44 protein-coding genes are annotated in these 44,909 nt (G+C 71.9%); 14 read left to right on the plus strand and 30 right to left on the minus strand.

What is annotated here, in order from left to right; translation table 11 throughout:
• Nucleotides 1-114: 114 nt before the first annotated feature.
• From C464_RS13225 to sppA, 3 genes are all read right to left on the minus strand, one after another.
• Nucleotides 115-939, minus strand: a complete 825-nt coding sequence (locus C464_RS13225) for a shikimate dehydrogenase (protein ID WP_006114253.1) — start codon at nt 937-939, stop codon at nt 115-117.
• A gap of 108 nt (nt 940-1,047) precedes the next feature.
• Nucleotides 1,048-2,184, minus strand: a complete 1,137-nt coding sequence (locus tag C464_RS13230; RefSeq protein WP_049911178.1) for a DUF373 family protein — start codon at nt 2,182-2,184, stop codon at nt 1,048-1,050.
• Between the two features lie 85 nt (nt 2,185-2,269).
• Nucleotides 2,270-3,205 (minus strand): signal peptide peptidase SppA, encoded by a 936-nt coding sequence (gene sppA / locus C464_RS13235; protein WP_006114255.1) that lies wholly within the window; start codon nt 3,203-3,205, stop codon nt 2,270-2,272.
• A 113-nt stretch (nt 3,206-3,318) separates the two neighbouring features.
• Here sppA and C464_RS13240 point away from each other — a divergent pair, with 113 nt between their 5' ends.
• Nucleotides 3,319-4,848 carry a uracil-xanthine permease family protein gene (locus C464_RS13240; protein WP_006114256.1) on the plus strand — a complete coding sequence of 510 codons (1,530 nt, stop codon included), beginning with the start codon at nt 3,319-3,321 and terminating at the stop codon, nt 4,846-4,848.
• Between the two features lie 128 nt (nt 4,849-4,976).
• Here the strand turns inward: C464_RS13240 and C464_RS13245 are convergent, their stop codons facing one another.
• Complete coding sequence (locus tag C464_RS13245) at nt 4,977-5,900, minus strand: coiled-coil protein (RefSeq protein WP_006114257.1); 924 nt, start codon at nt 5,898-5,900, stop codon at nt 4,977-4,979.
• Between the two features lie 273 nt (nt 5,901-6,173).
• A complete protein-coding gene (locus C464_RS13250; RefSeq protein ID WP_006114258.1) occupies nt 6,174-6,848 on the minus strand; it encodes a 2,5-diamino-6-(ribosylamino)-4(3H)-pyrimidinone 5'-phosphate reductase in 675 nt (224 codons plus the stop codon).
• A gap of 120 nt (nt 6,849-6,968) precedes the next feature.
• On the opposite strand from C464_RS13250, the gene C464_RS13255 reads away from it, so the two are divergent.
• Complete coding sequence (locus tag C464_RS13255; RefSeq protein ID WP_049911183.1) at nt 6,969-7,400, plus strand: VOC family protein; 432 nt, start codon at nt 6,969-6,971, stop codon at nt 7,398-7,400.
• Between the two features lie 59 nt (nt 7,401-7,459).
• On the opposite strand, the gene C464_RS13260 is transcribed toward C464_RS13255, so the two are convergent.
• The 9 genes from C464_RS13260 to C464_RS13300 all read right to left on the minus strand — a co-directional run bounded on the left by C464_RS13260 (nt 7,460) and on the right by C464_RS13300 (nt 16,625).
• Nucleotides 7,460-7,666, minus strand: a complete 207-nt coding sequence (locus C464_RS13260) for a hypothetical protein (protein WP_006114260.1) — start codon at nt 7,664-7,666, stop codon at nt 7,460-7,462.
• 83 nt (nt 7,667-7,749) lie between these two features.
• On the minus strand, nt 7,750-9,942 hold the full coding sequence (gene metG, locus C464_RS13265) for a methionine--tRNA ligase (RefSeq protein WP_006114261.1): 2,193 nt from the start codon (nt 9,940-9,942) through the stop codon (nt 7,750-7,752).
• Nucleotides 9,943-10,205: 263 nt separating this feature from the next.
• Nucleotides 10,206-11,120, minus strand: a complete 915-nt coding sequence (locus tag C464_RS13270; protein ID WP_006114262.1) for a thiamine-phosphate synthase family protein — start codon at nt 11,118-11,120, stop codon at nt 10,206-10,208.
• Entirely contained in the window at nt 11,117-11,743 is a 627-nt protein-coding gene (gene dcd, locus C464_RS13275; RefSeq protein WP_006114263.1) for a dCTP deaminase, read from the minus strand. Before dcd ends, C464_RS13270 begins: the two co-directional genes overlap by 4 nt.
• A gap of 93 nt (nt 11,744-11,836) precedes the next feature.
• Nucleotides 11,837-12,580: a YIP1 family protein gene (locus C464_RS13280; RefSeq protein ID WP_006114264.1), complete on the minus strand. Its 744-nt coding sequence runs from the start codon at nt 12,578-12,580 to the stop codon at nt 11,837-11,839.
• 60 nt (nt 12,581-12,640) lie between these two features.
• Entirely contained in the window at nt 12,641-13,270 is a 630-nt protein-coding gene (locus C464_RS13285; RefSeq protein WP_006114265.1) for an NfeD family protein, read from the minus strand.
• Nucleotides 13,271-13,364: 94 nt separating this feature from the next.
• Nucleotides 13,365-13,655: a DUF7312 domain-containing protein gene (locus tag C464_RS13290; RefSeq protein ID WP_006114266.1), complete on the minus strand. Its 291-nt coding sequence runs from the start codon at nt 13,653-13,655 to the stop codon at nt 13,365-13,367.
• A 91-nt stretch (nt 13,656-13,746) separates the two neighbouring features.
• Nucleotides 13,747-15,504: a pyruvate kinase gene (pyk, locus tag C464_RS13295; protein WP_006114267.1), complete on the minus strand. Its 1,758-nt coding sequence runs from the start codon at nt 15,502-15,504 to the stop codon at nt 13,747-13,749.
• A 185-nt stretch (nt 15,505-15,689) separates the two neighbouring features.
• On the minus strand, nt 15,690-16,625 hold the full coding sequence (locus C464_RS13300; protein WP_006114268.1) for a sulfide-dependent adenosine diphosphate thiazole synthase: 936 nt from the start codon (nt 16,623-16,625) through the stop codon (nt 15,690-15,692).
• A gap of 424 nt (nt 16,626-17,049) precedes the next feature.
• Here C464_RS13300 and C464_RS13305 point away from each other — a divergent pair, with 424 nt between their 5' ends.
• The 5 genes from C464_RS13305 (at nt 17,050) to C464_RS13325 (ending at nt 18,504) form a co-directional block, all read left to right on the plus strand.
• Nucleotides 17,050-17,316, plus strand: coding sequence for a 50S ribosomal protein L37ae (locus C464_RS13305; RefSeq protein WP_006114269.1), 267 nt, complete (start codon nt 17,050-17,052; stop codon nt 17,314-17,316).
• Nucleotides 17,317-17,320: 4 nt separating this feature from the next.
• Complete coding sequence (locus C464_RS13310) at nt 17,321-17,455, plus strand: DNA-directed RNA polymerase subunit P (protein WP_006114270.1); 135 nt, start codon at nt 17,321-17,323, stop codon at nt 17,453-17,455.
• Nucleotides 17,456-17,471: 16 nt separating this feature from the next.
• Nucleotides 17,472-17,729: a KEOPS complex subunit Pcc1 gene (locus C464_RS13315; RefSeq protein ID WP_006114271.1), complete on the plus strand. Its 258-nt coding sequence runs from the start codon at nt 17,472-17,474 to the stop codon at nt 17,727-17,729.
• Nucleotides 17,730-17,849: 120 nt separating this feature from the next.
• Entirely contained in the window at nt 17,850-18,233 is a 384-nt protein-coding gene (locus C464_RS13320) for a prefoldin subunit beta (protein WP_006114272.1), read from the plus strand.
• Nucleotides 18,234-18,237: 4 nt separating this feature from the next.
• Entirely contained in the window at nt 18,238-18,504 is a 267-nt protein-coding gene (locus tag C464_RS13325) for a DUF3194 domain-containing protein (protein WP_006114273.1), read from the plus strand.
• A gap of 67 nt (nt 18,505-18,571) precedes the next feature.
• Here C464_RS13325 and C464_RS13330 read toward each other — a convergent pair whose 3' ends face one another.
• The 5 genes from C464_RS13330 to C464_RS13350 form a co-directional block, all read right to left on the minus strand.
• Nucleotides 18,572-19,126, minus strand: coding sequence for a GMP synthase subunit A (locus C464_RS13330; protein WP_006114274.1), 555 nt, complete (start codon nt 19,124-19,126; stop codon nt 18,572-18,574).
• Between the two features lie 104 nt (nt 19,127-19,230).
• Nucleotides 19,231-20,721, minus strand: a complete 1,491-nt coding sequence (truD, locus tag C464_RS13335) for a tRNA pseudouridine(13) synthase TruD (RefSeq protein WP_006114275.1) — start codon at nt 20,719-20,721, stop codon at nt 19,231-19,233.
• Nucleotides 20,722-21,060, minus strand: coding sequence for a peptidyl-tRNA hydrolase Pth2 (pth2, locus tag C464_RS13340; protein WP_006114276.1), 339 nt, complete (start codon nt 21,058-21,060; stop codon nt 20,722-20,724).
• Nucleotides 21,061-21,169: 109 nt separating this feature from the next.
• Complete coding sequence (locus C464_RS13345) at nt 21,170-21,988, minus strand: bacteriorhodopsin (RefSeq protein ID WP_049911180.1); 819 nt, start codon at nt 21,986-21,988, stop codon at nt 21,170-21,172.
• 202 nt (nt 21,989-22,190) lie between these two features.
• Entirely contained in the window at nt 22,191-23,723 is a 1,533-nt protein-coding gene (locus C464_RS13350) for a phytoene desaturase family protein (protein WP_006114278.1), read from the minus strand.
• A 135-nt stretch (nt 23,724-23,858) separates the two neighbouring features.
• Between C464_RS13350 and C464_RS13355 the strand changes: the two genes are divergently transcribed.
• From C464_RS13355 to C464_RS13375, 5 genes are all read left to right on the plus strand, one after another.
• On the plus strand, nt 23,859-24,683 hold the full coding sequence (locus C464_RS13355; protein WP_006114279.1) for a helix-turn-helix domain-containing protein: 825 nt from the start codon (nt 23,859-23,861) through the stop codon (nt 24,681-24,683).
• Nucleotides 24,684-24,744: 61 nt separating this feature from the next.
• A complete protein-coding gene (locus C464_RS13360; RefSeq protein WP_006114280.1) occupies nt 24,745-25,170 on the plus strand; it encodes a plastocyanin/azurin family copper-binding protein in 426 nt (141 codons plus the stop codon).
• Nucleotides 25,171-25,244: 74 nt separating this feature from the next.
• Nucleotides 25,245-26,075, plus strand: coding sequence for a sulfite exporter TauE/SafE family protein (locus tag C464_RS13365; RefSeq protein WP_006114281.1), 831 nt, complete (start codon nt 25,245-25,247; stop codon nt 26,073-26,075).
• A 1-nt stretch (nt 26,076) separates the two neighbouring features.
• Complete coding sequence (locus C464_RS13370) at nt 26,077-28,620, plus strand: heavy metal translocating P-type ATPase (RefSeq protein WP_006114282.1); 2,544 nt, start codon at nt 26,077-26,079, stop codon at nt 28,618-28,620.
• A 121-nt stretch (nt 28,621-28,741) separates the two neighbouring features.
• Nucleotides 28,742-29,527 (plus strand): aldo/keto reductase, encoded by a 786-nt coding sequence (locus C464_RS13375; RefSeq protein WP_006114283.1) that lies wholly within the window; start codon nt 28,742-28,744, stop codon nt 29,525-29,527.
• An 18-nt stretch (nt 29,528-29,545) separates the two neighbouring features.
• Here C464_RS13375 and C464_RS13380 read toward each other — a convergent pair whose 3' ends face one another.
• Together C464_RS13380 and C464_RS13385 are read right to left on the minus strand one after the other, a co-directional pair.
• Nucleotides 29,546-30,949 (minus strand): PAS domain-containing sensor histidine kinase, encoded by a 1,404-nt coding sequence (locus tag C464_RS13380; RefSeq protein WP_193366019.1) that lies wholly within the window; start codon nt 30,947-30,949, stop codon nt 29,546-29,548.
• A 101-nt stretch (nt 30,950-31,050) separates the two neighbouring features.
• A complete protein-coding gene (locus C464_RS13385; RefSeq protein WP_006114285.1) occupies nt 31,051-32,856 on the minus strand; it encodes a S9 family peptidase in 1,806 nt (601 codons plus the stop codon).
• A 150-nt stretch (nt 32,857-33,006) separates the two neighbouring features.
• Between C464_RS13385 and C464_RS13390 the strand changes: the two genes are divergently transcribed.
• Nucleotides 33,007-34,056, plus strand: a complete 1,050-nt coding sequence (locus C464_RS13390; RefSeq protein ID WP_006114286.1) for a glycosyltransferase — start codon at nt 33,007-33,009, stop codon at nt 34,054-34,056.
• 51 nt (nt 34,057-34,107) lie between these two features.
• On the opposite strand, the gene C464_RS13395 is transcribed toward C464_RS13390, so the two are convergent.
• The 7 genes from C464_RS13395 to C464_RS13425 form a co-directional block, all read right to left on the minus strand.
• Complete coding sequence (locus C464_RS13395; RefSeq protein WP_006114287.1) at nt 34,108-34,746, minus strand: halocyanin domain-containing protein; 639 nt, start codon at nt 34,744-34,746, stop codon at nt 34,108-34,110.
• A 118-nt stretch (nt 34,747-34,864) separates the two neighbouring features.
• Nucleotides 34,865-35,959, minus strand: coding sequence for a tyrosine decarboxylase MfnA (gene mfnA, locus C464_RS13400; protein ID WP_006114288.1), 1,095 nt, complete (start codon nt 35,957-35,959; stop codon nt 34,865-34,867).
• A 77-nt stretch (nt 35,960-36,036) separates the two neighbouring features.
• On the minus strand, nt 36,037-38,406 hold the full coding sequence (gene ppsA / locus C464_RS13405; RefSeq protein WP_049911181.1) for a phosphoenolpyruvate synthase: 2,370 nt from the start codon (nt 38,404-38,406) through the stop codon (nt 36,037-36,039).
• Nucleotides 38,407-38,925: 519 nt separating this feature from the next.
• Nucleotides 38,926-39,555, minus strand: a complete 630-nt coding sequence (locus C464_RS13410; protein WP_006114290.1) for a hypothetical protein — start codon at nt 39,553-39,555, stop codon at nt 38,926-38,928.
• Nucleotides 39,556-39,687: 132 nt separating this feature from the next.
• Nucleotides 39,688-40,404: a DUF7344 domain-containing protein gene (locus C464_RS13415; protein ID WP_006114291.1), complete on the minus strand. Its 717-nt coding sequence runs from the start codon at nt 40,402-40,404 to the stop codon at nt 39,688-39,690.
• Nucleotides 40,405-40,489: 85 nt separating this feature from the next.
• The gene (locus tag C464_RS13420; protein WP_006114292.1) at nt 40,490-41,212 is read right to left on the minus strand and encodes a hypothetical protein; all 723 of its coding nucleotides are present in this window, start codon (nt 41,210-41,212) and stop codon (nt 40,490-40,492) included.
• Nucleotides 41,209-41,976 carry a nucleotide-binding protein gene (locus tag C464_RS13425; RefSeq protein WP_006114293.1) on the minus strand — a complete coding sequence of 256 codons (768 nt, stop codon included), beginning with the start codon at nt 41,974-41,976 and terminating at the stop codon, nt 41,209-41,211. The genes C464_RS13420 and C464_RS13425 overlap by 4 nt, the downstream gene beginning before the upstream one ends.
• A gap of 111 nt (nt 41,977-42,087) precedes the next feature.
• On the opposite strand from C464_RS13425, the gene C464_RS13430 reads away from it, so the two are divergent.
• Nucleotides 42,088-43,497: an MBL fold metallo-hydrolase gene (locus tag C464_RS13430; protein ID WP_006114294.1), complete on the plus strand. Its 1,410-nt coding sequence runs from the start codon at nt 42,088-42,090 to the stop codon at nt 43,495-43,497.
• Nucleotides 43,498-43,564: 67 nt separating this feature from the next.
• On the opposite strand, the gene C464_RS13435 is transcribed toward C464_RS13430, so the two are convergent.
• Together C464_RS13435 and C464_RS13440 are read right to left on the minus strand one after the other, a co-directional pair.
• Complete coding sequence (locus C464_RS13435) at nt 43,565-43,837, minus strand: DUF7385 family protein (protein WP_004596496.1); 273 nt, start codon at nt 43,835-43,837, stop codon at nt 43,565-43,567.
• An 88-nt stretch (nt 43,838-43,925) separates the two neighbouring features.
• Nucleotides 43,926-44,789, minus strand: coding sequence for an endonuclease V (locus C464_RS13440; protein WP_006114295.1), 864 nt, complete (start codon nt 44,787-44,789; stop codon nt 43,926-43,928).
• Between the last annotated feature and the right edge of the window lie 120 nt (nt 44,790-44,909).

Raw genomic sequence — 44,909 nt, forward strand, 5'->3', positions numbered from 1 at the left:
TCACTCCGACGCTGCCGCGTCACTCCGACTCCGCCGCGTCACTCCGACTCCGCCGCATCACTCCGACTCCGCCGCATCACTCCGACGCTGCCGCGTCACTCCGACTCTCCTGTCTCACTCCAACGCCGCCCGCAGCGCCGCGTTCATCGCGTCGACCGGGGCGGTCTCCCCGGTCCAGATCTCGAACGCTTCGACCCCCTGGAACAGCAGCATCCACGCGCCGTCGACGGTCGTCGCGCCCGCGGCGGCGGCGTCGCGCAGCAGGCGCGTCTCGATCGGCGCGTACACCGCGTCGAGGACCGCGAGGTCGCCGTGGAGGTGCTCCGCGGGGACCGGCGTCTCGGCCGGGGCCTCCATCCCCACGCTCGTCGCGTTGACGAGCAGGTCCGCGGCCGCGACGCGATCGCCGAGGCCGTCGAGGCCGCCGCCCGTCGCGCCCGGCACCGCCTCGGCCAACTCGACCGCCCGCTCCGCGGTTCGGTTCGCGACGTGGACCGCCGCGCCCGCGTCGGCCAGCGCGAACGCGGCCGCCCGCCCCGCGCCGCCCGCGCCCACCACGAGCGCGTCGCGGCCGTCGACCGCCACGTCGTGATGCGCGAGCGCCCGCGTCACGCCGGCGGCGTCGGTGTTGTGGCCGCGCGGTCGGTCAGCCTCGCCGGCCCGGACCGGGCCGTAGTCGACCGTGTTGACCGCGCCGATCCGCTCGGCGAGCGGGGCGGCGTCGACCGCGTCGAGCGCGTCCCGCTTGAACGGCACCGTGACGTTGAGCCCCGCGACGCCGAGGTCCGCGGCCCCCGCCACCGCCGCGGCCGCCGCGTCGGCGTCCGGCTCGAAGGTCACGTACCGCGCGTCGAGGCCGAGCGCCTCGTAGCCCGCCTCGTGCATCGGCGGCGACAGCGAGTGGCCGACCGGGTTCCCGATCAGTCCGTAGACGTCCATGCCCGCTCACCGGGCCGCGACCGACAAAAGGGGGTCGGTCGGGCGACGCTCGCGGCCGGACGGGGCCGGTCGGCCGTCGATCGGGGCCGGACCGGTCCGCCGGGCCGCCTACTCGCGCTGCCCCTCGGCGTCCCGCTCCGCGTCGATGACGTCTTCGAGGGTCTCGGTGCCGACGTCGCTGGCGACCTTGACGCCGACGAGCGACACGACGATACCGCCGACGATGAACGCCGCGAGCTGTTGGACGGGGGTCATGGTCATCCCGTACGCCGACAGCGGCTCGTGGATCGCCTCCTGCGCGAGGAAGTAGCCCGCGAACCCGCGGACGACCAGGGCGACCGCGGCGATGACGAACGGGAGGTTCAGGTACGGGGTCCGGATCCCCTCGTCGCGGATCAGCTCGTCCAACAGCCGCCCGACCGCCGCCGTCACGCCGCCGACCGCGAACCACGGCACCGCCGAGTAGGTGAACTCCACGACCTCGACGAGCCGGGCGGAGCCGGGCCCCAGGTCCGAGGCCGCGAGGAACCCGAAGAAGCCGCCGACGAGGGCGAGCCCGCCGGCGACGACGTACGTCACGACCGACACCTGACCGGCGTACAGCGCCTCGCGGACGCGCTCGGGGACGCCGGCCACGAGCCGGTCGATCGCGAGCCCCTTGTACAGCAGCGCGGCCCCGAGGAGGCCGGCGACGCCGGCGACCGCTTCGCCGGCGGAGAACCAGTAGAACAGCGCGGGGACCAACAACAGCGCGACGCCGAACGGCACGAGGATCGTCGACCGCAGCTGCTCGTCGGCGAGGAACTGCTTGAGGAGGTAGTAGGTGGACTCGATGTCGCGGGCCTGCCGGACGACGACGCGGTCGACGGAGTCGACGGGGATCCGCGACTCGACGACCGGCAGGACGCGCTCGTCCTCGGCGGAGTCGACGACGACGATCGCGGCCCGCGGGTCGTACCGCTCCACGAGGTCGTCGAGCTGGGCCGCGATCGACCGGTCCGCGCCGACGGCGGTGTCGCTCTCGGCGGAGACGACCGCCACCACCGACTCCTCGCGCTCGTCCCTGAGGTCGCGCGCGACGCGCAGCGACTCCAGCAGGCAGTTCACGCTGGCGTCCTCGGGGTCGTCCAGCCCGGCGTCGGTCACCAGCGACCGGACGGCCTCCCAGCCGGCGACCGGCATCGGGACGTTGGTGGCGCGACCGATCGCCCCCGAGCGGTCGACGCAGATGACCAGCGTCGTCACGTGTCGACCCATACCGCCGCCGAACAAAAATCCTCCCCGTCGGTCGTCGCCGACCGATTCGCCGGCGTCGGGCCCTCGCGGTCCGTTATCGCAGTTCCACGTCGATGTCGCCGCCGTCGTCGGCGAACACGCCCGCGACGCCGCTCCCCGCGGCGAACGCGACGCGCTCGGCCCCGATGCCGAGCCGCTCCGCCAGCCCGCGCTCGGGGGTGAACTCGCGCACCTCGGGCTCCGCGCCGATCAGCTCCGCGAGCCGGTCCTCGACGTCGGTTTCGGTCCCCAGCTCGTCGACGAGCCCCATCTCGGCGGCGTCGTCGCCGAGGTACACGCGCGCCTCTGTCTCGCGGACCGCCTCGGGGTCCATGTCGCGCCCCTCGCTCACGGTCTCGACGAACTGCTCGTAGTAGCCGTCGATGATCCCTTGGAGGTACTCGCGCTCGTCCGCTTCGATCTCCTTCAGCGGGACGCCGGCGTCCTTGTACTCGCCGGCGGTGAACTGCTCGTAGGAGATCCCCAGCTTGTCGGCGAGCCCCTTCGCGTTCGGTCGGGACCCCACGACGCCGATGGAGCCGACGAGGCTCGCCTCGCGGGCCCACAGCTCGTCGCAGCCGCTCGCGATCCAGTAGCCGCCGGAGGCGCAGGTGTCGGTCGCGTACGCCACCGTCGGGCCGTCGAAGCCGGCGGCGGCCCGCCGGATGTCGTCGCTCGGGACGACCTCGCCGCCCGGCGTGTTGAGCTCGACGAGCAGCGCCTCGACCGACTCGTCCTCGTCGGCCGCCTCGATCTGCTCGACCACGTCGTCGGCGGTCGCCCCGCCCGGGCCCGACAGCGGCGAGGGCCGCCCCTGTCTCCGTCGGATCGGTCCCGACACGGTCACCTTCGCGGTGTTGTACTCGTCGGCGTCACCGAACCGGCCGCCGGTGAGCCGCGAGAGCACCGCGCGGCCCGCGATCGTCGTCGCCGCGCCCACCGCGGCGGCCGCGAGCAGTCCCTTCCGTCCGTTCGCCGGCGCGTCGTCCATACCCTCGGTTGGGCGCGGGACCGTTTATATATACTGTCGCGGGCCGGCGCGCGCCGCGGTGCGATCGTCAAAGGCCGAATTTTTGTACCCCTGCGCTGATGAACGCCACAGGAATGGGCGGGACCGAAGAGGAAGACGGGTTCGTTCGGTACGGCATCGACGACAGACCGCCGCTCGGGAGGTCGATCCTGCTGGGCGTCCAACACTACCTCACGATGGTGGGGGCGAACATCGCCGTCCCCCTCATCCTCGCCGGCGCGATGGGCATGCCGGAGTCGGTCGTCCCGCGCTTCGTCGGCACGTTCTTCGTCGTGTCCGGGATCGCGACGCTCGCGCAGACGACCTTCGGCAACCGCTACCCGATCGTCCAGGGCGCGCCGTTCTCGATGCTCGCGCCCGCGCTCGCGGTCATCGGCGTCGTGACGGCGAACCCGCCGGCCGGCGTCGAGGCGTGGCGGGCCGCCCTGCTCCAACTCCAAGGGGCGATCATCGTCGCCGCGCTCGCCGAGGTCGCGATCGGCTACCTCGGCCTCGTCGGCCGACTGCGGAAGGGGCTCTCCCCGGTCGTCATCGTGCCGGTCATCGTCCTCATCGGGCTCTCGCTGTTCAACGCCCCAGAGATCACCGCGACCAGTCAGAACTGGTGGCTCCTCGGTCTGACGCTGGTCGCCATCGTCCTGTTCTCGCAGTACCTCGGCGCGCGGTCCACGCTGTTCCAGCTGTTCCCCGTCCTCCTCGGCATCGTCGTCGCGTGGGCGCTCGCCGCGTCCCTCTCGGTCCTCGGAGTCTTCGGACCCGGCACGCCGGGGTACGTCGACCTGGCGAGCGTCGCCGCGGCCGACCCCGTCCACCTCGTCTACCCGCTTCAGTGGGGCGTGCCGAGCGTCACGCCCGCGTTCGTCATCGGCATGCTCGCCGGCGTCGCCGCCTCGATCGTCGAGTCCATCGGCGACTACCACGCCGTCGCCCGGCTCTCCGGCATGGGCGCTCCCAGCAGCGAGCGGATGACGCACGGGATCGGCATGGAGGGACTGATGAACGTGTTCTCCGGGGTGATGGGGACCGGCGGGTCGACCTCCTACTCCGAGAACGTCGGCGCCATCGGCCTCACCGGCGTGGCCTCGCGGTACGTCGTCCAGATCGGCGCGGCGCTCATGATCCTCGTCGGGTTCGTCGGCTACTTCGGGCGGCTCGTCGCCACCATCCCGAGCCCGATCATCGGCGGGCTCTACGTCGCCATGTTCGCCCAGATCGTCGGCGTCGGGCTCTCGAACCTCAAGTACGTCGACCTCGACTCCTCGCGAAACGTCTTCGTCGTCGGCATCGCGCTGTTCACCGGGTTGGCCGTCCCGGAGTACATGCGGAGCGTCGGGGGCGCGGACGCCCTCCAGCAGGGACTGGCCGAGACCTTCCTGCTCGGCCCGTTCCTCGGGGTCGACGTCGTCGCGAACACCGTCTTCGTCATCGGGTCGACGGGGATGGCGGTCGGCGGGCTCGTGGCGTTCCTCCTCGACAACTCGATCCCGGGGACGGCCGCGGAGCGCGGCCTCACCGCGTGGGAGGACGCGACCGAAGCGGACACCGAGTTCACCTCCGCGTACGACCGCTTCGTCGGCGAGGACGAACCGACGCGCACCGACTGACCGGCATCGAGCCGCTCGCTCGGGAGCCCGCCGTTCGCGTCCGAAATCCGGCGGTCAGAGCGTGACGGGCGAGGGAGCTGTCGCTCGCAGTGCGGAAAAAGAACCGCAGAAACGTCGCTTCGACCGGCTTACAGGAGGCCGGTCTTCTGGAGCTTCATCAGGTCCTCGGTGTCGAGCGTCTCGCCCTCCTTGAACTTCTGATAGATCTCCTCGGCCTCTTCCTTCTCTTCCTCGCGCTTCTCGGCGCGCTCGTCCTTCCGCTCTTCCTCCTCCTTCTTGTCGAGCTCGCGCAGGCGCTTCTGGACGCGGACGAAGTCCTCGTGGTGGCGGTCGGCCGCCTCCTGAGCCTCGACGAACAGCTCGTGCATCTCGTCGGCCTCGTCGCGGATGTCGTCGGCCTCGCGGTAGGCCTCGATCATCTGGTTGTGGTGTTCCTGGGCCTTGTCCGCGAGCTCCGTCACCTTCTGGTGGTGCTGGGACGCCTCGGAGCGGACCTCCTCGGCCTCCTCGACGAGTTCGTCGAGCTCGCTCGTGTCGTCGACCTTCTCCTTCTTCTCCGCGAGCTTCTCGCGTTTGTCGTCGATCTTCTCGATGAGCTCGCGCTCGTCTTCCGCGTCGAGCACTTCGGTCTGCTGGCGGAACTCGAGGTCCTCGATCTCCTCTTCGAGCTCCTCGATGGACTTGCCGGAGCCGAGCTCCATGTCCTGTTTGAGCTCCTCGACCTCGTCGAACAGCTCGTTGGCCTCGGCGTTGAGCTCGTTGCGCTTGTCCTTGTGTTCCTGGACCTGCTCGTTGAGCTCGTCGCGCTGTTCGCGGTGTTCCTGCGCCTCGTCGACCTTCTCGCGCGTCTTCGCGTTGAGGTCGTCGCGCTTGGAGGCGCGCTCGGACGCCATCTGATTCAGATCGTTGCGTCGGTCTCGCAGCTGTCCGGCGCGTTTGATAAGCTGACCCTTGGAGCCGTTGTCCAAGTCGTCCTCAGAAAGGTCCACGTTGTCCGCTCCGTCCATCGGTTCCACGTCGTACTGCTCGATGACTTCTTCTTTCGTTACCATTTGTTATCTCTCCATCACCGCTCCGGCGATAGCGGACGCTCGCTGTAGTGCGTCGGGCCGTCGGCAAGAACTCCCGTTCATTTCAGCGTGCGATTCCACCAGCGCCGGAGGCGTTCTGGTACCCGCAACTACCTTCGGATGACATATAAATACTTCGGTGATTTCCGTGCGTACCGGTGTCACGGGGCGTGTACCGCGTGATTTCGTGGTTACCGTTCACACGGCTCGGCCGCGCGCCCGGACCGGCCGGTCGCGGTTCGCTATCGACTCCGGTCACGCCCCGTCGTCGCCGACCTGGTAGGAGAGGACGACGCCGTCGTCGAACCGCTCCGTCCCCGTGAGCGTGAGGTCGGGGAACTCCCCGGTGAAGCCGGCCCCGTCCGCCAGCGTGGGGGCGTCGCGGCCGCCGATCACGAGCGAACCGACGTAGACGTGAAGTTCGTCGACGAGACCGGCCTCGAAACACGAGAAGATCACCTCGCCGCCCCCCTCGACCATCAGGCGCTCGACGCCGCGGTCCGCGAGCTTCTCGACCCCCTCGGCGACGTCGACGCGCTCCTCGCCGGCGACGATCACCTCCGCGCCCGCGTCGGCGAGCGCCGTCCGCCGGTCCCGGTCGGTCGCGGCCGAGACGAGGAGGTACGTCGTCGCCGCGTCGTCGAGGATCCGCGCGTCGGTCGGCGTCCGCCCGGTCGAGTCGACCACGACGCGCGCGGGGTCGCCCGGTCGCCCGCTCCGCAGGCGCTCGACGCGGCGGTCCTCCTCGTCGAGCGTGAGGTGCGGGTCGTCCGCGAGGACGGTGCCGACGCCCACGAGCACCGCGTCCGCGGCCGCCCTGACCCGGTCGACCCGGTCGAAGTCCTCCGGGCCGGAGATCCGGAGCTGCTCCCGGCGGCGGGTGGCGAGCTTCCCGTCGACGCTCTGGGCCGCGTTGACGACCACGTGCATACCGGAGGGTCGGTCGGAGGCGGAATGGTCGTTTCGGTCGACCACCCCTCCCCCGACGACCCCGAGCGGTCTCGCGGGCGACCCGACACCGTTTCCCCGCCGCCGGCCGAGCGCCTACGCGTGTCCGACCCAACCGCCCACCACGTCGGGATCACCGTCGCCGACCTGGACCGCGCCGTCGAGTTCTACGCCGAGACGTTCGACCTCGACGTCGTCGCCGAGTTCGCGGTCGGCGGCGACGCCTTCGCCGAGGCGGTCGCCGTCGAGGGCGCGTCGGCCGAGTTCGCCCACCTCGACGCCGGCGACGTGATCGTCGAACTCGTCGAGTACGAGCCGGCACCCGAGTCGGGCGGCGACCTCGCCGACACCCCGGAACTGAACCGTCCCGGCGCGACGCACCTCGGGCTCACGGTCGACGACGTGGAGGCGTTTTACGACGGCCTCGCGGACGACGTGGAGACGCTGAGCCCGCCGCGGACCACCGAGAGCGGGACCACCGTCCTGTTCGTCAGGGACCCGGAGAGGAACCCGATCGAAGTGCTGGACGCCTGAGGACGCCCCGGACCGGGCGACCGCGTCCGGGTCCGGCGACGCCCGAACCGCGACCCGGCCTATCTCGTCATCGACTCGCGGAGCACGAGCAGCGACAGCGGGGCGCTCGCCGCGACGAGTCCGTAGACCCCGCCCAGGATCGGCTCGACCCCGAACTCGGGGGCGAGCAGGTAGCCGCCGGCGAACCCGATCGGGTCGCAGACGGCGGCGACGAGGATCAGCCGTGCTTGAAACGAGAGCGCGTCGAACCACGGGAGGAGGGCCATTGCGGATCCCCGTCGGTCCGGCAGTCACATAAAATCTCGAACGGGTCAGGGGGTTCGCCGACGGGCGCGATCCCGCGCGGCGCTCACTTCACCTTCGTGCCCGGCTCCGCGTCCTCGTAGGTGGTGAGGAGGTCGGCCTCCTCGCCGGCCGCGAGGACCATCCCGTTCGACTCGACGCCGAACAGCTCCGCCTTCTCCATGTTCGCGAGCACGATCACCTTCGTGTCGGGCAGGTCGTCGACGTCGTGGAGCTGTTTGAGCCCCGCGACGATCGTCCGGGTCTCCGCGCCGAGGTCGACGGTGAGCTTCAACAGGTCGTCAGCGCCGTCGATCCCGACCGCGTCCTCGATCCGCCCGACGCGGATGTCCAGTTCCTGGAAGTCGTCGAAGCTGATGCGGTCGTCGCTGAGGGGTTCGATGTCGGTCATGTCGGTGTCGTCGGAGTCGGTTTCGTCCGCGTTCGCGTCCGTTTCGTCGTCCGCGTCTGCGTCGGTCCCGTCGTCGGGCTCCTCGTCGCCGTCGGTCTCGTCCGCCTCCGACTCGGCGACGCGCGCTTCGAGCTTCTCGTTGAGCGCCTCGACGCGCTCGTCTTCGATCTGTTCGAACAGCTCGGTCGGCTCGCTCAGGTCGCCGGCCGGACCCTCGCGGGCCGCGTCGACGGTGGCGTCGTGGACGGAGCCGGGCTCGCCGAGCTGGTCCCAGAGGCGTTCGCTCTTCTCGGGGGCCAGCGGCTCGAAGAGGACCGCGATCGCCTTCGCCAGCGCGACGCAGTCGTAGATGACCCGCTCCGCCTCGTCCGGGTCTTCGTCGACGAGCTTCCACGGCTCGTTGCGCTGGATGTACTCGTTCCCGTACCGCGCGAGGTCGGTGACCGCGTCGCCCAGCGCGCGGACGGAGTAGTCGTTGACCGCGGCCGCAACGTCGTCGACCGCCTCGTCGATCCGCGCCGCCACGTCGTCGCTCGGGGCGTCGGCGTCGGGGCCGCCCTCGAAGTTACGGTGCGCGAAGAGCAGGGAGCGGTAGAGGAAGTTGCCGACGGTCCCCACGAGCTCGGTGTTGACGCGCTCGGCGAACTTCTCCCACGAGAAGTCCACGTCCTGCTGGAACCCGCCGTTGGTGGCGAGGTAGTAGCGCAGCGGGTCGGGGTGGAACCCCTCGTCGAGGTACTCGTCGGCCCAGACCGCGCGGTCGCGACTGGTCGAGAACCCCTTGCCGTCGAGGGTGACGAACCCGCTCGCCATCACCGCCCGCGGCTCCGCGTGGTCGGTCGCCTCCAGCATCGCGGGCCAGAAGATCGTGTGGTGTTGGATGATGTCGCGGCCGATCACGTGGACGATCTCGCCGCCCTCGGGGTGTTCGTCGCTGACGCCCTCCTTCCAGGCCGCCTCCCAGTCGAACGCGTCCGCGCCGACGCGCTCCGAGTACTGCTTCGTCGAGGAGATGTACTCGATCGGGGCGTCGACCCAGACGTAGAGGACGAGGTCGTCTTCGGCGGCTTCGCTGCCTTCCCGAGGCGACTCCGTCGCCTCGCCCCCGGGGTAATCGATCCCCCAGTCCATGTCGCGGGTGATACACCAGTCCTGGAGCCCCTGCTCGATCCACTCGCGGGGCTGGTTCCGGGCGTTCGAGGTGCCTTCGAGGCGGTCGAGGAACTTGGTGAGGTAGTCGGCGAACTCGGAGACCGCGAAGAACTTGTGGGTGCGCTCGCGGTACTCGGCGGGGTTGCCGGTGATCGTCGACTCTGGATCTTCGACCTCGCCGGGTTCGAGGTGGCGCTGACACCCCTCGTCGCACTCGTCGCCGCGGGCGTGCGCGCCGCAGTACGGGCAGGTCCCCTCGACGTACCGGTCGGGGAGGTACTGGTCGTCGACGGGGTCGTACGCGACCATGATCTCCTTCTCGTAGAGGTGGCCCGCCTCGTCGAGGTCGCGGACGAGTTGTTGGGTCACCGCCGTGTTCGTCTCGTCGTGGGTGTGGCCGTAGTTGTCGAACTCGACGTTAAACTTCGGGAACGTCTCCGCGTAGCGCTCGTGCCAGTCGAGCGCGAACGCCTCGGGAGAGACGCCCTCCTGCTCGGCGTTGACCGCGACCGGCGTGCCGTGCATGTCGGAGCCGGAGACGAACGCGGTCTCCTGGCCGAGTCGTTCGAGCGCGCGGCTGTACACGTCGCCGCCGACGTAGGTGCGGAGGTGACCGATGTGGAGGTCGCCGTTGGCGTACGGCAGTCCACAGGTCACCACCGCCGGGTCGGCGGTGGGGAAGTCGTCGTGGCTCATGTGGTGTGTGTATCGTGTGTCGGTCGATCGGGTCTAAAGCCCGCTGGTTCGGGGCCGTCGCGGCCGGCGCGGAAGTCGAGCGCGTCGCCGCCGGACCGACGGTCCGGGCGCTGCGGAGGGGCGACGGGTCCGCCCGCCGCTAGAAGGAGCGCGTCCGCATCCCGGACCGCCGTGTCCGTGTCACGCCCGTGGATTCGGGCGGTCAGGGCTAAAAAGCGTCGCCGGGGGCGGGTCATGACAGGCCGCGGACGACTCGCACCGCGTCACAGCAGGCCGCGGACGACTCGCGCCGCCTCGGCCGCGGTCGGCGCGAGGACGTACGCGATCGGCTCGACGCCGACCGCGCCGGTCTGGTACACCACGAGCGTCTCCCCCCCGTCGCCCGCCGGGCGGTCGGCATCCCGGACCGCGTCGGCGACCGCCCCGCGCGTCTCGCGCTCGGCGTCGAACTCGACGGTCGGGTGCGACTCGCCGAGCGCCGCGACCGTCTCCGGGTCGTACCGGAGGTTCACCGCGCCCCGGACGCTCGACCCGGCCTCGCGCGCCGCGAGCAGCACCGTCGCGACGTGTTCGCTCACGCCGAACTCGGGCTCGCCGGGGACCATCGCGCGGCCCTTCACGTCGACGAGGCGGCCGGGGACCGCGGCGACGTCGTCGACCGTGGCGGCGTCGGCGGTACACTCGGCGACGTTCGCGCCGACGTTCGGGATGAGCCCGGCAAAGCCGGAGGCGTTCGTCAGGGTGCGGAGCCCGCGCCGGACCGAGGTGAGGACGCGCTCGCGCTCGCGGAACCCGCTGTCCGGGTCGTGGACCGAGAACTCCACGTCGGCGTCCGCGAGCCCCGGCATCGCCGCCTCGTGGAGGTCGGCGAGCAGGTCGCCCTCCTCCAGCTGGCGGATCAGCACCTCGATCTCGACGAGCGCGGCAACGGGCGTGAGGTCGCCGCTCGCGAGCCCCTCGCCGACGCGCTCGACGAGCTCGCGCACGCGCTCGTCCGCGACGATGTCTTCGTGTCTGGCCACGTCGCCGGCGGCGTACTTCGAGACGGCCGACTGGGAGATGCCGAGCGCGTCGGCGACCTCGCTCTGGGTGAACCCGCGGTCGCGGAGGTCCTCCGCGAGCATCGAGCGGACGGTCGGCAGGAACTCGTCGACGACGACCTCCTCGACGAACCTCATTCGCGGTCACCCCCCGACCGACTCGTCCCTTCGTCGTCGCCCTCGCCGGCGAACTCCGGGTCGTCGCCGATCCGCGACGCCTGCGGGCCGTCCTGTCCCTGATACTTCGAGCCCCGCTCGGCCCCGTACGGTCGGTCGGCGGGCCGCTTCAGCTCCGTGAAGGTGAGCTGCGAGACGCGCATCCCCGGCGAAAGCGCGACCGGGGCCGTCCCGAGGTTCGAGAGTTCGAGGGTGATCTGTCCCTCGTAGCCGGGATCGCAGAGCCCCGCGGTCGCGTGGACGACGATGGCGAGCCGGCCGAGCGAGGACCGCCCCTCGACGTGCGCGACGAGGTCGTCGGGGATCGCGACGCGTTCGGCGGTCGTCCCGAGGACGAAGTCGCCGGGGTGGAGGATGAACTCGTCGCCCTCGGCGACTGTCGTCTCCGTGACGTACTCGCTCACCTCGCCCGCGTCGGTCGGGTGGATACAGGGGATGTTGGTGCGCTGGAACTCCAAGAACCGCTCGCCGAGCCGCAGGTCCACGCTCGCGGGCTGGACCTGCTGGTCGACGTCGTCGAGCGGCTCGATCGCGAGGTCGCCCTCGGCGAGCCGGTCGAGGATATCGGCGTCGGACAGGATCATACCGAGAGGGGGAGGGCCGGCGGCTTAAAAACTCCCGAATCGGCGGTCGCGGACGCTCGGACCGACGCCCGCGGCCGACCGCCCCGGGCGCGCTCAGACCGCCGCGATCAGGAGGGCGATCGCGGCGAAGAACGTCGCCACGCCCGCCGCGACTCCGCGGCCGAGGTCGTGTTCGGCCTCCAGCCCGGCGACCACCACGATCCACTGTATCGCGATCCCGACCGCGGAGACGATCAGGAGCGGTCCGGTCGCGCCCGTGATCGCGGCGGTGAGATCCGCCGAGAGCGCCTCGAACGTCGACCCCGTGATCGTCGCGTTCGAGAGCGTGTACCAGATCGCGGCGATCCCGACCGCGAGCCGGAGCAGTTCGGCCCCGATCGCCCACCCGGCGATCACGAAGGAGTCGCCGACGGAGCCGGAGCCGCCCGCGACGAGCGCCCCGACGTGGAGCGCGAGCGCGAACGCGACCCACCAGATCGGTACGCCGAGCAGCCCGTAGTGGATGTAGCCGTTCGCGGCGTCGCTCAGTTCGCTCCCGGCGTCCACCTCGATTTGCTCCGGCTCGTCGCACTGCTCGCCGAGCACGGAGTCGGGGTCGTCGCCGAAGGTCTCGCAGGTCGATTCCGGGGGTCTGTCGGGGTTGTCGACGGTGATCCGCTGGTCGACGGTGGCGTCGAAGACGCCCCCGAGCGCGACGATTCCGAGACTGGTGCCGATCGTGACGACGACCACCGTCGCGACCGCGACGGTCCCAGCCTGCGGGGAGTCGAAGGTGTCGCGAACGCGGTCGAGGACGCTACCGATCGGACTCGCGAGCACGGCGAGCGGGGAGGGCATCACCGGGGCGTGGCCCGCCGACGCACAAGTGCCTTTCCGCTCGAAACCGCACCCGCCGACTCACTCCCGTTCGAGTTCGGTCTCCGCGTCGGCGTCCTCCGCCTCCGCGTCGGCGTCCTCCGCGTCGAACTCGCTCGCGGCGGCCTTCCGCGCGCGGTCGGCCGCCAGTTCGCGGTCGATGTCGTCTTCGACGTACCCCATCGACTCCACGGTGACGACGTTGCCGCCGCCGGGATCGACCACCATGACCTCCTCGCCCTCGTCTATCGTCCCCTCGATCGACCGGGCGGAGTAGTGGGGGTTGAACCCCCCGCCCGTGAGTTTCACCTCGCCGCCCGTGGGCGTCACGCGCTCCGTGACGGTCCCGGTCTTCCCCTTCAGCGAGTCGCTGTCGCTGGTCTGCTGTTGGCCCTTCCCGCCGTAGAGGTCGAACTCGTGGTAGCCGTAGAAGGCGGCCGCGCCGAACGCGAGCGTCAGGAGCGCCATGAGCAGGGTGAGGAGAGCGCCGGCGACGCCCAGCGAGGTCAACACCAACCCGCCGAGCCCCGCGCCGATGAGCGCGATGCCGACGACGATGAAGTTCGCCCCCGGCGCGAGCGCCTCCGCCATCGAGAGCAACAGCCCCGCGGTCAGGAGCAGGAGGGGGAGGGTGTCCGGCGAGAGGAGTCCGGACTGTGCCAGCGCGTTCATGTTCGGTCCTACGGCCGCGGCCTGATAAGTGGTAGTGCGCGCGGCCGCGGCGTCCCGCGAGTCGACGGCGCTCGGTCCGCCCGCAGCCTCCGGATCAAAAACCGACCACCAGCGCGCCGACGGTGAGCGCGACGCCGAGGACGACGAACGCCGCGTGTTCGAGCGTGACGTCGCCCGGTTCGATCGGCTCGTCGTCCGGGGTCGCGGTGTCCTCCGTGATCCCGTCCGGCCCGACGTCGTCGACCGAGAAGCGCCACTCGGTCCCGCCGTCCGGCTGCTCGTCGCCGGTCTCGTCGGCTCGGTTCCGGTCGCCGGAGACCGGGCCGTCGCCGGCGTCGGGCGGCGAGCCGTCGTCGCGGGGACCGTCGCCAGTTTCGTCGCTCATGTGCGCACGTACGCGACTCCGTGATAAATGGCTGGCGGGCGCTCCGGCCCGGGAGCGCACCGCGGGCCGGGTCGCGGAGGACGCCGCGGACTTACCGCTCGCGGGCCGCCCGGAGCACGTCGCCGTCGTAGACGACGCCGCGCTCGCCGTCGACGGTCACCGTGGTCCCGTCGGCGACCGACTCGGGGAGGGCGGCACCGGAGACCATCGGGACGCCCAGCTCGCGGGCGACGACGGCGGGGTAGCCGGTCATCCCCTCGCGGGCGTCGACGATGCCGGCGATCCGGTCGAGGTCGCCGGCGAACTCCCCGTCGAAGTCGGGGCCCAGCGCGACGACGGAGTCCTCCGGGAGCGCGTCGAGGTCGCCGTCGGCGGTCCGGTGGACGGGGGCGGCGACGCGGCCGGCCACGGCCCCCTTGCCGGTCACGACTGTTTCCGCGGCGACGTGGACCTTCAGGGTGTTCGTCGTGTTCGTCCCCTCCAGCTCGGTGAGCATCCCGGAGAGGACCACGAGGGTGTCGCCGGACGCCGCGCCGCCGCGGTCGAGCGCGGCGTCGACCGCGTTGTCGAGGATCGCCTCCATGTCGTCGGCGTACTCAGTCAACACCGGTCTGACCCCCCATGAGAGCGCGAGCTGGCGACGGACGCGGTCGTCAGGCGTCGTCGCGACGACCGGAACGCCCGGGCGGAACATCGCGGTCTTACGCGCCGTGAAGCCGGACTCGGAGACCGCGACGACCGTCGACGCGCCGATGTCGCGCGCGAGGTAGCGCGCCGAGCGCGCCAGCGCCTCGGTCCGGGAGCCCTCCTCCGCGGTCGGGACGCGCTGCTCGCGCGTCTCCGCGTACTCGTCGCTGGACTCGACCTGCCGGACGATCCGGTCCATCGTCTCGACGACGTTGACCGGGTCCTCGCCGACCGCGGTCTCGCCGGAGAGCATCACGGCGTCGGTGCCGTCGAGGACGGCGTTCGCCACGTCGGAGGCCTCGGCGCGGGTCGGCCGCCGCGAGGTGACCATCGAGTCGAGCATCTCCGTCGCCGTGATGACGGGGACGCCCTGGTTGACGCAGGTCCGGATAATCCGTTTCTGGATCACCGGCACGTCCTCCAGCGGGCACTCGACGCCGAGGTCGCCGCGCGCGACCATCACGCCGTCGGCCGCCTCGACGATCCCCTCCAAGTTCTCGACCGCGCCGGCGCGCTCGATCTTCGCGACGATCGGGATGTCGCCGCCGCCGCGGGCGTCCAGCTCGTCGGCGATCCGGTAGACGTCGTCGGCGTCGCGCACGAACGAGGCCGCGACGAAGTCGGCGTCCGTCCGGGCCGCGAGGTCCAGTTCGGCCTCGTCCTCCGGGGTGATGAGGTCGACGTCGATGGCGACGCCCGGCAGGTTCACGCCCTTCCGAGAGCCGAGTTTGCCGCCGGAGACGACCGACGCGACCACGGACTCGCCGTCGACGCGCTCGACGCGGCACTCGATCCGGCCGTCGTCGAGCAGGATCGTGTCGCCCGGGCCGGCGGCCCCGATCGAGTGGGTGAGCCCGACGCGTTCGGGGGTCGCGTCGTCGCCCGCCGCGAAGGTGACCTCGGAGCCCGTCGCGAGCGCGATCGGCTCGTCGATCTCGGCCGTCCGGACCTCCGGGCCCTTCAGGTCGACCATCACCGCGAGGGGGTCGTCGATCTCGTCGTCGACGGCGCGGGCGCGCTCGATGACGGTCTCCCGGTGGTCGGTCGTTCCGTGGCTGGCGTTGAGTCGGACGACGGACATCCCGGCGTCCGCGAGGCCGCGGATCGTGTCCCGGTCGTCCGAGGCGGGACCGATCGTACAGACGATCTTGGCGTTTCGCATATCGCCGAGTTCGACGTACCGTCGGAAAAAGGCATCCGGTTAAGTCGCTCCCGAGCGAACGTTCGTGACCGTTCGCGGATACGGCGGTGAGCGGGCGGGAGGACCGGGGAATACGGAGGGGAGCCGTCAGCGGGGCGTCGATCGCGCGGCCGGGAGACTCGAAGCGCTCGGAGCCGCCGGCGGACTCAGTCGTCGGCGGGCGCGGGGGCGTCGCCCGCGGAGAGCCGCACGTCGGGGCCGTCGACGCCGAGCTCGTCGAGGGCGGACTGCGCGGCGCGCTTGCCGGAGACCAGCATCGCGCCGAAGGTCGGGCCCATCCGCGGGAGGCCGTGAGCGGTCGCGACCGCCATCCCGGAGGCGATCAGCCCGTCGTGGACCACGCCCGTGTGCTCGACGACCGCGTCCTCGCTCTCGCCGACCCACATCGAGTCGTGGCCGGGCGAGTCGTGGCCGGGCGCGCCGTACTCGCCGTCGCCCGTCTGGTCCATGCCGGTGTTGTGCTCCTTCGCGTGCTCGATGCCGGGCGCGGAGAGGACGCCGCGCTCGTCGAGCTTGCTGATCGCGACCGCGTCGTGGCCGGTCGCGTCGATCACGAGGTCGGACTCGACCGCGATGGGGTCGACGCAGGTGATCTCGCGCGGGAGCGCGTGGACCGGGGTCCAGTTCATCACGATCCCCCCGACGCGGTGGTCCTCCCGGACGACGAGGTCGGTGAACTCGGTCATGTTCTGGACGCGCGCGCCGGCGTCGCAGGCCGCCTTGATCAGCCCGGAGCAGGCCTCCGGCCCCGCGGCGGTGTAGAGCCCGTCGACATCCTCGACCGGCTCGTAGTCCACGTTGAGGTCGTCGAGGATCTCCTGGGCCGGGTCCCTGACCGTCACGGTGTTCATCAGGAAGCCGCCGAGCCAGAAGCCGCCGCCGAGGTAGTTGTTCTTCTCGACGATCATCACCTTCACGCCGCGCTCGGCCAGCTCCTTCGCGGCCATCAGCCCGGAGGGGCCGCCGCCGAGGATGATCACGTCCGACTCTGTGAAGCCCAGGAATCCGTCGGTCCACTCGTTCCCTATCGCTCTCGTCACGTCGGTCTCGCTCACGTCGCTGAAGCCGTCGAATCCGTCCATACAACTTAGTAGTATTACTTGGTTGTGAAATGCGTTGCGATCGATACGCAGGAATGGTTATATCATCTATCGGTCGCACGGCGACGAACGTCTCCGAAGCCCCCGCCGTGTGAACGTCGTACGCTCGCTGTGCTCCTCACTCGGTCGCTCCCTCGTTCCGGTGTTGCGTCACCTACGACGTTCACACGGCTGCCCCTTCGAGCCCCGCCCGGAATCGCAGCCTCACACCTCCCCAGCCTCGCGGTTCGCGCTCTTCGAGCGCTCACCGCGTCCCTCGCGCGTGCTGGCTCGCGACCGCCGAAGGCGGCCGCTCGCAGGCACGCGCCACCGCCGGACGCAGTCGCCGACCGTCGTCACCCTGCGGCGTTCCGCCCGCCCGCAACTCGCAGCCTTTTTACCTGCGCTGGCGGTAGGAGTGGCTACTATGGCTGAGGACAAGGCTCGAAGCACCGGCAGCGCGGGCCGATTCGGCGCTCGCTACGGCCGGGTCTCCCGCAAGCGGGTCCAGGACATCGAAGAGGAGATGCGCAACGCGACCGTCGACGGCGACGACGTCAAGCGCGTGGGTACCGGCATCTGGGTCAACGAGGAGACCGGCGAGACGTTCACGGGCGGCGCGTACCGCCCCGAGACGCCCGGCGGTCGCACCGTCCGCCGCTCCATCCGCGCCGCGCTCGCCGACGAGGAATAGGACGATGAGCTACAAGTGCTCCCGCTGTAAGCGCGACGTCACCCTCGACGAGTACGGCGGCGTGCGCTGTCCGTACTGCGGCCACCGCGTCCTCCTGAAGGAGCGCGGCGGCGGCATCAAGGAAGTCGACGTCGAGTAACGTCGCCTCCCGGACCGTGACGGCGACGCGCGCACACGAGACGGTCCTTTCGTTCACCTACCCCTCCGAGCGCCGCGCCCGCGTCGTGGCCGACGCGCTCGGACCGGAAGTCGGCGAGATCGACGACGCGCGCTCCGACGCGACCGTCGATCGCGACGGGAACGCGGTCCGCGTCCGCGTGCTCGCCGACGATCTCGTCGCGCTGCGCGCCGGCGTCAACAGCTGGTCGCGGCTGGTCGCCGTCGCCGAGCGCGTGGGCGCGGGAGGGGATTGAGCGCCGCGCGGAGACGCCGATAACGACCTATTTCAGGGCGCTACGCTCCGAATCGCTCCTCGCCGGAGAAGTCGGGGGTTTTTCCGTCCGGGCCGCTTCGGTCCGTCCATGCAAGGGAACATGCCGCCCGAGGCACAGGAGAAGATCGAGGAACTACAGGAGCTTCAGGAGACCGCACAGCAGGTCGCCGAGCAGAAGGAGCAGGCGCAGTCCGCGCTCAACGAGTCGAAGACCGCCCTCGACGCCCTCGAAGACGTCGACGAGGACGCGGGCATGTACCGAGAGATCGGCGAGGTCCTCGTCGAGACGGACTACGAGTCCGCCTACGACGACCTCGAGAACAAGGTCGACTCGCTCGAGGTCCGCGTCGAGCAGCTCGCGAAGCAGGAGGAACGCGTCGAGGAGCAGTTCGACGACCTCCAGAGCGAGCTCCAGCAGATGCTTCAGGGCGGCGCCGGCGGCGGCCCGATGGGACCGGGCGGCCCGGGCGCCGGCGGCGCGTAAGGCCGTGACCGACGACGCCGACGCCGCCTCGGAGCCGAGCGACGACGAAGTCGTTCGCACCGCCGCCGAGGCGGCCGAGGGGATCGTCTTCAAACACTACGACCAGTCGGCCGTCACGGACCTCGACGTCACCGTCACCTTCGAGGAGGGAGTCCTCGACGTCGACGTCTACCTCAACGCCCCCGCCGACGCCGATCCCGACCGAGAGGCGGTCGCGCGGGAGGCGGTCGAGACCGCGGGCGAGGCGGTCGACGAGCTGTTCGACGAGTAATCGCTCGTCGCCGTCCCTCCGTTCTTTCACCCTCCTACCGGCGGGTGTGTCGGTTCGCGCGCCGCCGTCAGGCCGACTCGCAGATCGCGACGAAGTTCTCGAAGACCTCCTCGCCGCGCTCCGTGTGCGCGACCTCGGGGTGCCACTGGACGCCGTACAGCCCCGCGTCCGGGTCGGCCATCGCCTCGATGCCGCAGACGTCGGAGGTGGCGGTGCGGCCGAACCCGTCGGGGAGCTCCGTCACCTCGTCGGCGTGGGAGGCCCAGACGCGCGTCTCCGGCGCGAGCGAGCCGACGAGCGGGTCCTCGTCGTCGACGATCTCGACGTCGACGTCGGCGTAGCCGCCGTAGTCGCCCGCGCCCACCGCGCCGTCGAGCTCGCTGGCGATCAGCTGCATCCCGAGGCAGATCCCGAGGACGGGGATATCGCGGTCAAGGTAGTCCGGTGCGTTCCCGACGCGGTCCATGTCGGGACCGCCCGAGAGGACGACCCCGTCCGCGTCGACCTCGTCGGCCGGCGCGTCCGCCGAGACGATCTCGGTGTCGACGCCGAGGTCGCGGAGCGCCCGCCGCTCGAGGTGCGTAAACTGGCCGTGGAGGTCGATGACGACGATCCGGGTCATGGCCTCGATTGACGACTCCCGCACAAAAACGGCTCGGAACGTGTCGCAGTATCGTGGTGGTTTCCGCCGCTGGTTGTCCTTCACAATACACGAACGTGGATCGATTACAGGTCGAGCGGGCCGCGCTTCGTGAACTCGCGGAGCAGCACGGTCGCGTACGACCCGCTCGGCAGCGCGAACGCGAACCGCGGGTCGCCGTCCGCGAACGACGCGTCGAGGTCGGTCCGGAGCAGGATCGCTCGCCGGGTCCCCGCGGAGTCGAACTCGCCGGGGAGCGCGAAGTCGCCCGGCTCGACGCCGGCGTCGGCGAGCACCTCGCGCTCTATCTCCCCGGGCTCGCCCTCGCCGAGCTCGGTCTCGGTGCCCACGAGCGGCGCGGTGACGAACGCCCGCCCCCGCTCGCAGTGCCTGGCGACCACGTCGACCCGGTCGGCGTCGACCCGCTGGAGCCGGTCCGTGTCCGGGGCGTACAGCTCGTCTGGCGCGTCGCCGTCGGCGAAGCACGCCACGTCGCCGGCCACGGGGCGGTCAAACGGGAGCCCGCGGCGCAGCCGCTCGCTGACGATCCGGTTGAACAGATACGACTGCGCGGCGTTGACGAACAGCCGCTGGAGGTTCGAGGGGACGGCCTCCAGCGCGTGCCACCAGTCCTCGTCGTCGGGCGGCGCGGCGGGGTCGACGCCCCGGTCGGCGAGCCGGTGGACCATCGACCGCTCGAACCGGAGCTTGCCGGGGATGGCGTCGAGACACGCGGCCCAGTCGCCGTCGCCCGTGCCGTCGGCGGCGGGCCCGTCGCCGACACCGGACCCGTCGCCACCGGCCCCGGAATCTTCCGCCACGCCGAAGGCCGCGTCGACGCGGTCGCGGGCGGCGCGGGTGTCGTCCGGCTCCGTCTCGGCCGAGTTGCCCGCGTACAGCCGGACCGCCTCGCGGGGGTCCTCGCGGGCGACCGCGAGGCCGACGACGTGGGTGACGGGCCGCCGGCTGCCGAAGCGCTGCTGGCCGAAGTAGTTCGGGACGCCGACGGTCGCGTCGATCGGAACGTCCCCCTCGCCGGCGGCGGAGTCCGCCGCGCCGCCCGTGAACGCCCGGAGGTCCCGCACCGTCTCGGCCACGCGTTCGGGTGCCTCGTCGACCGCGTCCGCGACCCGGATCTCGAAGGCGTTGCCGGCGAGGTCGCCGAACGAGAGGCTCCGCCCCGCCCGGCCGAGTGCCTCGACCTCCGCGCCGCGGATCTCGGGGAGCGCGTCGGCGTCGACCCCGCGGACCGTGAACAGCTGCGTGGTGACGGCGCGCTTGTCCTTCGTCCCCGCCCACGAGACGCGCTCGCGGCTGATTCCGAGCGCGTCCGAGAGCCGGCGCGCGAAGTCGTTCGTGTCCCAGTCGCGGAGCGTCGCCCGGACCACGAGCTCGGGGTAGCTCCCGGTCTCGACGTCCAGCGGCTCGGCGTCGAACGCCTCCAGCTCGCGGACCCGGAAGTCCTCGGGCGACTCGCGGAGCCGACCGCCGATCCCGTCGGCGTCGCTCACGTAGTGGTCGATCCCGACGGCCCGCTCGGTCGGGTGCGCCTCGCGGAGGGTGCGTTCGGGGGTCATTCAGTACAGCGAGAGGTCGCCGGTCACGCGGTCGACGCTGTCGTCGCGCGCGGGGCCGACCGCGAGCGCGGTGACGGTGCCGGGCTCCAGTTGGGTGTGCCCGGCGTCGCGGACGATCGCGTACGGGAGCCCCTCTTTGTCCGCCTTGTCGGCCAGTTCGAACAGCCGGCTCTCGGAGTTCCCCTTGAGAACGACCTTCTTCTGCCCCTCGCCCTGCCACTTCTTTCGCGCCCGCTCGCTCGCGTCCTGATACGCCGACAGCGACGCGTGCGCGACCTGCGCGGCGAGTTTCCCCTCGCCCATCCCGATGTCCGTCCGCGCGACGATCGCCTGCTTCATACGGTCTCCACCCCCGCCGCGGGTTTAGCGCTTGTCTCTCGGCCGCCGCGGCCGCGGCCGGCGGGCGTGAAGCGATACGAAAGAAAACCGCCGGATTAGAACCGCGCCGTCAGTCGTCGGCCGGCGTCGCGCCGCTGCGGGCGGCCGACCCGAGGCCGGACGCCATGTCGGCGACCGTGCGCTCGTTCTCGACGACCCAGCGCAGCAGGAGGAACGCGAAGAGGTACTTCGCGATGATGTCCATCCCGCTGTAGGCCCAGGAGGTGATCGCGATGTCGAGGACCGCGAGCCCCTCGGCGCCGAGGGCCCAGAAGATCGGGTAACCCAGCCAGAGGACAACGGTGAGCACCTTCAGCGTGTTGAAGATGTCCGCCGTCCCGGCGACCTCCGCGTCCCGCGCCCACTCGGCGAGCAGGATGTAGAGGACGACCACGAAGAACGCGCAGCTGATCGCGAACCACACCCACCGCAGCAGGAGCGAGGACGTGGTCAGCGCGGCCGCGAGGCCGGTGACACACATCCCGACGTCGGCCACCACGGCGGTGAACAGCTTACTCAGGTTCGACCCGGCCAGCAGGCCGAGCGCGACGAGGATCATCGGCGTCGAGAACGCCCACGTGAGGTAGCGCCCCCACGGCGTGAACACGCCTCCCTCGGGCCCGGCTCCGGCACCGGCGAGCGCGTGCCCGGCCGGCATCTCGAGGAAGCTGACCGTCAGCCCGGAGACGAGCCCGGTATAACTGGAGATGGACACCAGCGGTACCATCAGCGTCGCGACGAAGATCAGCTGCGCCCGAGGGTCCTCCACGTTCCGCCCCATGTAGACGAACAGGAGGATCGACAGGCCGGCGAGGGCGATGTTCACCCAGAGCGACGCGCTCAGCAGGGCGTTGTCCTGAATGAACTGGAATATCTCCGTCTGTGTCATTTCGAGCGGGACCATTCCGCTTGCGAGTAAGTCGGCCGCTGCTGTTTCGATCATGCAACGGTGACAATCACGTGGCGTGTTTATTAAATGTACTAACCTGACTGGTAAGGTTTTCTACCCGTTTTCGATATTCAGTGGCGTTTTTTTGAATTTTTCTCACTCCGGCGGGAGAGAGTGGACGGGTGTCTTCCCCCGGCGTGGCTCACCGACCGACCAGCGGGAGCCGGTCGAACGGCCCCGCGCCGACGTCCGCCTCGACGGCGGCCGCGCAGTGTTCGCCGCCGAGCAGGCACATCGGCACGCCGATTCCCGGGTTGCTGCTCCCCCCGACGTAGTAGAGGCGGTCGGTCCCCCGGACGCGCGGCCCGGGGCGGAGCGGGCCGGTCTGTCGCATGGTGTGCGCGAGCCCGAGCGCGCTCCCGCCGGGCTGGTCGAACCGCTCCGCGAACTCCGAGACGCACGCCGACTCCTCGGTCACGATCCGGTCCCGGAGGTCGACGCCGGTCCGCGACGCTACCGCGTCGAGGACGCGCTCCCTGAGCGCCGCGCGCCGGTCCGGCGTGTCGTCGAGCCCCGGCGCGAGCGGCACCAGCGTGACGACCGCCTCGTGGCCGTCGGGCGCGACCGACGGGTCGGTCCGGGACGGGACGTTGACGTACACGACCGGCTCCGTCTCCCCCGTCGGCCACGCGGGGTCGTCGAATATCGCCTCGAAGTGGGGGTCCCAGTCCGTCGGCAGCGCGAGCGTGTGGTGTTCGAGCCCCGGCAGCTCCCCCTCGACGCCGAGGTACAGCAGGTGCGCCGAGGGGCCGTACGTCCGCCGGTCCCAGTAGTCGCCGAACCGCGAGACGGTGCCGTCGGGGAGCAGTTCGCGCTCCACGTGCGCGGGCGGCGCGTTACAGACGACCCGGTCGTGAACGTAGCGGTCGCCTCCGAGCTCCGCCTCGACGCCGCCGTCGACCGGTTCCAGACCCGTCACCTCGACGCCCGTGTGAACGTCCGCGCCGGCGTCGCGGGCGACCGTCTCGACCGCCTCGACCACCTCGTACATCCCGCCCATGGGGTAGTAGACGCCGAGCCCGTAGTCGACGTGGCTCATCAGCTGGTACAGCGCCGGCGTGTTGTGCGGCGACCCGCCGAGGAAGACGAGGGTGTACTCCAGCAGCTGCCTGAGCTTCGGGTGGTCGACGTACGACCGCACCGTCTCGTCGAGACTGGAGAGCAGGTCGAGCTCCCGCCCCCCGGCGACCACGTCGAGCGAGAGGTAGTCCCGGAACCGCGAGCGGCCGGGGAGGACGAACCGCTCCATCCCGGCGTCGTACGCCCGCTCGGCGTCGGCGAGGTACTCGCGGAACGCCTCGCCGGCGCCCCGCTCGTACGACTCGAACAGGTCCGCCGCCGCGTCCGGGTCGGCGGGCACGTCGGCGCTGTCGCCGTCGTCCCAGAACACGCGGTAGTGCGGGTCGAGCCGCGTCAGCTCGTAGAACTCCTCGGCGGAGCGGCCGAAGTCCTCGAAGAACCGGTCGAAGAGGTCCGGGAGGAGGTACCACGAGGGCCCGGTGTCGAACCGGAACCCGTCGAGTTCGAGCCGACCGGCGACCCCCCCGACGCGCTCGGCCCGCTCGTACACCGTCACCTCCGCGCCGGCGGCCGCGAGGTAGGCGGCCGCGGAGAGCCCGCCGATGCCGGCCCCGACTACCCCAACCGACTGCTCGCGGAGCGACTCGTCGCTCATGGTCGTAACACGCACTCGCTCCCTGTCAGTCGTTGCCAACTCTCGACGGGACTTTATCAGGCGGGCGGCGGCGTCGCCGCGACGCGTACTCGTTCGGCTCGCTTTTTTTCCGGCTCCGACCGCAGAGATCGACGTATGGGATGGCGGTCGCGATCGTCGGAGTCCAGCCCTGCCGATCGCCTCGGGGCCGGGTCGACCGGAGCGGCCGGCTCCGAGGAGGGGTACCGCTCAACCCCGGACGACGCCGGCGCGGTCGACGCCGGCACCGCCGGCGGAACCACCGACGTGGACGCGCACCGGAACGGCTCTGACGCGCCGCGTTCCGCGGGTCGGTCCGGCGACGCCGGGGTCCGCGTCGAGATCGTGGTGCGCGACCCGACGCCCGCGCCGGTGGCGGAGTCGCTGCCGCCGGGCGCGGTCGCCGAGGACGTCGACCGCGTCCGCGTCGACGGCGCGGTCGTCTCGCAGTTCCGCGCCGACCGCGCGGTCGACGCCGAGCTCGTCTTCGACGGGGGCGACGAGTTCGTCTACCGGTGCCGGAGCCCACCGACGGGACCGTTCCCGTCCGACGCCGTCGAGTCGCTCGGCTACCCGGTCTCGTCGGTCACGGTCCGGACGGCGCCGAACCGGATCCGGCTCGGGCTGTCGCTGCCCGCGGCGGACCCGCTCGGCGACGTGATCGACGCGCTGGAGGCGACCGGCGGCTCGGTGCGGCTCGAACGGCTCACGAGCTCCGGCGGGGCCGACACCCGGTCCGACCCGGTCGTCGTCGACCGCGGGCGGCTCACGGAGCGCCAGCGCGAGGTCGTCCGGACCGCACAGCGGCTCGGCTACTTCGAGCACCCCCGGGGGGCGAGCGCGACGGAAGTCGCCGACGCCATCGGCATCGCCCGCGCCACCTTCTCGGAGCACCTCGCGGCGGCGCAGCGCCGCGTCTTCGACGACCTCGTCGGCGGGTAATCGGTTCTCACGCGCCGGGGCCGACCGCGGTATTGAAACCGTTCTGGCCCCGAGGAGAGGTATGTACCGGAGACGGTTCCTTCGACGGGCCGGCGCCGCCGGGAGCGCCGCGACCGCGGTCGCCCTCGCCGGGTGCGCGGGCGTCGGCGGCGAACCCGACTTCGACGTCGGGATGCTCGCCTCCGCCTACCAGCCCCGAGAGGTCACGGTCTCGGTCGGCGACACCGTCGCCTGGGAGAACACGAGCGCGCGGGCGCACACCGTCACCGCGACGCCGGGCGGGATCCCGGACGACGCCGAGTTCTTCGCCTCGGGCGGCTTCGAGGACTACGAGACCGCCGAGTCGGCGTGGCAGTCCGACTTCGGCGGCATCTTGGAGAGCGGCGACCGCTTCGAACACACCTTCACGGTTCCCGGTGCCCACGAGTACGTCTGTATCCCGCACCGCGAGGGCAACATGTACGGAACCGTCGTCGTCGAGGAGTGAGCCGTGACCGCGTCCGACGCCGGCCGCCGAAATCCACTCGGGCCCGCGCGCCGAACGGGGGGTGACTGAGTCGCGTGGACCTCTCGCTGCTCCTCGGGGCCGACGTCCTGCTGTTCGTCGCGATCGGACTGCTCGGCGGGGCCCACTGTATCGGGATGTGCGGCCCGCTCGTCACGGTGTACGCGAGCCGGATGGACCCCGACGCCGGGCGGACCGACGGCGGCTCGGGGACCGCGAGCGCCGCGGGCGCGGCGACCGGCCGCGAGGGACACCTCACCACCTACGAGGTCCGCCAGCACGCGCTGTTCAACCTCGGCCGCGCGGCGAGCTACGCGACCATCGGAACCCTCCTCGGCGTGCTCGGCGGCGCGGTGTTCGTCACCACCGCGACCCTGACCGGCGCCGCGGAGACCGTCCGCGGCGGGGTCGGCCTCCTCGTCGGCGCGGCCGTGATCCTCGTCGGGGTCCGCTACCTCCTCGGCGGCGCGACCGGCGGGGTCCACCTCCCCGGACTCGAACGCGTCACCGGCTGGCTCACGGGGTACGTCGACCGGCTCGCGAACGGCCCCGGGATCGTCGCGCTCGGCGCGGTCCACGGGCTGCTCCCCTGTCCGATCCTCTACCCGGCGTACCTCTACGCCTTCGCGAGCGGTTCGGCCGTCGCGGGCGGCGTCGCGCTCGGCGCGCTCGGGCTCGGCACGATCCCGGCCGTCTTCGCCTACGGGACGCTGATCGAGAGCGTCGACCCAGTCCACCGCCGCCGGGTCCACCGGCTGCTCGGCGTCGCGTTCGTCGCGCTCGGCTACGTGCTGTTCGCGCACGGGCTGATGTCCGTCGGGATCCACGTGCCGCACCCGAGCCTGCCGTTCTGGAACCCGCTCGACGCCGGGATGGGGGGGATGTGAGATGAGCGGGACCGCTCGACCGCCGGACGCGGGCGACGACCCCTCGGCGTGTACCCTCTGTGAGCTCCCGACCGAGGGCGTCGACGTCACCGACGGCGACGGGAACCGGTTCTGCTGTACCGGCTGCCGCGACGTGTACGGTGCGCTCGGCGACGTCGACGTCGACGCCGACGCGGTCCGCGAGCGGCGGCAGGCGCGAGACGGCGCGGCGGACGACGGCGCGGACGCTCCCGATGGAGACCGCGACGTCCCCGACGGCCACGAGGCGACGTTCCTGGAGGTCGACGGGATGCACTGCGCGACCTGCGAGGCGTTCATCGAGACGGTGGCGACCGACGCCGACGGCGTCAGCGCCGCGAGCGCGAGCTACGTCACCGACACCGTGCGGATCGACCACGACCCGGACTCGGTCACCATCGACGACCTCACCGAGACCGTGAGCGGCCTCGGTTACAGCGCGTACGACCGCGAAGACGCCTTCTCCCGCCGACAGGCGAACAACATGGCGACGGCGCGGCTCGCGGCGGGCGTCCTCGTCGGGATGGCCGTCATGCTCCAGTACATCGTCCTCATCTACCCGACCTACTTCGCGTTCCCCTTCTACGACGAGCGCACCCTCACGTACCTCAACGAGGCGATGGCCTCGACCTCCGGGACGTACTTCTTCATCGTCATCGCCGTGCTGACCACCATCGTCCTCTTCTTCACCGGGAAGCCGATCCTCCGGGGCGCGTACGTCAGCGCGAAGACGCGCTCGCCGAACATGGACCTCCTCGTCGCCATCGCGGCGGTGAGCGCGTACCTCTACAGTACGCTCGCGGTGATCTTCGTCGAGTCGCCCTCGATATACTACGACGTGACCGTCGCGATCGTCGTCATCGTCACGGTGGGGAACCACTACGAGGACTCGGTGAAGACGCGCGCGACGGAGCTGCTCTCCGAGGTCACCGCGGTCCAGGTCGACGACGCGCGGCGACTGACCGCGAGCGGGGAGACGGAGTCGGTGTCCGTCGACGCGCTCGAACCGGACGACCGGCTCCTCGTGCGCGCCGGCGAGCGGATCCCGGTCGACGGCGAGGCGGTGGACGGCGACGCCGCGGTCGACGAGTCCGTCGTCACCGGCGAGTCGCTGGCGGTCCGGAAGGTCGCCGGCGACGCGGTCGTCGGCGGCTCCGTCGTCGCGGACGGCTCGCTCACGGTCGCCGTCGGCCCGGACGCGACCTCCAGCCTCGACCGCGTCGCGGAGCTCGTCTACGATCTCCAGAGCGGGAACCACGGCGTCCAGAAGCTCGCCGACCGCCTCGCGACCGTGTTCGTCCCCGCCGTCCTCGTCATCGCCGCCGTCGCCGCCGGGGCGTCGCTCGCGCTCGGCGGGGCCCCGACCGACGCGATGCTCGTCGGGTTGACGGTGCTGATCGTCTCCTGTCCGTGCGCGCTCGGGCTGGCGACGCCGCTCGCGGTCGCCGCCGGGATCCGCGACGCCTTAGAGCGCAACATCGTCGTGTTCGACGACACCGTCTTCGAGCGGATCCGCGACGCGGACACCGTCGTTTTCGACAAGACCGGGACGCTGACCACCGGCGAGATGCGGCTGACCGCCCGCGAGGTCGACGACGACCTGCTCCGGCTCGCGGCCGCCCTTGAGTCGCGGTCCGCCCACCCGGTCGGGCAGGCCATCGCGGCGGCGCGGGCCGACCCCGACGGCGCGGCCGCCCGTCCCGGCGGGGCGACGGACGACGGCGCGACACCCGCGGTCGCCGACGGTGGGGCGGAGGCGGCCGAGGCCCCCGCGGACGACGCGCCCGCGGTCGAGTCGTTCGAGAGCCACGCCCGCGGCGTCTCCGGCGTCGTCGACGGCGTCGAAGTGGTGGTCGGTCACCCGGACCTGTTCGACGAACGCGGGTGGACCGTCCCCGACGAGATCCGCGAGGCGGTCGCCGACGCGCGCGACGTCGGTCGCGTTCCGGTCGCCGTCGGCCGCGACGGCGCCGCGGCGGGGTACGTCGTGGTCGGCGACGAACTGCGCGAGGGGTGGGAGGAGACGGTGACGGCGCTGGACGACGCGGGCGTCGAGGTGATCGTCCTCACCGGCGACGACGAGCGCGCCGCGACCGTGTTCGCCGAGCACGACGCGGTCTCGTCGGTGTTCGCCGGCGTGCCGCCGGAGGGGAAGGCGGAGGCCGTCGGGCGGCTGAAGGAGCGCGGCGTCACGGTGATGGTCGGCGACGGCACCAACGACGCGCCCGCGCTCGCCGCCGCGGACCTCGGCGTCGCCCTCGGCGGGGGCACCGCGATGGCGGCCGACGCCGCCGACGTGGCCATCGTCGACGACGAGCTCGGCTCCGTGGCGACCGTCTTCGAGCTCGCGCGAGCGGCCGGCCGGCGCGTGAAGGGCAACATCGGCTGGGCGTTCTGTTACAACGCGGTCGCCATCCCGCTGGCGGCGACCGGCCTGCTCAACCCCCTCTTCGCCGCGGTCGCGATGGGCGCGTCGAGCCTGCTCGTGGTGACGAACTCCTCGCGGGCGCTGCTGTCGGACGACTGAGCGCGGCTCGCCCATGACGCGGCCGCGCCCGCCCCTACCGCAAACGACTTTCCGCTCACGCGAGTAGGCGCGAGCGATGACAGACCAACAGCAGCGGCCCGCGGTGCCGACACGCAACGGAATGCCCGTCCTCGGGCTCGGCACGTGGGAGAACGACGACCCCGCGCAGTGTACCGAGTCGGTCGCGAACGCGCTCGACGCCGGCTACCGCCACGTCGACACCGCGCAGATCTACGGCAACGAGGCGGCCGTCGGCGAAGGGATCGCCCGGAGCGACGTCGACCGCGACGACATCTTCCTCGCGTCGAAGGTGTGGATCGACGAGCTCGAACCCGCGGACGTCGCCTCGTCGACCCGCGAGAGCCTCGACAAGCTCGGCGTCGACGCGGTCGACCTCATGTACGTCCACTGGCCGGCCGGGGAGTACGAGCCCGCGGAGACGCTGCCGGCGTTCGCGGAGCTGCGCGACGACGGGCTGATCGACCGGATCGGCGTCTCGAACTTCGAGCCCCATCACCTCGACGCTGCCACCGACGCGCTCGGCGAGGCGCCGTTCGCGAACCAGGTCGAGATGCACCCGCTGCTCCGACAGGAGGAGCTCCGCGAGTACGCCGACGCCAACGACGTCGAACTCGTCGCCTACTCGCCGCTCGCCCGCGGCGAGATCCTCGACGACCCGGCGATCGTCGACATCGCCGAGAAACACGACGTCAGCGCGGCGCAGGTGAGCCTCGCGTGGCTGCGCGAGTCCAGCGTCACCGCCATCCCGAAGGCGACCGGGATCGACCACATCCGCGACAACCTCGCGAGCGTTGACTTGGAGCTCGACGACGAAGACGTGGCCGCGATCGACGAGCTCGGCCGGACCGACCGCCAGCTCAACCCCGACTTCGGGCCGGACTGGTAAGCGGCGAGCGCGTCCCGCTCACTCCGCCGCCCGCGGCAGCGACACCGTGATCCGGTTGCCGCGCCCTCGGCCCTCCGGGCGGGCGTCGACCGCGATGCTGCCGTTCGACAGCTCCACGCTCCAGTAGACGAGCCAGAAGCCGAGGCCGCTGCTGTGGTAGACGTTGGTCATGTCGTGGTCGCCGGTGAGCACGTCGGCCTCGACCGCCGGTATCGTCTCGAGGTCGTCTTCGACCACGAGCGCCGCGCCGTCGTCGGTGCGGCTCAGCCGCACCGTCACCGTCGGCGCGCCGTCGCCGCTGTGCTGGAACGGGTTCTCCAAGAGTTCGATCACCGCCGACCGGAGCTCGCAGCGCCCGTCGACGGTGACCGCGTCGAGGCCGTCGACCGCGATCGACCCCTCGGAGTATCGGTCCCTGACGGCCTCGACGCACTCCTCCACCACGTTTCGGAGGTCTATCCGGGCGGTGTCCCGCTGGTCGGTGATGAGCTCGATGACCTCGCGCTCCTTCTGGGCGGTCTCTAAGAGCCCCTCGCCCACCCGCCGGATCACCGCGGTGCGCTCCGCCGCCTCCGGCACCTCGTCGTCGAGCTCCTCCAGCTCGCCGAAGACGACGTTGAGGTCGTTCCGGAGGTTGTGGCGCAGGAGGTTGTCCATCACGACCAACTGCCGCTCGCGCCGCCGCCGGTCCGTGACGTCCTTCGTGAACCCCGTGATCCGGACCACCTGGCCGTCCACCGTTATCGGCTCCCCTTGGACCCAGACCCACCGGTTGTAGTTCTCGTCGGGGTTCACCCGGTACTCGATGTCCACCGACGAGCCCGCGGCGAGCAGCTCCATCGCCTCCCTGACCGCGGCTCGATCGTCGGGGNGGGTCGCGTCGAGGAACCGACCGGGGTCGCCGCGGAGCTCCTCGACCGACGCGCCGTATATCTCCTCGTACGCGGGGTTCACGAAGAGCAGCTCCGACCAGTCGGCGTCGAACATCCAGAGGACGTCGCTGGAGACCGCCGCGATCTCCTGGAGGTGCGAGGCGGCCTCCGCGCGCTGTCGCTCCGCGCGGACGCGGTCGCTCACGTCGCGCGAACTGATCACGTACCCGTCGAGGTCCCCGTCGGTGAGGTTCGACATGCGGCTCTCCAACCACACCCACGAGCCGTCGCGCGTCCGGTGTCGGTAGTCGACGGTCACCTCGGCGAACTCCGCGGCCCGGATCGCCCCCTCGAAGGTGCGCCGCACCGCCGGCCGCTCGTCCGGGTGGACGTACTCGAAGGCGTTCGTCCCGATCAGCTCGTCGCGGTCGAACCCGAGAATCCGCTCGGCGGCCGCGTTGACGTACGTGTACGTCCCGGTCTCGTCCAACAGGGCAACCTTGTCTTGGGCCTGGTCGAGCAGCACCCCGTGGGGATCGGACCGACTCATCCCCTGACTCTCTCTCGCGTGTCAGTATAACCGTCACGGCCGGAGTACCCGCGGCCGCGGCGGCGCGACCGCGCTGTCGTCGACTCTCCGCCGGTCCGATTTTAGACGTGTTCGGCGAGGAAGTCGACGATCTCGCGGTACGCCTCGATCCGGTTGTCGAGCTTCGCGAAGCCGTGCCCCTCGTCGTCGAAGATCAGCTTCCGGACCGGGACGCCCTGCTCGCGCGCCTCCTCGACGATCTGTTCGGCCTCGCCGACGGGCACCCGCGGGTCGTTCTCGCCGTGGAGGACGAACAGCGGCGCCTCGATCGCCTCGATGTTGTTGATCGGGGACACCGACTCCAGGAACTCGCGGTCGTCTTCGAGCGAGCCGTACTCGGCCTCGCGGAGCGACCGCCGCCAGTCGCCGGTGTTCTCTAGGAACGTCACGAAGTTGGCGATGCCGACGATGTCGACCCCGGCGGCCCACAGCTCCGGGTACTCCGTCAGGGAGGCCAACACCATGAAGCCGCCGTAGGAGCCGCCCATCGCGACGACGCGGTCCGGGTCGACCTCGGGGTGGTCGTGGAGCCAGCCGACGCCCTCCCGGATGTCCTTCACCGAGTCCATCCGGTTCTCCACGTCGTCGAGCCCGGAGTACGCCTTTCCGTACCCCGACGAGCCGCGGACGTTCGGCTCGAAGACGGCGTAGCCGTTGTTCAGCAGGTACTGCGTGACCGACGCGAAGGAGGGGCGCCGCTGCGACTCCGGGCCGCCGTGGATGTCGACGACGACCGGGTACCCCGACTCCGGTGGCTCCGTCTCCGGCACGGAGAAGAACGCGGGGATCTCGCGGCTATCGAACGTCGGGTAGTGAACCAGTTCGCGCTCGACGAACGTGTTCGCGGGGATCCCCGCAGTCGAGGCGCGCGTCCACCGCTCCGCCTCGCCGCTCGTCGCGTCGACGACGTAGACGTCCGCGTTGTGGGTACTACCGGTCGTCGTCACGGCGAACCGGTCGCCGTCGGGGCCGAAGCTCACGCCGCCGGCGACGCCGCGAGGGAGGTCCGGGTCCGGGAACTCGTCGACGCGGTCCGGCGCGACGAGTTCGCCGGCCGTGAGTTCGGTGTAGCCGTCGACGTTCCGGGAGTAGACGAGCCGGCGGGAGTCCTCGTCTATCGCGACGCCGTCGACGTTCCACTCGCCGCCGCCGGCGACGACCGCGAACTCGTCGGTCTCCAAGTCCAGCCGCTCCAGGCGGAGCGTGTCGGTGTCGCGGTCGGTGACGAGGTAGACCCCCTCGCCGTCGGGTCCCCACTCCGGGCCGGCGTACCGGACGTCGCCCTCGTGGGGCGTGTGGTGGGTCAGGTCCCCGGTCGACAGGTCGAGGGTGTACACGTCGTGGTCGAACGAGGAGTGCGCTTCGTGGACAATCAGCCGGTCGTCGCTCGGCGACCAGCCGGCGACGGAGAGCCAGCCGTCGCCCTCGTGGACCAGCTCCGCGTCGTCGCCGGTCTCGTCGCGCCCCTGGACGTACACGTCGAAGACGGCCTCGTCGCGGCGGTTCGACGCGAACGCGAACCGGTCGCCCGTCGAGTCCCAGCCCCCCCACCGGTGTTTCGCCGCCGGCTCGGCCGTCAGGTCGGTGATCGCGCCGGACTCGTAGTCGAGCCGGTACAGCTGCGCGCGCTCGTTGCCGCCCTCGTCCATCCCGAAGACGGCCTCGGACCGCTCCGGCGAGGAGTCGACGAAGGAGACGGACTCCTCGAAGAAGGTGTGCTGTTCGGGCCACGACTCCGGCTCGCGGACCGACCACACCTGCCCCGTGCCCGTCGTGTCGAGCAGGAAGGACAGCCGGCCGTCGGGACCGAGGTCGGCACCGCCCGCGTTCCGTACGTTGAGGTAGCGCTCGATGTCGTACTGTCGCATGCCAACCGGTTCCGCGCCTGCGGTGAAACCGTTTCGGGTGACGGAACCCGCGCGCCGGCGCGCGACCGGCCGGATCGTCGCGCCGTCGGCCCGCGGCCGCTCCGACGGGATGCCGTGTCTTTTTATCAGCGCCACCCGTGCGGTCGGCGTATGCGCGTCGCGTTCGTCTCGCTCTTCGCCCCCGGACACGGGGAGACCCCGGCGCGAACGCGGACCCTGCGGACCGCCCGCGGCCTCGCCGACCGCGGCCACGACGTGATCTGGCTCTGCGCCCGGTGGTGGGGCGGCGACCACGACGCCTTCGAGGAGGACGGCGTCGAGTACCGGTCGGTCGCGGTCGAGCCCGCGCCCGCAGCGTTCGCCGCGCGCCTCCCGGCCGCGGTCCGGCGCGCGGGACCCGACGTGGTCCACGCGGTCAACAGCCCGCCGACGCCCGGGCTCGCCGCCACGGTCGCGGGGTCGCTCTCGCGGGTCCCGGTCGTCGTCGACTGGTGGCGCGACCACCCCGCCGACGCGCGCCGCTGGTACCGACCCCTCGCGCGGCGCGCGGACGCGGTGACGACCCCCTCGCGGACGACGAAGACCCGCGTCCGCGAGCACGGTGCGGACGGCGGCGACGTCCGGGTACTCCCCGAGAGCATCGACTTCGACGCCGTCGAGGCCGCCGGCGTCGACGACCGATTCGACGCGGTGTACGCCCGCCGGCTCGACCGCCACGCCAACGTCGAGACGTTCCTGCTCGGGCTCGCCGAGCTGCGCGGCCGCGACTGGACGGCGGCGGTCATCGGCGACGGCCCCGAGCGCGGCCGGATCGAGGCGACCGCCCGCGACCTCCGGATCGACGACCGGGTCGAGTTCCTCGGCGACCTGCCGCTCGACGAGCGGCTCCCGATACTCAAGGGGACGCACGTCGCGGTCGCCACCGCGACGTGGGAGACGTTCGCGACCGACCTGCTGTGGGCGGTCGCCTGCGGCTGCGTCGCGCTGGTCGAGTACCAGGCCGATTCGAGCGCCCACGAGCTCGTCGAGGGGCGCGAGCGCGGGCGGCTGGTGACGAGCCCGGCGGAGCTGGCCGACGAGTTCGTCGCGGTCGGCGACTTGGAGCGCCGCGCGGTCGACCGCGCGTTCGCTTCCTTCGACCACGGGGCGGTGATAGACCGGTACGCCGGGCTGTACGAAGAGCTCGTCGACGGGGAGTGATCGGACCGCCGCGGGCAACGCGGCGTCAGAAGGGGGACCGACGGCCGTCCGTTACGCCTGCTCCTGTCCGGTGATCGTGCCGCCGTACTTCATGAAGACGAACGCCAGCCCGAGCGTGCTCACCATCGCGATGAACGTCGCGACGCCGAGCGCCCGGGCGGCGTCCGGGACGAACACCGCGTCCGACCCGCCGCCGCCGACCTCGACGGTGGCGATGTCCCCGCCGACGGCGAGGCCGGCGTGCATGCCGACCGCGGTGTGGGGTACGCAGTGGTAGTGGGTGATGCCGGCGTCCTCGCTCGACGTCTCGTACTCGTAGGTGGCCCCCTCTTCGCCGACGGGGTCGCCGCTGTCGAGGCTGGCCGGACCGCCGCCGTCGACCGTCTGGACGTTGTGGGCACCGCCGGCCCCCGTCCACTCCCAGGTGATCGTCGTCCCCTCGTCGACCCACACCAGCGTCGGGTCGAACGCGAGACCCTGGTCGCCGGCACCGACCGAGATGGTCACCGAGTCCTGGCCGCGGGCGTCGGTGTACGACCCGACGTTGCCGCTCGAAGCGCCGCTGGGCCAGTCGGGTTCAACTTCCTGTGCCGCGGCCGTCCCCGCCGTCGCCGTCGCCGCGCCGGCGGCGGCCGCCGCACCGCCGGCCGTCCGCATGAACGCGCGCCGAGAGACGTCGTCCGAACTCATACGCCCCGGTTCGTGGTGACCCGTAGTGAATATGTTGATCCGACGGCGGCCTCGCCGGCCGCTCATCACCCGGCGTCGGTCTCTCCGTCGACTCCCGAAATCTCCGGCGAGCCGACCGTTAGCGCCGGACCCGGTCCAGGTCGTCGAGGAACGCCCGCAGCGCCGACCGCGTCACGTGCGGCATACACACCACGCGGAGCTCGCCCGTCCCGGTCCGGGACACCTTCCAGCCGGCGTCGCGGAGCGCCGCGAACGTCGACTCGGGGACCGCCGCGGCGACGAGCGGGAGCTCGGGCTCGACGACGTCGTACCCCCGGGCGGCGAGCTCGCCGGCGAGCCAGTCGGCGTTGTCGGCCGCGCGCTCGGCCGCCTCGCGGTACCCGTCGGGCCACAGCGCGTCCATCGCTGCGACGGCCCCGGCGACGCCCGCGCCGCTCCGGGTCCCGGTCAGCGTCGCCTGCGACCGCGTCTCTAGGTACGGGGTGTCGACCGCGAGCGCGTCGAGCGCGGCGTCCTCGCGGGCCAGCAGGCCGCCCGCCGGGACCGGCGCCTGCCCGTACTTGTGGGGGTCGATTGTCAGCGTGTCGACCGCCGCGTCGGCGAACGACCACGCGTGGTCGGTGAACGGGAGGACGAACCCGCCCCACGCCGCGTCGACGTGGAGCCGCGCCCCGACCTCTCCGGCGACAGCCGCCAGCTCCGGGATCGGGTCGACGCGGCCGTACTCCGTGCTGCCGGCGACGGCGACGACGAGCGCGGTGTCGTCGTCGACCGCGGCCGCGACGGCGTCGGGGTCCGCCCGGTAGTCGTCGTCGAGGGGGACCGTCCGGAGCTCCACGCCGAGCACCTCGGCCGCCTTGGTGAACGAGAAGTGCGCGCTCGTCGGCGCGACGACGTTGACGGCCTTCCCGCCGTGCCGGCCGTCGCTCCCGTCGTGTCGGTTCCGCGCCGACCGGACCGCTTGGACGTTCGCCTCGGTGCCGCCGGAGGTGACGTACCCCGCCGCGTCCCCCGGCGTCGGGTGGGCAGAGAGCGTCGCGAGCCCCTCGACGGCTCGGCGCTCCAAGTCGGCCACCGCCTCGTAGGTCGCGGGGTCGCCGGGGTTCGTCGCGAGGAACCGCTCGGCGGCCGCGCGGGCCGCCGGATGCGGCTCGGTACACATCGAGGAGAGCACCCGGTCGAACGACTGCGGTTCCGGCTCCGGCTGTTGCATCCGCCCTGCTCTTACCGGGGACGGCTCTTACCCGTTCCGCTCTCGGGGCTCGCCGGGGGACGCGGCCGCCGCTCGCCTCAGCGGACCGAGTCGAGCAGGAGGCGCTGTTCGGTCCGCTTCACCTCGTGTTGGACGTCGCGGACCGCGTCGATGTTCGCGGAGATGGAGGAGACCCCCTTCTCAACGAGGAACTCGACCATCTCCGGCTTCGAACCGGCCTGCCCGCAGATGCTGGTGTCGACGCCGACCTCGCGGCAGGTCTCGATCGTGTCGCCGATGAGCCGCAACACGGCGGGGTGGAGCTCGTCGAACCGGTCGGCGACGTGCTCGTTGTTGCGGTCGACCGCGAGCGTGTACTGCGTGAGGTCGTTGGTGCCGAAGGAGGCGAAGTCGATCCCCGCCTCGGCGAGCTCCTCGATCAGGAGCGCGCTGGCCGGGGTCTCGATCATCACGCCCCAGCGGTGCGTCTCGGGGTCGATCCCGGCCTCTCGCATGTGTCGCGTGATCCCCTCGACGTCTTTCGCGTCGTTGACGAGCGGGAACATCACCTCGAGGTTGTCGTACCCCATGTCGTAGAGGCGCGCGAACGCGGCCAGCTCCTGCTGGAACGGCTCCGGCTTGTCGAGGCTCCGGCGGATCCCGCGCCACCCCAGCATCGGGTTGTGCTCGGCCGGCTCCCCCGCGCCGCCCTCCAGCTCGCGGAACTCGTCCGTCGGCGCGTCGATGGTCCGCACCCGGACGGGTCGCGGGTAGAACTCGTCCGCGACGCGCCGGACGCCCTCGATGAGCTCGTCTTGGTAGGCGCGAGCGCCGTGGTCGGCGATGTACTGCTCGGGGGTCTTCCCGAGCGACAGCACCATGTGCTCGATCCGGAGCAGGCCGACGCCGTCGGCGCCCGTCGCCGCGGCGCGCTCCCCCGCCTCCGGGATCGAGACGTTCACCTTCACCTCCGTCGCCGTCATCGGCTTGACCGGAGTTTCGGGGCGCGCCGCCTCGACCGGCTCGAACTCCTCGCCCGGCTCTGCCGACGCCGACTCGCCCGCCCGGATCGTCCCCTTGTCTCCGTCGAGGGTGACCTGCCGGCCGTCTTCGAGGACCCGAGTCCCGTTACCGGTCCCGACGACCGCGGGGACGCCGAGTTCGCGGGAGATGATCGCCGCGTGGCTCGTCATCCCGCCCTCGTCGGTGACGATGCCGGCGGCGCGTTTCATCGCGGGGACCATGTCGGGCATCGTCATCTCCGTCACCATCACGTCGCCGTCCTGAACCTGATCGAGGTGGTCGAGCTTGTGGACGATCCGGACGGCCCCCGAGACGACGCCCGGACTCGCGCCGAGCCCGTCGACGAGCACGTCCGCGTCCTCCTCCCCGCCGACCGCGCTCGTCCCCCCGTTCGCGGCGCTTCCCGCCGTGCCGCCGTCGCCTGTCGCCGCGCCCGCCGCGGCGTCTCCGCCGGTATCGCCCCCGCCGCCGGCCTCCCCCTCGCCGCCGGCGTCCTCGCGGATCGTCGTGATCGGCCGCGACTGGAGCATGTATATCTCGCCGTCGTAGATCGCCCACTCGACGTCCTGCGGGGTGCCGTAGTGGTCCTCGACCCGCTCGCCGAGCGCGACGAGGTCGCCGATCTCGGCGTCGGAGAGGACCCGCTCGGTCCGGCGGTCCTCCCCGACGTCGAGCTGGACCGTCTCGCCGGTCTCCGCGTCCTTCACCATCTCCACCTTCTTGTCCGCGACGGTGACCTCGTCCACCTCGGCCCGCCCGCGGTCGTACACGTAGTTGTCCGGGGAGACGGTGCCGGAGACGACCGCCTCGCCGAGCCCCCACGCGGCCTCGATGGTCACCTGCGGCGCGCCCGTCGAGGGGTGGCTGGTGAACATCACGCCGGACTTCTCGGCGTCGACCATCCGCTGGACGACGACCGCGATGTCGACGTCCTCGTGCGGGAACCCGCGCTGTTGCCGGTAGTAGATCGCGCGCTGGGTGAAAAGCGAGGCCCAGCACTCCTTGACGCGCCGGAGGAGGTCCTCCTCGCGGACGTTGAGGAACGTCTCCTGTTGCCCGGCGAACGAGGAGTCGGGCAGGTCCTCGGCGGTGGCGGACGAGCGGACCGCGACGAACGCCTCCGCGCCGTCCTCGCCCATCGCCCGGTACTGCGAGAGAATCTCCTCGCGGACCGGCTCCGGGAACGGCGTCTCCAGAATGAGCTCCTCCGCGCGCGCCTCGGCCTCCCGGAGCGCCGCGGAGTCCTCGGGGTCGACGTCGACCGCGTCGAACAGCTCGACGTCGATCCCGGCCTCCTCGATGAAGGTACGGTACGTGCCCGCGGTGACGGCGAACCCCGGCGGGACCGGGAGCCCCGCACCGATGAGTTCGCCGAGCGACGCGGCCTTTCCGCCGACGGTCCCGACGTCGCCGGCGTCGACGTCCTCCAGCAAGAGTACTGCCATTCGTGTACTCGGAGGATCCGCGAGGCGGCCTATGAATCTTCCGGCGAGCGAACGACTGAATAAAAGATTACTCGGCGGCGAGTTGTTTCCGCGCGTCGCGGCCCCCCGCACCCGGTCGCCGCCCGCTTCGGCGTCGCCAGCTTTCCGCTGCCTGACGGGTGCTCGCCCGTCTCGACGCGGCTCTCATTTTATTACACGGCCGCCGAGCGGACGACGACAGGCGTCTCGAACGCGCCGAGCGACCGGTTGGGGCGGACCGGTCGGCGGCCCGGTAGAGACGCAGACGGACCAGCCGGTGGTCGAGGAAGACGCGGGTGGAAACGGGCCGCGGAGTACGCGCCGCGACCGCGGGCGAAGTGAGGGCCAAAGGTGGGGGACAGCGAACCGAACCGTGGTTCGTGTACTCTCGTAGCGGCCAGCCCCGTCTATACTTATCTGCCGTTTCGCGATCAGACTCGGTGGTCTGTTACAGAGGTTGTAACAACACCGCGGCGGTAGCGGTCCGGAATCGCCTCGCTCTCAGTCCCCGCCGAGTCGCCGCCGCTCGTCGCGCAGCAGCCGCTCCCACACGCCGAACAGCGCGCTGTCGAGGTCGTACGCCTCGTCGACGCGGCGGACCCAGCGGTCGTCGGCGAAGAGGTGCCGCTGGAACCGCCGCACGTCGGGCGAGAGGCGGTCGCGGTCGCCGCCGTAGAACGACAGCGACTGCTCGCGCGTCCGGGCGACGAGGCCGTCGGGCACCTCGATACCGTCGGCCTCGGCGACGTGGTCGAACCACTCCAGGTGGAGCAGCGAGTCGGCGAGGAGGAACCGCTCGCGGAAGCCGGCGACGCACGACAGCGCCGGCGCGCCGTCTATCCGGACGTCGGTCGGTCGCGAGAACCGCGGCGCGGTCGCGGTCACGGACGCCCGGTCGGCGACCGCGCCGGCGACTCGTCGCAGCCGCCAGTCGCAGTACCGGACCGGCGCGATCAGCGCGAGCTCGTACCAAGTCGGCAGCCACTCGCAGTACGGCTCCGAGAACGCGCCGTCGGCCAGCAGCGTCGCCGCGACCGAGCGGGCCTCGTCCGGCGTCAGCTCGTCGGGGGCCGTCCGGAGGCGGCGCTCGACCCGGTCGCCGTCGAGGCCGTCGACGCCGGAGAAACCCATCCCCTCGGCGACGCCGGTCGTGTACGCGCGGCCGGCGGCGTACCAGCTCGCGAAGTCGGTGGCCGTCGTCAGCCGCAGCAGTCGGAGGACTGTGATACCGATCGGACGGGCCGAGCCGGAATAACCGTTCGGTCAGCGGTCGACGCGGGCCAGCGCGTCGCCGAGCGAGACGCCGTGTTCCGAGCGCGCGGCGGCCGCGTACACGACGCCCGCAGCGACGACGGCGGAGGCGACGGCGAACGCGACGCCGCCGAACGAGAGCGGGCCGAACACCGGGAGCCCGGCGGCCCACGAGCCGAGGACGACCCCCGTCGCCAGCGCGAGCGCCCCGACGGCGGTCCGCCCGACGTTCTCCGCGTCCGGTTCGATCTCCAAGACGAGTTCGTCCGGGAGGTCGGAGGTCAGCCGCACCGTCCCGTCGCGGTCGTCGAACTCGACGAGCCCGGCGTCGGCCATCTTCGGGCAGTGAAACTGCCGCAGCGACGTGTACACGCTCTTTCGCTGGTCGTAGTCGACGTCCGCGGGGTCGACGTCGTTCTCCCACGCCGCGATCCGCCGCGACGCGTCGGAGAGGGCCGACTCCGCGTTCTCCGTTTGGAGGTGCCGCCACAGCAGCCGCCGCCGCCGGTTGCCGAGCAGTTCCAAGAGCTCGTTCGCGTCGACCCGGTCGTCGTTCGGTGCGCCGTCGTCCAGTACCCCGTCGTCGGCCGCCACGCCGCTGCCGTCGACCGCGGCGTCGCCGTCCGTCGCGCCCGGGGCTCCGCCCTCCGACGACCCCGCGGGGTCGGACGGTCCCTCGCGTTCCCCCGCCGCTCGTTTCTCCGCCTCGACGTTTCCACCGGATGACATGTGATATATTCGCACAGTCAGTGTTCAAAAAATTACCGGCGTCTCCGGTGTTTCGAACGCGCGTCGAATTCGCTCGTTCGTCCGCTTACCCGCTCGAGTCCCGGTCGAGCGGCGGGGTGTGGTCCCCGGAATCACGGAGGCGGTCGTCCCCGTCCGGCTCGTCCGTCGCGCGCTCTGTGGTCCCCGTCGCGGCGGCGGCGTCGCTCCCGTCCGGCTCGCTCGGGTCGTCGAGCGCGTCGTCGAGCCCCCACTCGGCGGCGCGGTCGCGGGCCTCGGACCGCGCCTGCTCGCGGATCGCGTCGATCCGGTCGTCGTCGGCGAGGAAGGCGGCGACGGCGTCGTCCTCGTCGGCGTCGTCCCGCAGTCGGTCCGCCGGGGCCGCCTCCCGGGTCCGGTCCGCGAGCGCGGCGTCGTCTGCCAGCTCGGTCGCGGCCGCGTCGGGCGCGACGCGCAGCGCCTCCTCCCCGTGGGCCGCCGCCAGCCCGCTCGGGTCGACGGCGTACAGTTCGACGCGGTACGGGCCGGGGACCGCGAGCTCCGCGAGCGCGTCCGGCCCGCCGCTGTCCGTCACGGTGTTGTACGCCAACACGGGCACGCCGTCCTCGAAGGTGAGGACGCCCTTGGCCTCGCCCGAGAGCAGCAGCGTCTCCTGTGGAACGAGCGTCGCGTAACCGGTGAGCCCGCGGTCGAGCGCGCGCGACAGCGTCGTTCCGACGTCCGAGACCACCCGCGAGCGGAGGAGCGTCCCCCGCGGGATGGTGAGCGTCGGCGGCTCCCCGGCCTCGTCGCCTTCCGGGCTCCCGCTCATGGCGTATCGGGGACGACCGCGCTGCGGAACCGGTCGGCGACCGCGTCGCCGTCGCCGTCCCGGACGTCGAGTCGGTCGGCGGCCCGCCGGTAGCGCGCGGCGGCCTCGCTCTCCGGGGCGTGCGCGAGCAGCGGCTCGCCGGCCCGGCGGGCCGCGCGGACGGCGTCGCTCTCGGGGACGTTGGCGAGGACGGGGCCACCGAAGTGGCGCTCCGCCTGCGCGGCGACGTCGTCCGCCTCCCTCCGGACCTTGTTGAACAGCACGCCGGCCGTCTCCGTGCCGTACGAGCGCGCGTACTCCTGGACCTTCAGTCCGTCCGAGAGCGCGGGGATCGTCGGCTCGACGACGACCACGACGCGGTCCGCGAGCACGACCGGCAGCACGGCGGACTTCGAGCCCAGCGCGGCCGGCGAGTCGAGCAGGAGCACGTCGGTGTCGCGCGCCAGCTCCGCCACCACGTCGCGGAGCCGCTCGGGCTCCGCGGCCTCGAAGCCCGCGAGCGAGGTGCCGCAGGGGACGACCGAGAGCCCGAACCGCTCGTAGGTCGCCTCGGCGACGTCCGTCGCGGTCCCCGCGACGAGCAGGTCGTGGAGCGTGACCGCCGCGTCGTCGAGCCCGGCGTGAAAGAGGAGGTTCGCCATCCCGGTGTCGGCGTCCACGACCGTCACGTCGTGGTCGGCCGCGAGCGCCATCCCGAGCGCGAGCGTGCTCGTCGTCTTGCCGGTGCCGCCCTTCCCGCTGGCGACCGCGAACGCCTCGACCATACGCCCGCTCGCCCGGCGGTCCGAATAAATCCTCTTCATCGCGGTCGCCCGCTTCGTCTCCCGACCGTGCCGGCGACAGCGCTTTTGATCCCGCGGCGCGATAGGAGTACCATGGCCGAGACGATATCCGCCGACGAGTTCCGCGACATGATCGACGCGCGTCGGCGCGGCGACCGGTCCTTCGCCGTGGTCGACACGCGGCCCGAGGAGAGCTTCGCGGGGTGGCGCGTGGCGGACGCGATCCACTACTTCTACAAGCCGTTCCACGAGTTCGACGTCGACGACTTCGTGCGCGAGACGGGCCTCTCGCCCGACGACAGCGTGGTCACGCTCTGCGCGAAGGGGAAGGCCTCCGACGACTTCGCCGCCGAACTCGACGCCGCGGGGTACGAGGACGTGACCGTCGTCGCCGAGGGGATGCGCGGCTGGTCCGCGGTGTACGACCGGACCGCGGTCCCGCTCGGCGACGCGACCGCCGCTGGCGACGCCGCCCCGCCGCTCGACGTCGTTCAGGTCCAGCGCCGCGCGAAGGGGTGTCTGGGCTACCTCGTGGTCGGCGGGCGCGAGCCGGGCGACGCGGACCACGTCCCGGCCGACCGGTCCGACGCCGGAGACGGCTCCGACCGCGTCGCCGTCGCTGATTCCGACGGCTCCGACCGCGTCGCCGTCGCTGATTCCGACGGCTCCGACCGCGTCGCCGTCGCCGTCGACGTCTCCAGACACGGCGACGAGTGGGTCGAGGCGGCCGCCGAACGCGGCGCGTCGATCGCGGCCGTCCTCGACACGCACGTCCACGCGGACCACCTCTCCGGCGGCCGGGCGCTCGCGGACGACCTCGGCGTCCCGTACTACCTGCCCGCGGCGGCCGCCGCCCGCGACGTGGCTTCCGACTTCGACCCGATCGGGCGCAACGAGACGCTCGACGTCGGCGGCGTCGACCTGAAGGCGCTCGCGACGCCGGGCCACACCGACGACGGCGCGAGCTACCTCGTCGGCGACGCCGCGGTCCTCACCGGCGACACGCTCTTCACCGACAGCGTGGGTCGGACGGAGCTCCAGTTCTCGGCCGGCGACGACGGCGACGACGCCGGGGACGGGGACGGCGGAGACGCCGGGGAGGCCGGAGACGCCGCCGACGCGGGCGCGGCGGGCGCGGCCCGGCAGCTGTACGACTCGCTCCACGGGACGCTGCTCGCGCAGCCGGACGACGTCGTCGTCTGCCCGGGTCACTTCGCGGTCGCGAACGACGGGACGACCGGCGAGGTCGAACCCGGCGCGCCGGTCGCCACGACAATCGGGACCGCGCGCCGCGAGATGAGGGTCCTCGACCTCGACGCGGACGCCTTCGTCGACCGGATCACCGGCACGCTCCCGGAGAAACCGCCGAACTACGAGTCGGTGATCGCGGCCAACCGCGGCGTCGAGTCGCCGCCGGACGAGACCGCGGCCATCGAACTGGAGCTCGGCCCGAACCGCTGTGCGGCCGGCCCGGACGCCGACTCCGCCGCGGACGACGACTGACAGCCGCCGCGCCGCGCTCCCCGTCGCCGCCGGCGTCGCCAGCGTCGCCGGACTCGAGCCGCGACGCTCACTCGTCGTGGATGAAGACGAGCCGCTTCGACTCCGTGTTGACCAGACAGAGGTCGATCCCGTCGCGGGTCGCGCCGATCTGCTGCCAGCCGTGGTCGCTGACGAACAGCGTCTGGAACACCCCGCGGTCGCAGTCGGGGTTCGGACAGCCGACCCCCGCGGCATTCTTGTAGACGGTCGTGCCGCCGCCCGAACTCTGCCGCACCAGCCCGTCGGTCAGCGACCGGAACTCCTCGGCGGACATCGGACTCTCGGCGTCGTCGTCTCCCATGCCTTCGCGTTCGGGGGCGACCGTCTAAAAACCGCCCGCCCGTGGCAACAGGTGTCACGGAACTCGCAGCGGTTGACGGCCTCCGCACTCACTCCGCGTCGCGCTTCGCCCGGTCCGCGTGCGCGTCCGCGAGCCGCGTCGGCTCCGGGAGCTTGTAGCCCGCGCAAAGCGCCGCGACGAGGTCGACCGCGGTTTCCGCCGACACGCGGTGGCCCGGGCTCACGTAGAGGGGGTTCACCCGCTTGCTGTTCGGGTACTGGCGCGACTGGAACGCGTGGCCGATCACCGTTCCCGGCTCGGCGGTCGGCACCGCGTCGTCCGCGCGGATCGGTGTCCGCCAGCCCGCGGGGCGCTCGTCGGTCGACTCGTCGGGCTCGCCGCAGAGGAGGCTCTTCGCGACGCCGACGCTCGGCACGTCGCGGAGGACGCCGACGTGCGTCGCGAGCCCGGCCTCCCGGAAGTGGATCCGGCCGGAGCCGTCGCAGACGAGCAGGTCGGGATCGGCGTCGAGCGCGTCGAGCGCGGCCAGAATCGGCTCGCCCTCTCGGAACGCGAGCAGGCCGGGAACGTACGGGATCGACAGCGGCGTCGTCGCGCTCGCGTACTCGACCACGGTCCCGCCGCGGAGCGCGACCACGGCGGAGACGGCGGCGTCGGGACGGTCGCCCTCTCGATCGGTGAGGAACGCTTGGTCGACGCCGACGACCGTCGGGGGGTCGGTTCCGTCCTCCGTGTCGCCCGTCCCGGGGAGCGTCTCGTTCGCGACCGCGTCGCCGCGCGCCGGCGGCAGCCCGTCCGCGAGCGAGGCGGCCTCCTCGACCGCGACGGCGGCCGGGCTGAGCGCGTGGTCGTCCTCGAACGTCGCGGCCGCGGCGATCTCGCGTTGGAGGGTTTCCATCTCGGCCGTCGACAGCGACGGGTCGGGCCGGAGGTCCGGCCGCGCGAGGTCCATCAGAACCGGCCGCCCGGTCCGCCGGGGCCGCCCGGACCGCGCGGACCGCGCGCGCCGCCCATCGAGACGCCGCCCATGCCGCCCGCGGAGCGGGCGAGCCCCTCGTTGCGCTTGCCGAAC

Origin of the sequence: Halorubrum coriense DSM 10284 (assembly GCF_000337035.1) — an archaeon.
Taxonomy (GTDB): Archaea; Halobacteriota; Halobacteria; order Halobacteriales; family Haloferacaceae; genus Halorubrum; species Halorubrum coriense.

Coding starts and splice junctions, on each gene's coding strand:
- C464_RS13225 (WP_006114253.1), bottom strand. CDS start 939: ATGGACGTCTACGGACTGATCGGGAACCCGGTCGGCCACTCGCTGTCG.
- sppA (WP_006114255.1), bottom strand. CDS start 3,205: ATGGACGACGCGCCGGCGAACGGACGGAAGGGACTGCTCGCGGCCGCC.
- C464_RS13240 (WP_006114256.1), top strand. CDS start 3,319: ATGGGCGGGACCGAAGAGGAAGACGGGTTCGTTCGGTACGGCATCGAC.
- C464_RS13245 (WP_006114257.1), bottom strand. CDS start 5,900: ATGGTAACGAAAGAAGAAGTCATCGAGCAGTACGACGTGGAACCGATG.
- C464_RS13250 (WP_006114258.1), bottom strand. CDS start 6,848: ATGCACGTGGTCGTCAACGCGGCCCAGAGCGTCGACGGGAAGCTCGCC.
- C464_RS13260 (WP_006114260.1), bottom strand. CDS start 7,666: ATGGCCCTCCTCCCGTGGTTCGACGCGCTCTCGTTTCAAGCACGGCTG.
- metG (WP_006114261.1), bottom strand. CDS start 9,942: ATGAGCCACGACGACTTCCCCACCGCCGACCCGGCGGTGGTGACCTGT.
- C464_RS13270 (WP_006114262.1), bottom strand. CDS start 11,120: ATGAGGTTCGTCGAGGAGGTCGTCGTCGACGAGTTCCTGCCGACCGTC.
- dcd (WP_006114263.1), bottom strand. CDS start 11,743: ATGATCCTGTCCGACGCCGATATCCTCGACCGGCTCGCCGAGGGCGAC.
- C464_RS13280 (WP_006114264.1), bottom strand. CDS start 12,580: ATGCCCTCCCCGCTCGCCGTGCTCGCGAGTCCGATCGGTAGCGTCCTC.
- C464_RS13285 (WP_006114265.1), bottom strand. CDS start 13,270: ATGAACGCGCTGGCACAGTCCGGACTCCTCTCGCCGGACACCCTCCCC.
- C464_RS13290 (WP_006114266.1), bottom strand. CDS start 13,655: ATGAGCGACGAAACTGGCGACGGTCCCCGCGACGACGGCTCGCCGCCC.
- pyk (WP_006114267.1), bottom strand. CDS start 15,504: ATGCGAAACGCCAAGATCGTCTGTACGATCGGTCCCGCCTCGGACGAC.
- C464_RS13300 (WP_006114268.1), bottom strand. CDS start 16,625: ATGGACGGATTCGACGGCTTCAGCGACGTGAGCGAGACCGACGTGACG.
- C464_RS13305 (WP_006114269.1), top strand. CDS start 17,050: ATGGCTGAGGACAAGGCTCGAAGCACCGGCAGCGCGGGCCGATTCGGC.
- C464_RS13310 (WP_006114270.1), top strand. CDS start 17,321: ATGAGCTACAAGTGCTCCCGCTGTAAGCGCGACGTCACCCTCGACGAG.
- C464_RS13320 (WP_006114272.1), top strand. CDS start 17,850: ATGCCGCCCGAGGCACAGGAGAAGATCGAGGAACTACAGGAGCTTCAG.
- C464_RS13330 (WP_006114274.1), bottom strand. CDS start 19,126: ATGACCCGGATCGTCGTCATCGACCTCCACGGCCAGTTTACGCACCTC.
- truD (WP_006114275.1), bottom strand. CDS start 20,721: ATGACCCCCGAACGCACCCTCCGCGAGGCGCACCCGACCGAGCGGGCC.
- pth2 (WP_006114276.1), bottom strand. CDS start 21,060: ATGAAGCAGGCGATCGTCGCGCGGACGGACATCGGGATGGGCGAGGGG.
- C464_RS13345 (WP_049911180.1), bottom strand. CDS start 21,988: ATGACACAGACGGAGATATTCCAGTTCATTCAGGACAACGCCCTGCTG.
- C464_RS13350 (WP_006114278.1), bottom strand. CDS start 23,723: ATGAGCGACGAGTCGCTCCGCGAGCAGTCGGTTGGGGTAGTCGGGGCC.
- C464_RS13355 (WP_006114279.1), top strand. CDS start 23,859: ATGGGATGGCGGTCGCGATCGTCGGAGTCCAGCCCTGCCGATCGCCTC.
- C464_RS13360 (WP_006114280.1), top strand. CDS start 24,745: ATGTACCGGAGACGGTTCCTTCGACGGGCCGGCGCCGCCGGGAGCGCC.
- C464_RS13370 (WP_006114282.1), top strand. CDS start 26,077: ATGAGCGGGACCGCTCGACCGCCGGACGCGGGCGACGACCCCTCGGCG.
- C464_RS13375 (WP_006114283.1), top strand. CDS start 28,742: ATGCCCGTCCTCGGGCTCGGCACGTGGGAGAACGACGACCCCGCGCAG.
- C464_RS13385 (WP_006114285.1), bottom strand. CDS start 32,856: ATGCGACAGTACGACATCGAGCGCTACCTCAACGTACGGAACGCGGGC.
- C464_RS13390 (WP_006114286.1), top strand. CDS start 33,007: ATGCGCGTCGCGTTCGTCTCGCTCTTCGCCCCCGGACACGGGGAGACC.
- C464_RS13395 (WP_006114287.1), bottom strand. CDS start 34,746: ATGAGTTCGGACGACGTCTCTCGGCGCGCGTTCATGCGGACGGCCGGC.
- mfnA (WP_006114288.1), bottom strand. CDS start 35,959: ATGCAACAGCCGGAGCCGGAACCGCAGTCGTTCGACCGGGTGCTCTCC.
- ppsA (WP_049911181.1), bottom strand. CDS start 38,406: ATGGCAGTACTCTTGCTGGAGGACGTCGACGCCGGCGACGTCGGGACC.
- C464_RS13410 (WP_006114290.1), bottom strand. CDS start 39,555: ATGGGTTTCTCCGGCGTCGACGGCCTCGACGGCGACCGGGTCGAGCGC.
- C464_RS13415 (WP_006114291.1), bottom strand. CDS start 40,404: ATGTCATCCGGTGGAAACGTCGAGGCGGAGAAACGAGCGGCGGGGGAA.
- C464_RS13420 (WP_006114292.1), bottom strand. CDS start 41,212: ATGAGCGGGAGCCCGGAAGGCGACGAGGCCGGGGAGCCGCCGACGCTC.
- C464_RS13425 (WP_006114293.1), bottom strand. CDS start 41,976: ATGGTCGAGGCGTTCGCGGTCGCCAGCGGGAAGGGCGGCACCGGCAAG.
- C464_RS13430 (WP_006114294.1), top strand. CDS start 42,088: ATGGCCGAGACGATATCCGCCGACGAGTTCCGCGACATGATCGACGCG.
- C464_RS13435 (WP_004596496.1), bottom strand. CDS start 43,837: ATGGGAGACGACGACGCCGAGAGTCCGATGTCCGCCGAGGAGTTCCGG.
- C464_RS13440 (WP_006114295.1), bottom strand. CDS start 44,789: ATGGACCTCGCGCGGCCGGACCTCCGGCCCGACCCGTCGCTGTCGACG.